This is a genomic window from Microbispora cellulosiformans (genome assembly GCF_008728085.1).
Taxonomy (GTDB): Bacteria; Actinomycetota; Actinomycetes; order Streptosporangiales; family Streptosporangiaceae; genus Microbispora; species Microbispora amethystogenes.
The window spans coordinates 283,457-341,127 of the sequence record NZ_VYTZ01000008.1 but is presented as its reverse complement, the minus strand read 5'-3'; the positions used below and the strand labels follow the sequence as shown (position 1 = coordinate 341,127).

Below are 57,671 nucleotides of genomic sequence, written 5' to 3'. Positions count from 1 at the left end.
TCGAACACGATGTTGGCTGCCTTGCCGCCGAGTTCCAGTGTGAGCTTCTTGCGGGTGCCCGCGAGGCTCCTCGCGATGTGGCGGCCGACCTCGGTGGAGCCGGTGAAGGCGACCTTGTCCACGCCGGGGTGGGCGACGAGCGCCGCGCCGGTCTCGCCCGCGCCGGTGACGATGTTGACGACCCCCGGCGGCAGGTCGGCCTGCCGGCAGATCTCGGCGAAGGCGAGCGCGGTCAGCGGCGTCGTCTCGGCGGGCTTGAGCACGACCGTGTTGCCGCAGGCCAGCGCGGGCGCGATCTTCCAGGCCAGCATGAGGAGCGGGAAGTTCCACGGGATGACCTGCCCGGCCACCCCCAGCGGGCGCGGGTCGGGACCGAACCCGGCATAGGAGAGCTTGTCGGCCCATCCGGCGTAGTAGAAGAAGTGGGCGGCGACCAGCGGGAGGTCCACGTCGCGCGACTCACGGATCGGCTTGCCGTTGTCGAGCGTCTCCAGCACGGCCAGCTCACGCGCCCGCTCCTGGATGATCCGGGCGATCCGGAAGAGATACTTGGCCCGCTCGGCCCCGGGCATGCCCGACCAGACGGGGAACGCCTTGGCGGCGGCCTGCACGGCGCGGTCGACGTCGGCCTCCCCCGCCCACGCGACCTCCGCGAGCACCTCCTCGGTGGCCGGGTTGACGGTCTTGTGGCGCTCCTCGCCCTGCGGCTCGACCCACTCGCCGTTGATGAAAAGGCCGTACGACGGCCGGATGCCGACGATGTCCCGCGACTCGGGCGCGGGTGCGTATTCGAACATGACTCAGCCTCAGTCGAGCGTGAAGTAGTCGGGACCCGCGTACCGGCCGGTGGCCATCTTCTGCCGCTGCATGAGCAGGTCGTTCAGCAGCGAGGAGGCGCCCAGGCGGAACCAGTCGGGGTGCAGCCAGTCGGGCCCCGCGGTCTCGTTGACGAGCACCAGATACTTGATCGCGTCCTTGGTGGTGCGGATGCCGCCCGCGGGCTTCACACCCACCTGACGGCCGGTCGCGGCGCGGAAGTCGCGCACGGCCTCCAGCATCACGAGCGTCACCGGGAGGGTCGCGGCCGGCGGCACCTTGCCGGTCGAGGTCTTGATGAAATCCCCTCCGGCGATCATCGCCAGCCAGGAGGCCCGCCGCACGTTGTCGTACGTCGCGAGCTCACCGGTCTCCAGGATCACCTTCAGATGGGTGTCGCCGCAGGCCTTCTTGATGGCGACGATCTCCTCGTACACCTTGAGGTAGTCGCCGGCGAGGAACGCGCCGCGGTCGATGACCATGTCGATCTCGGACGCGCCCGCGGCCACCGCGAGGGTGGTCTCGGTGACCTTCACCTCCAGCGAGGACCGTCCGCTGGGGAACGACGTGGCGACCGACGCCACCTTCACCCCCGAGCCGGTGAGGGCGGTCACGGCCGTCGCGACCAGGTCGGGGTAGACGCAGACCGCGGCGACCGGCGGCACGGAGGCGTCGCCGGGGTCGGGCCGCATGGCCTTGGCGCACATCGCCCTGACCTTGCCGGGGGTGTCGGCGCCCTCCAGCGTCGTGAGGTCGACCATTCCGATGGCCATGTCGACGGCCTGTTTCTTGGCGGTCGTCTTGATCGATCGCGTGCCCAGCATCGCGGCGCGGGCGTCCGCGCCGACCCGGTCGACCCCGGGAAGGCCGTGCAGGAACGCCCGCAGCGTCGAATTTGAGGAGGCGACCTCCGCGAGCGGAGTAGTCATAGTTGGCACGGAACCAGCATCGCCGACCGGTCCGATTGATTCCAAACTCGAAAGAGCGATTCCCACGCCGAAAGCCCGGACCTGGGCCCGGGCCTCCTCGTCACTCGGTGACCCGGGTCACCACGGCACCTCCCCGTCGTCCTCGAAGAACCGGCCGGACGGTCCGTCGTCGGGCAGGGTCGCGAGCCGGATCGCGATCGCCGCGCCCTGTTCCGGCGTGCGCACGCCACGGAAGCCGTTCAGGTCGGTCGCGCAGAAGCCCGGGCAGCCGGCGTTGATCAGGATGTTCGTGTCACGCAGCTCCTTGGCGTACTGGACGGTGACGGCGTTGAGGAACGTCTTCGACGGCGCGTAGGCGACGGCGATCGGGCCCGTCTCGGCGCCGGCGGTGGTCTGCCGGGTGAGGGAGCCGACGCTGCTGGACATGTTCACGATCCGCGGCGACGCCGAGCGGCGCAGCAACGGCAGCATCGCGTTGGTGACACGGATGACGCCGATCACGTTGGTCTCCACGGCCTGCCGCACCGCCGCGAGGTCGGCCGTCGTGGGCATCTGTGCCGCGCCGCCGGTTATCCCGGCGTTGTTGACGAGCACGTCGAGGCGCCCGGCCCGCTCCTCGATCAGCGCGGCGGCGGCGGCCACGCTCGCGTCGTCCGTCACGTCGAGCGGCACGCCGAACGCGTCGGCGCCGGCCGCGCGCAGCTTCGCCACGGCGGCCTCGCGGCGCTCCTCGTCCCGGGCCCCGACGCCGACACTCCAGCCGAGACCGCCGAGGCCGGCCGCGATCTCGTATCCGATGCCCTTGTTCGCGCCGGTCACCAGCGCGATCGTCCGCTCGTTCGTCTGCTCGTTCATACGGCCGATCCTGTCCCGCACCGGCCCGGGAAGGCCAACACCGTTCGGACAGGCGGCGATACCTCACGGGTATCGACCCTTGTGGGCGTGTGGATAGCATGCCGACCGTGGAGACGCGTGAGCTGCGCTACTTCGTCGCCGTGGCCGAGGAGCTGCACTTCGGCAGGGCCGCGCGACGGCTCGGGATCGCCCAGCCCCCGCTGTCACGGGCGATCGACCGGCTCGAACGGCGCCTCGGGGCGGCGCTGCTCGAACGCACCAGCCGCATGGTCGGCCTGACCGAGGCAGGCTCGGTGCTCCTGCGGGAGGCCCGGGCGGCGCTGGACGCGGTGGAGGCCGCGGAGCGGCGCACCCGCCGCGCCGCCCTCGCCGCGGCCGGCGGCGGCGCCGGGGTGGTCCTCGTCACGAAGGCCGGCGCCGCCGGCGAGCTGCTGGCGAAACTACTCGACGCGTACGCCGCCGAGCCCGGCGCGGTCACCGTCGACCTGCTCCTGTGCGGGCCCGGTGAGCAGGAGCGGCTGCTGCGCGACGGCCGGGCCGACGTGGCCCTGCTGCATCGGCCGTTCGACTCCACGACCGGGCTCGACACCGAGGAACTCCGTACGGAGGGCCAGGTCGTCGTCCTGCCGGGCGGGCATCCCCTCGCCACCCGGACCCACGTGCGGATGGCCGAGGTCGCCGACCTGCCCGGCCTGCCGATGCCGCGCTGGCCGGATCGGGACGGCGCCTATCCCGACGGCCCCGGGCCCCGGGTCCGCGACCACACCCAGCTGCTCCAGCTGGTCGCGCTCGGCCGCACCTGCTGGGTCGCGCCGGAGTCGTGCCGGGAGCGGCTGACCGACGACCTCGCCGCCGTGCCGGTGGTGGACGCGCCGCCGGTCACGACGGTCATCGCGTGGCCGCCGCACAGCCGGTCCCGGGCCGTCGCCGGCCTGGTCCGGGTCGCGACCCGTCTCTGACTAAGGCATCGCCTTAGCCGCCTTAGACGGCGTAGGCCACCGGCCGCGCACGAGCCGGCCGAGAGATAGGACATCCGCCCGATGTGGCGGGGGGCGTCTTAGACCGAACCTTGAGGTGTACGGAAAGAAGCCTCGAACAAGGAGACCCGCGATGGGGCCGGAACTGCACTACCAGATCATGATCAACCGGGCCGCCGAGCTCCAGGAGGAGGCCGCCTCGCACCGGCGTGCCCGCCAGGCGCTGGCCGGCCTCAAGGCGCAGCAGCGCGCCCGCCGCCTGCGCGGGACGTTCGGCAAGCTCCGCAACTCGTGACCCGCGTACGAAGGCCCGGCCGGACCCTCCCTCCCGGCCGGGCTTGCCAGCCCCCGTAGGGCAAAAAAGCAGGCGAAGCCAGACAAAGGGTCATGACATGCTTTACGACATGACACGCCGGGCGGTTAGCCCCGTCTTCGTGGGGCGGGACGCGGAGCTGGAGACCCTCGCCGAGGCCTACGACCAGGCCCGCAAGCAGGCCACCGCGGCGGTGTTGATCGGCGGCGAGGCAGGGGTGGGGAAGACCCGCCTCGCCGGCCGGTTCGCTGAGGAGGCCGCGGAGGACGGCGCCCACGTGCTCGTCGGGGGCTGCGTGGAGCTGTCCGCCGAGGGTCTCGCGTACGCCCCGTTCACCGCCGCGCTGCGCCAGCTGGTCAGGGAGTCCGGGGCCGCCGAGGTCACCGCGCTGCTGCCGGACGGCGCCGGCCGGGACCTGGCCAGGCTGCTGCCCGAGTTCGGCGAGCCGACCGGCGACGGGGAGACGGAGTCGGCCCGCGCCCGGCTGTTCGAGCTGATCCTCACGCTGCTGGAACGGCTCGCCGAGCGGCGGCCGGTCGTCCTCATCATCGAGGACGTCCACTGGGCCGACCGCTCCAGCCGCGACCTGATCGCCTTCCTCAGCCGCAACCTGAGGACGGCCCCCGTCCTGATGGTCATGACGTACCGGTCGGACGAGCTGCACCGCACCCATCCCCTGCGGCCCGTGCTGGCCGAGCTGGGCCGGGTCGACGGGGTGGTGCGGCTGGACCTGCCGCGCTTCACCCAGGACGAGGTCGCCGCGCAGATGGCCGGGATCCTCGGCGTCACCCCTGCCTTCGCCAGGGTCGACCGGGTCTTCGAGCGCAGCGGCGGCATCCCGCTGTTCGTCGAGGCGCTGCTCGACTGCGGCGAGGAGTGTTCCTTCCCCGACTCGCTGCACGACCTCATCATCGGGTCGGTGGAACGCCTGCCGGAGGAGAGCCAGCGGGTGCTCCGCATCGCCGCCGCCGGGGGCGTCCGGGTGGGACACGCCCTGCTCGCGGCGGTGAGCGGGCTGTCGGACGTGGACCTCGAGGACGCGCTGCGGCCGGCCATCGCCGCCAACGTGCTGCAGGTCGCCGACGGCGGGGCGTACGCCTTCCGGCACGCCCTGATCCGCGAGGCGGTGCACGACGAGCTGCTCCCGGGCGAGCACGCCCGCATGCACGCGCGGTACGCCGAGGAGATCGACCGCGACCGCACGCTGGTGCCCCCGGGCCGGGCGGCCATCGAGATCGCCCATCACTGGTACTCCGCCCGCGACGACCGGTGGGCGCTGATCTCCGCCTGGGAGGCGGCGGAGAAGGCGGCCAAGTCGTTCGCCTACACCGAGCAGATCCAGCTGCTCGAACGCGTGCTGACACTGTGGGACAAGGTGCCGGGCGCCGCCGACCACATCGGCCAGGACCACTGCACGGTGCTCGAACGGGCCTCGGAGGCGGCGTACGTCAGCGGCGACATGGAGCAGAGCCTCAAGTACGTGCGCGGCGCGCTGTCCGAGCTGGACGAACGGACCGCCCCGGAGCGGGTGGCCGAACTGCTGGTCCGTATGGCGAACGTCAAGTCGCAGAAGGCCAAGCACGGCAGCCTGGACGACCTGCGCCGCGCCGAGGGCCTGGTCCCGCTGCCCGGCGACACCCGCACGCTCGTGCTGACCCGGCTCGGCACGATGCTGATGTGCTCCGACCAGGTCGTCGAGGGCACGGCGGTCACGCAGGAGGCGCTGCGCACGGCCCGCGAGAAGGGGCACGAGGTGCAGGAGGCCGACCTGCTCATCAACCTCGCGCTCGGCCACTCCATCAACGGCGACCTGGAGACCACGTTCGCGCTCAACGAGCGGGCGCTGGCGATGGGCACCCGCCTGGACTCGCCCCGGATCATCCTGCGCGCGCTCGGCAACAACGTCGACGCCCTCGACAACCTCGGCCGCTCGGAGGAGGCGGTTCAGCTCGCCCTGGAAGGGGAGAAACTCTCCCGCCGGTACGGCAGGTTCCGCCACCAGGGGGTGTTCATCGCCAACAACCGGGCGGAGGCGCTGGAGTCGCTCGGCCGGTGGGACGAGGCCATCGAGGTCATCGACCGGGCCATGACCATGGGCCCCACCATGCGCACCCGCTGGCACATGCTGCGCGTGCGGGCGGACATCGCGATCAGCCGGGGCGAGGAGGACCTGGCGCAGGACATCCTCTCCGAGGTCGGCGCCTTCTCCCCGCGCCGCGAGGAGCAGACGCAGGAGTGGACGAACAACACCCGCCTGGTGCTCGCCTTCCACCTGCTGCGCGGCGAGCCGCTCAAGGCGCTGGACCTCCTGGAGGCCGCGCTCGACCACCCGCCGCTGTCGCGCAAGGCGATGCTGGCCGGGCGGCTGCTGGCGTCGATCCGGTACGTCTGCGACGCCGCCGCGCCGGTCGCGCCCGAGCGGGTCGCGAAGGTGCGGGCGCAGGGCGACCGCCTGGCGGGGAACCTGGGCGACGGACCGGTGAACGAGGCGTTCGGCCTGGTCTACCGGGGAGAGTTCGACGCGGCGGCGCAGGCGTGGCGGCGGCTCCGCCGCCCCTACGTCCAGGCCAAGGCGCTGCTGCTCGCGGCGGTGGACGCGGCCGCGCGCGGCGACCGCGACGGGGCCTCCAAGCGGCTGCACGAGGCCTGCCCGCTCGCCACCGCGCTCCGCGCGACCCCGCTGGTCACCCAGATGGAGACGCTGGCCCGCCGCGTCGGCACGCCCCTCCTCAACCCGCTGTCGGATCCCACGCCGTCGGCCGCTCCACCGGCCAGGTCCGGACGGCAGGCCGACCTGACCCCCCGTGAGCTGGAGGTGCTCCGCCTGGTGGCCGCCGGGCGGAGCAACCGCGACATCGCGGCCGAGCTGTTCATCTCGGCCAAGACCGTCAGCGTCCACGTGTCGAACATCCTGCCGAAGCTGGGCGTGTCGACCCGGGGTGAGGCCGCCGCCGCGGCCCACCGCCTGTCTCTTCTCGACTAGCCGAACAGCGCTCAGCCGAACAGGGGCTCGATCAGCAGCAGCACGCCGAAGACGGCGAACGCGGCGGCGGCGCCATACTTGATCCACTTTTCCGGCAGGCGACTGCCGAGGAAGCGCCCGACGAGGATCGCCAGCGCGTCGGCCGCGACCATGCCGATGGTCGAGCCGATCCAGGTGCCGAACCAGCCGTGCTGGGTGGCCAGCGTGATGGTGGCGAGCATCGTCTTGTCACCCAGCTCGCTGAGGAAGAACGCCACGGCGACGGCGACGAACGCGTTGCGGGTCGTCCTCGCCGCCTTGCCCTCCTCCTCCTCGCTGAGCTCGTCGCCGCGCAGCGTCCACAGCGCGAAGGCGAGGAACGCGATGCCCGCGACGATCGAGATGGCGGTGGTGGGGAGCGCGTCGCCGACGACCCTGCCGAGGGCGACGCTGCCGAGATGCACGAGCGCGGTCGCGACGGTGATGCCGGCCAGCACCGGGAGCGTTTTGAACCGGGTGGCGAAGGTCAGGGCCATGAGCTGGCTCTTGTCGCCGAGCTCGGCCACGAAGATGACGACGAGGGAGATCCAGAGGGCTTGCACGGGTCGCCTTCCGAGGGGAGATGCGACCGGGCCGCCGTACGACACCCGGGGAGCGGGCACGACTTCGGCCCGGCAGCATGTGGTCATGACTGTCGGGCCGAAGGTCTCGTCCGCCACGGGGGCTCCACGACCGGGCGGGTGAACCGCCAGTGTGTCGATCAGTGGATTTCGGACTACTCCCCTTCGGTGTCCTCCCAGTCTAATCGACCTAAAGACTCGCTCCCACCAGCACGGGCTCGTTGACGAGCCACACGCCGAACTTCTCGTGCACGCCGTCGCGCACCTCGCGGGCCAGCGCGAGCAGCTCGCCCGCGCTCGCCTCCCCGGTGGGGTTGGTGAGGGCCAGCGTGTGTTTCGTGGAGATGCGGGCCCGGCCCTTCTCGTAGCCCTTGGGGAACCCGGCGTTCTCGATCAGCCACGCCGCCGGGACCTTCACCGAGCCGCCGGGCATGTCCCAGCGCGGATGGCCGGGGGCGCGACGCTCCAGGGCCGCCGCCTCGTCCGGGCCGAGCACGGGGTTGGTGAAGAAGGACCCCGCGCTGCGCGTGTCGGGGTCGCCGGGGTCGAGCACCATCCCCTTGCCGCGCCGCAGCTCCAGCACCGCCTCGCGCGCCTCGGCCAGCGGCACCCGCTCGCCGATCTCCACCCCGAGTCGCGCGGCCAGTTCGCGGTACGCCACGGGCCCCGACAGCGCGGACCGCTCCAGGGCATAGGTGACCGCCAGCACCACGTGCCGGTCGGGGTCCTGCTTGAAGGCGCTGTGCCGGTAGGCGAAACCGCACTCCGCCGCCGTGAGGTCGGCCACCTCGCCGGTCTCCCGGTCGTACACGCGGACGCCGGTGACGGTCTGCGAGACGTCCTGCCCGTACGCCCCGACGTTCTGGATCGGGGTGGAGCCCACCAGGCCGGGAATGCCGGACAGGCACTCGACCCCCGACAGGCCCTCGGCGACGCACCGGGCGACCAGGGCGTCCCAGTCCTCCCCCGCCTGCGCGGTCACGAGCACGCGCCCGTCCCCGTCCGGCGCCGACTCGACGCCCCGGGTGACGACACGGACCACCAGCCCGCCGAACCCCTCGTCGCCGACGAGCAGGTTGCTGCCGCCGCCGAGCACCAGCACGGGTTCCCCGTCGCGGTCGGCCTCGGCCACCATCGCGACCAGGTCGCCGGTGGTGGCCGCCTCGGCGAACGCCCGGGCCGGGCCGCCCGTACGCAGGGTGGTGTACCGGGCGAGGGCCACCCCTGCCAGCCGGTCAGCCATTCGTCTCCTCAGCGCGTCCCCCCAGGTCGTGTAGAGGAACCCGGGGCCGTGTAGAGGAACAGGATAGCCACCCCGCCCCGGCCCTCCCTCTCACGGAGTGGGAGGGGCGTCCCGATCGGGTGGCGAGTCGACGCCGGCCTCTGCGTCGGCGTCGGTGCCGGTCTCGACGCCGGTCTCGGCGATGGACTGGTCGATCCGGGAGGCGGCCGAACTGCCGTCCCACAGAAGCTGGGAGGCGACCATCGACGCCTCGCCCGACGGGGTCAGCGCCGTCTCGATCGTCCCACCGGGGGCGACGTCCCGCTTGACCTCGGTGATCTGCTCGTGTCCCGCCGCCCGCGCGGCCTCCCGCGCGTTCCCCGCGCGGGGTGACGGCAGCCCACCCCCCTGGGCGTCCCCGGCCTTGCCCGGATCCTGCGTCTGCGTCGCCACGCCGGCGGTGTCGTCGTGCTCCCGCTGGGTCGTGACCGGCTCGTTGACGACGCCCTCGGTCTCTGAAGTGTCTCGCTCGCTCACGATCCGACCGCTACCCAGCACCGGCGCCGCCAAGCACCCTCGTGGCCGGTCGCGGCTGATCCGGGCCGGTCAGGAGAGCTGGACCACCGCGCGGGCCTTGGACAGGACCCGGGAGTCGCCGGACCTCGCCGTGAGCGTGACCACGACGCGCTTGTCCTCGCGCTTCTCCTCCACGACCCCGCTGATCGTGATCGTCGCGCCGTTGTCGTCGTCGGGCACCACGACCATGGACGAGAAGCGGACGCCGTACTCGACCACCGCGCCGGGGTCCCCCGCCCAGTCGGTCACGAACCGGCCGCCCTGCGCCATCGTGTACATGCCGTGCGCGATGACGTCGGGCAGGCCGACCGCCTTCGCGTAACGCTCGTTCCAGTGGATGGGGTTGAAGTCGCCCGAGGCCCCGGCGTACCGCACCAGGTCGACCCGGCGGACCCGGTACTCGGCGGCCGGGATCTCCTGGCCGGCCTCCACGTCGTCGTACTTGACCGTCGCCGCCATGTCAGGCCGCCCCTCCGCGCTCCACGATGATGTTGAAGGTCCGGCAGACCAGCTCGCCGGAGGTGGTGTGCACGTCGCTGCGCACGGTCAGGAACTCGTTGCGGCCGACGCTGCGGATCTCCGCGATGGTCGAGGCGCACACGAGCTCGTCGCCCGCCTGGATGGGCCGCTCGTACTCGAACCGCTGCTCGCCGTGCACGACCATGGAGAAGTCGAGCCCCAGCTCGGGGTCGGTGAGCGCGTCGCCGGTGCCGAGGAGGCTGAACACGATCGGGAAGGTCGGCGGCGCCACGACGTCCGGGTGCCCGGCCGCCACGGCGGCCTGCCGGTCGTGGTAGATCGGGTTGTCGTCGCCGATCGCGGTGGCGAACTCGCTGATCTTGACGCGGCTGACCTCGTAGGGCGCGGACGCCTGGTACGTCCGCCCGACGAAGTCGCGATTCAGAGGCATCGGCCGTGCTCCTTAGAGAATGAGCTCCCCGGGGGATGAGCGGGTGACCGTACGCTAGCAACACCCGTTCCGGCCCGCCGTCACCGCCGCACTGCGGAAAGATCCGAGGCAGAAGCACGGGGGACAGAAGCACCGAGACGGCAGCGCCGACACGAAAACCGGCGCCTCCGCGAGGGAGACGCCGGTCATACGTGATCGATGGCCCGCTGCCGACGGCCTGGAGTGCCGAGGCCCGGGACAGCGTGGGGTCGTGTTCGTGCCGGAGTGACACCGATGCCCTGGAGTGACGCTCCTGGAGGACGCCGGGAAGCCGGCCGCCGCGTTCGCGGCGCGGAATCACACGCGCCGGACCACGCTACGGTCAGCGGGTCTCGCGGTGCGCCCGGTGCGTCTTGCAGTTGGGGCAGTACTTCTTCAGCTCAAGCCGATCCGGGTCGTTGCGCCGGTTCTTCCGCGTGATGTAGTTGCGGTGCTTGCACTCCTGGCAGGCCAGCGTGATCTTCGGCCTAACGTCTGTGGCAGCCACGTGGGAGTGCCTTTCTGCGTTTGGGACTACTGGACAACCCAGGCCGGGGTCGCCTTCGTGAGGTGACCCGGCAGGGTAGTAGCGGAGGCCGGACTTGAACCGGCGACACAGCGATTATGAGCCGCTTGCTCTGCCTGACTGAGCTACTCCGCCTCGGCCGGAGAAACCGCACCCGGCCACGCAAGGATACCCGACCCGTACGGCTCTTCGCGCATCGGGATCAGCCGTGATCGGGATCGGTCAGCCGGTGGGGAAGAGGCACCCCCACCAAGCCGAAAGCCCCACCCGGCAACGCTCCCAGAGGAACACCGCTCAGATAGGACTTTCCGGCCAGAGCCCCCAAACGGAATCGAACCGTTGACCTTCTCCTTACCATGGAGACGCTCTGCCGACTGAGCTATAGGGGCGGGCCCGGCTGCGCTCTCGCGCCTCGCGGACAGGTGTAACCATACACGGCCACGCTGACCGATGCGAACTCGAATACCCCCGCGCTCACGGTGTCGGCAGCACCCCGGAGAGATCGGCCGCCGGCCGCTGGCGGACCGGCACCTCGGCGGCGACGGCGTACCTGCTGAAGTAGCCCTTTCCCCGGACGGGGGTCACGTTGCTGAGCGTCACCGTGGCGTCGTACGGCGCGTCCTCGCAGGCGGGCAGGCACCAGGTGCCGCTGAGCTTGCCCGCGCCGACGGCCCGGGTCGGCCCCCAGGAACGCCAGACGACCTCGCTGATCGTGCTGAACTCCGAAAGGACCAGGATCGCCGGCCGCTGGTCGGGGCGCCCCTGCTCCGAACCCCGCAGGTTGAGCACGTACACCGGTGTCTCTGCGGCCGGGCCGGCCTGCGACGCGCCGCAGCCGGAGACCCCCGCGGCGAGGGCCGCGCCCGCGACGGCGAGCGTGGTGACAGTGGTGGCCAGGCGCATCGATTCCCCCTCGGCACTGTGAGTGCCCGAGATCGGCGCGGATTACGCCTGCGGCCCGGCTACCTGACGGCCGTACGGGTGTCGCCGGCCCGCTCCGGCAGGGCGATCACCTCGCACAGGTCGGCGAGGTCGACGAACCGGGCGACCTCCTCGACCGACAGGCAGTCGGCGACCAGCCGTCCGTGCCGCCGCACGCGCAGCACCTGGCGGTCGCGGCGGTACGCCGGAACGATCTCGTACCCGTCGGGACCCACCCATCGCCTGTCCATAGGGGAACAAGCTATCGGTTCTTCCCACGGTTATCTCCCGTCCCTTGGGAATCGGGTTTAAGTAAGGACCTAACCGACCCCAAGCGCCGGAGCGCACAGTGAGCGTGCCAGACCACCCCGCTCACGAAAGGCATCGTGCGATGTCCGACGCCCCCGCCCCGCACCCCGCCAACCTCCCCGCCCCCAACCTGCTGGGCTTCCGCATCACCCACCGCGCCATGCGGGCCGACTCCCGGCGGCTCGCCGACGCCACCGGCGAGATCGCCGCGGGCAGGCAGCCGTGCGGCCCCGAGCGCGCCGCCGCGATCAAGAACTACGTGGTCAAGCTGTGCCAGGGCATCCATCACCACCACAAGGCGGAGGACGACCACCTGTGGCCCCTGCTGGTCCGGTCGGCGGGCGCCGAGGTGGACCTGAGCGAGCTGAGCGAGGACCACTCCGAGCTCGATCCGCTGCTGGCGGAGATCCAGTCCGTCGCGGGCGACCCCGCCGAGCTGGCCAAGCCGATGCGCCGCCTGGCCGACCTGCTGGACGAGCACATCGCGGAGGAGGAGCGGCAGCTCTTCCCGGTCATCATGCGGCACGTCACGGCGAAGGACTGGGAGGAGCTGGAGAAGCACGTCCGCAAGGGCGGCGACCCGCGGTTCGAGCTGCCCCGCATCGAGCGGCACGCGCGGCCGGACGAGCTGGCCGAGCTGCGCAAGCTGGCCGGGCCCGTCCTGGTCGTCATGCTGGCGCTGCTGCGTCCGGGCCACCGTCGCCGCGAGCGTCTCGTGTTCGGCGCGGCGTGAGCGCCCGGCGGGCGGCCTCCTCCCAGTGCGGGGAGCCGGCCTGCCGGGCCACCTCGGCGGCCCGCCGGTAGTGGGCGTCCGCGTCGCCGGGCCGGCCCAGGAACACGGCGAGGTCGCCCAGCGTGTGGGCCACCGGCCCGGCCGTGACCGATCCCGAGTGCAGGCCGGCCAGCTCGCCGTCGTACGGCAGCAGCAGCTCGTAGCACTCGGCGGCCACCTCCCGGTCGCCCAGCGCCGCCGCGTTGTCCGACCGCATCGACATCAGCAGCAGCCAGTAGTAGTCGAGCCGGGGCCGGTGCCCGGGCAGCCACACGGCGCGGGCCTCGTCGAGACGACCGGCGCCGACGAGCGCGCGGGTGTACATCTCCATGCTGTCCTCACGCAGGCGCTCCCAGAGGACGGTGAGTTCCTCCACCATGCCGGCGAGGCGCCCGGCCGCCAGCGCGACGACGAAGCGGCCGACCATCCCCACCATCGCGCCGTTCGCGTCGCCGGTGCGGGCCAGCCGTTCGCCGAGCTCGCCGTACGCGCGGTCGGCCCGCTCCAGGTCTCCTGTCACCAGCAGCCGCAGGGCGTCGAGGAAGGCGAGGATGCCGAGGGCCAGGCCGAGCTGGCCGGTCGTCGACAGCGCGGCGCCCCGGTCGGCGTGCTCGCGCGCCGACGCCCAGTCGTTGCGGCCGAGCGCGACCATGAGCAGCGCGAAGTGGCCGAGCGTCTGGTAACCGAGCAGTCCCGCGGCGGCGGACGCGGCCAGCAGGTCGTGGCCGAGCGTCTCCAGCTCCGCCCGCCGGCCCGGCGCGAGGCAGGCCCAGTAGCGGGCGTTGAGCGCCATGCAGCGCAGCCGGGGGTCGCCGAGGGCGTCCGCGATCGCCAGCGCCTCGGCGCTCGCCGTCTCGACGCGCTCCGCGTCGTGCCCTTCGAGCGCGTGGCAGAGGGCGACGAGCATGCGGCAGCGCAGCTCCCCCGCCTCCGCCGGCATCGAGCCCTCGATCGCCCCGACGAGGCGGGGGTCGTACGCGCGGTCGGGCTGGATGGTCCAGATGACCGGCGCGTCGAACGACGTGACCGCGCGGGCGACCGCCGCCCGGTCGCGCATCTCTTCGGCCAGCGTGAGGGCCCTCTCCCGGTTCCGCAGCGCGGTGATCACGTCGCCCGCGTGCGCCTGGGCGGACACCAGGTCGCACAGCAGGTCGAGCCGGACGTCCCGGGGCGGTTCAACGGTCCCCTCGGTCAGCAGGTCGAGCGCGTCCAGGGCGCGCTGCAGCAGCGTCGCCGCCTCGCCGTACGCGTGGTAGACCGACCAGGCCTGGCGGGCGGCGCGCGCCGCGTACCCGGCCGCCGTGAGGGCGGTCGCGGTGGTCGCGGCGGCGAGCGCGTGGTGCCCGAGCGCCCCCACGTCGCCGGGCCGCACGTGTTCCAGCGCCGTGAGGACCCTGCCGTGGATCCGCGTACGGCGCAGCCGGGGGATGTCCTCGTACAGCGTCTCGCGGACGAGCACGTGGGCGAAGCGGACGTGGCCGGGGCGCGGCTCTTCCAGCAGGCCGGACAGCACGCCCGCCTCCAGGCCGTCGAGCACGGTCTCCTCGTCGGCCCCCGGCATCGCGACGAGCACGTCCGCGTCGGCCTCCCGGCCGAGGACGGCGGCGGTGCGGAGCGTCGTCTGCGCCGTGGCGGGCAGCCGGGCGAGGCGGCGGCGGATCAGGTCGCGGACGCCCGGCGGCAGCGCGTGGGCCGCGGCCGGGCCGTCCACCGCGAGCAGCCGGGCCGTCTCGGCCACGAACAGGGGGTTGCCGCCGGTCCGCTCGGTGACCGTGCGGACCAGCGTCTCGTCCACCTCCGCGCCGGAGCGCTCCGTGAGCAGACGCGCCACCTCCGGCTCGCCGAGGCCGCCCAGGATGATGTTCTCCACGGCCTGGACGGCGAGCGCGGCGGCGGTGGCCGTGAGGTCGTCGCCCGCCTCCGCCGGCCGGTGCGTCAGCAGGACGAGGACCGGCGTGCGGGCCAGGCGGCCGGCGAGATGACGCAGCAGCTGGAGGGTCTCCTCGTCGGCGCGGTGCACGTCCTCCAGCACGATCAGCAGCGGTCCCGGCACGCCCTCCAGGTAGTCGCCGGCCGCCCGCGCCAGCCAGAACTGGCCCACGGGCGCGGCGTCGTCGGTCAGCAGCGGCGCGAGCCTGGCCGCCGTCCCGGGCTCCGGCGAGCGGGTGGCGGAGAGGTCGCGCAGCACCTCGCTCCAGGCCCACGCGGGCGGCACGCCGCCGGTCGTCTCCGGACAGCGGCCGACCACGGTCTGCCAGCCGTCCCCCGACAACCGCCGCACCAGCGCGTCGGCGAGCGTGCTCTTGCCCGAGCCCGCCTCGCCGCCGAGCCAGGCGATGCGGAAGCCGTCCCGCGCCTGCCCGGCCGCGGAGACCAGCCGGGACAGCTCCGCCGTACGGCCGACCATCCGGAAGGCGGCGGGTGCGGGCTCGGCCCGCGTCTCCCGTACGGGCGGGCCGATCACGGGGGCCGGGTCGAGCGACTCGGCCTGCGCGAGGATGTCCGCCTCCAGCGTGCGCAGCGCGGGCCCGGGGTCGACGCCGAGCTGGTCGGCGAGCAGGGCGCGGGTGCGGCGCAGGGCCGCGAGCGCCTCCCCCTGCCGTCCGCCCCGATAGTAGGCCAGCGCGAGCAGCCGTACGGCGTTCTCGCGCAGGGGATGCTCGGTGAGGTGGCGTTCCAGCTCGGGGACGATCTCGGCGTGGCGGCCCAGCGCGAGCGCCGCCTCGGCGCGGTACTCGGCCGCGACCACCCGCAGTTCGTCCAGGTGGCTCACCTCGGGGGCGGCCCACTCCTCGTCGCCGAACTCGGCGTACGCCGGGCCGGTCCACAGCGCCAGGGCCTCGTTGACGAGGTCGAGCGCCCGGGCGGGCGCACCCTCGGCGAGAAAGCCGGAGGCGGCCTCGACCAGCCGGGGGAAGCGCCAGGCGTCCACGTCGTCCGGCTCCAGCGCGAGGCGGTAGCCGGGCGGAGCGGTCACCAGCACGCGGGCGGCGGCGCGGGGCGCGCGGCCCGGCTCCAGCACGCGGCGCAGGTTGGAGACGTAGACCTGCAACGCCCCCAGCGCCCGCGGCGGCGGCTGGCCCTTCCACAGGTCGTCCACGAACCGGTCGGTCGACACCACGTGGCCGTGCGCGCAGATGAGCCGGGCGAGCACGGCGCGCTGGAGCGACGTCCCGAGGTCCGCGCGGCGGCCGTCGACCTCCGCCGTGATTCGCCCCAATATTCTCAATCGCACCATAACGGGTTAAGCATATGTACGGACCCGGCAGCGGCAGCAGGAGACAACACCACACCGCAGTGGTGAATTTCTTCCACTCGATCGACGCAGCGGGTAGGAATTGTTACTCTCAGTAGGGCCCGACTAGTGCAATGTTCAACTGAGCCCTACCTCTGGAACCGGGACGCGTTCGCCGTCCCGCCGTCGAAGCGCTTCGTCAGGTCGCCCGGACCTCCCCCACGGCCCCCACGGCTCCGTCAGTGGTCCCCGGCGTCGAGAAAAGCGAAGGGAGCCACCGTGGAGACGTGGACGGCACCGAGCCCAGCCCCCACCCGATGGTGGGTGCTGGGCATGCGCGGAGAGCTGGATCTCCACGCGGTGCGGCATCTCCACGAGCCCCTGCGCGGCCTGATCCAGGCCAGGGGCCCGTGGCTCGCCCTCGACCTGAGCGAGGTGCGGTTCATCGACACCACCGGGGTCGGACTGCTGGTGCGCCTGGCGCACCACCTGCGCGGCCGGGAGGGCGACCTGGCGCTGATCGCGCCCGGAGGCCAGGTGCTGCGGATCCTCCGCTGGACGAACCTGACCCGGCTGTTCCGCGTGCTCGACACCGCCGACGCGCTGGCCGACCTCGCCACCGACTGCCCGCCCCGCCTCGGCCGGGCGACCTGACGCTCCTTATCGGACCGCGGACCGGGCGGCGGCGACGATGAAGGCGGCGGTCGCGGCAGGCTGGGAGACCATGACGGCGTGGGAGGCGCCCGGCAGTTCCACGACCGTCGAGTTGGCGCGCTTGGCCATGAACCTCTGGGCGGCGGGCGGGATGGCCTTGTCGGAGCCCGCGACGAGATACCAGGAGGGGATGCTGCGCCAGGCCGGTGCGCCGCTGGGCCCCGACAGGGCGCCCACCGACACGGGCCGCTGGGTGGCGGCCATCAGCCGGGTGGTCGGCTCGGGCAGGTCGGCGGCGAAGACCGCGCGGAACTTCGCCGGGTCGATGTAGCCGTCGACGCCGCCCGGGTAGGGACGGGGGACGAGCGCGGTGGGCAGTGTGCTGCCGGGGAACCGGTCGCTCAGCTCCAGCGACGTCTCACCGCTGTCGGGGGCGAAGCCCGCGACGTAGACGAGCGCCTTGACGTTGGAGTTGCCCGCGGCGGCATTGGTGATCACCGCACCGCCGTACGAGTGGCCGACCAGCACGACCGGGCCCGGGACGCTCGCGAGGACACTGGAGATGTAGGCGGAGTCTCCGGCGAGGTCGCGCAGCGGGTTGGCGACGGCGAGGACGGCGTAGCCGGCCGCCTGGAGTCGGGCGACGACGCCGTTCCACCCCGACGCGTCGGCGAACGCGCCGTGCACGAGAACGACGGTCGGCTTGACGTTCGTGGTCGCCGCCGTCACCCCCGCCACCGCGTTCGGTGTCGTGCAGGAGAACAGCAGGGCGACGGCTCCGAGAACGATGAGTAAGACGCGCCGAAAGGACATGATCCAGCTCCGTTCGAGAAAAGCGGCGGTGATGTGGCGGGTCAGGGCGTGCGGAGGAACTGCAGCAGGACGCGGGTCATCTCCGCCGGGTGCTCCTCGAAGATCCAGTGGCCGGAGTCGGCGACGACCTTCCCCTGCACGTTCTCGGCGTACTCGCGCACCTGGTCGGGGACGAACCTGCCGAGACTGTGGTCGGCGCCCAGCGCCAGGACGGGCATGGGCAGCTTGTGCTTCGCGAGCTTCCTGTTGTCGGCGACGTCCCGGTCCAGGGCGCGGAACCACTCGAAGCTCGCCCGCAGCCTGCGGTCGTCGCTCAGGTGCCCGGCGTACTCGCGGACGGCTCCCGCCTCCGCCGCGCGGTCCTTGTGGACGGCGAGCAGGCCGATGAACCGCTTGATCCAGAGGGCCTCACGGCCCTCGATGATCTGCTCGGGCAGGCCGTTGCGGACGGTGAAGAAGCCGAAGTTCCAGAACCCCGGCCCCTGGGGGGTCAGGGAGGGGAAGGTGTAGAGCCTGCTGTCGGGGATGGGCGCCTCGCTGAGCACGAGCTTGGCGACCCGGTCCGGGTGCCGGGCCGCGTACGAGTAGGCGACCATGGTCCCGATGTCGTGGCCGACCAGGTTGATGTCGTGGTCCAGGCCCAGCCGGGTGAGCAGGCCGTGCAGGTCGGCGGCCATCGTCTTCTTGTCGTAGCCGCCGCGCGGAGCGCTGGAGCCGCCGGCGCCGCGCAGGTCGGGCGCGATGACCGTGTAGTGCTCGGCCAGGGCGGGCATGATCCCGCGCCATTCGTACCAGGACTCGGGATAGCCGTGCAGCAGCACGAGCGTCGGCCCGTGCCCGCCGCGCACGTAGTTGACGGTGATGCCGTTCACGTGCGCGGTGCGCTCCGTGAAGCCGGCGGGGACCCGGGGTCCGGCGGCCGCGCCGGCCGCCGGCACGACCGCAGTGGCGGCCAGCGAGGCGAGCAGGAGGACGCTGGAAAGGATGGTGCGGCGCATGTGGTCTTCTCTCCGCAGGTGGCTGGGGGATCAGCGGCGGGCCGGACACGCGGATGGGGAATCGGCGCGCGGACCACGGCGAGCGCGGGGACGGACCGGTCGTCTTCGACAGGCCGAGCGTGCCGCCGAGAGCGAACCTACGAACGGAGCGGACGGCCGCGCGTCAGTCAGGTGACTGCGTCACCGAACGTCACCGATCCCCGGCGATCGCGCCAGCTCGGCGCGGGAGGTGATCCCCAGCTTGGGGAAGATCCGGTACAGGTGGGCGCCGATGGTGCGGTGCGACACGTAGAGCCGTTCGCCGATCTCCCGGTTCGTCATGCCCTCGGCGACCAGCTGGACGATCTGGAGTTCCTGCGCGGTGAGCTTGTCCCGGACCCCGATCGACCGCTGCTCGCTTCTCTCCCCCGACGCGCGAAGCTGCCGGCGGGCCCGCTCGCTCCAGGGGACGGCGCCCAGCGCGTCGAAGGTCTCCCGCGCGGCGCGCAGGAGCGGCCTGGCCGGGGAGACGCGCCGCCGGCGTCGCAGCCATTCGCCGTAGGCGAGTTGCGTCTGGGCCCGGGCGAACGGCCAGCGCTCGGCGTCGGACGCGAGCGCCTCCTCGAAGAGCGCCTCCGCCTGCGAGTCGCCGGCCAGCAACGGCCTGGCCAGGCGCAGCCCGGCCCGCAGCGCGGGTGACGGCGTCCTGCGCGCCACCGCCTCCATCTCCGCCAGGATGGCGCGCCCCTCCCCGACGTTGCCGCTGTGCGCGGCCGCGTCGGCGAGCATGCCGAGGACGTAGCAGCGGAGCGCGATGTGGTGGCTCGGATCGGCGGGATCGTGCATGCGGGCCAGATGGTCGTAGGCCTCGGCGAACCTCCCCTCGCCTAGAGCCACCATCCCGCGCGCCGTCTGCACGGTCGCCAGGACCGGGCGTACGCCCGTGGTCAGGCTCAGTCTCTCCGCTTCCGTCGCCAGAGCGAGGGCGTGGTCCCGCTCGCCGCGGAGGGCGGCCAGCAGCGCCTGCGTGGACAGGGCCGTGCCGTACATGAGCGGCTGGCCGGTCTCCTGGGCCAGCCGCGCCGCCTCGTGCACCGCCGGAATCGCGACGTCCAGGTTGACCAGGAGGACCGCGCTCCACGCCCGGGCGCTCAGCGCGCGGGCCAGCAACTGCAGCCGCCCGTGGGACCGCAGGCCGGTCAGGGCGGCCGCGGAGAGCCTTTCGGCCAGATCCAGGGCTCCCACCAGGACGGCGGCCGTGCCCAGGAGCCGGGCCGCCTGCGGGTCGACGACCGGCTGGGACGTCACCTGGCGCAGCCCGTCGATGACCAGGCTGCCGCGATCGATCGGGGCCGCGTAGGCGAGGATCGCGAGCAGTTGCGGATGCCGGTGGTCGATGGGCAGGTTCTCGGCCGCGGCGACGACGCGCCGCCGCGCCTCCGGTCCCGGCTCCACCCAGAAGCACCGCAGCGCCGCGCTCCACAGAATGCGCAGCGCCCGTTCGTGGTCTCCCTCGGCGGCCACCGTCTCGGCGAGGTCGGCCAGGGCGAGCGGCCCGACCGCGTGGTCGCCCGTCCCGTCGTCGAAGGCGCCCCTGATCCAGAGCACGCGCGTGCGCTGCTGGGGTGACAGGTCGAGCGATTCGGTCTGGCGCAGCAGGCGTGCGACGACGTCGTGGTCGCCGAGCTCGACGGAGACGTCCGCGGCCCGCAGCAGCCTCTCCGCGCGGTCGCGGGGATCGTGGCTGAGCCTCGCCGCCTGTTCGAGCGCGCTGACCGCCAGCGTCGCCGCTCCGCGCTGCTGGGCGCGGGCGGCGATGGCGTCGAGGGCGGCCGCGACCGCGTCGTCGGGCCCTGAGCCGGCCGCGGCCCGATGCCAGGTCTCGCGGTCGGCCAGGTCTCCCGGGAGCCCGCCGGAGCTCTCGGCCAGCGCGTCCGCGATCGCGGCGTGGGCCGCGTGACGCTGCGCCAGGCTCGCCGCCTGGTAGATGGCCGAGCGCATGAGGGGGTGCCGGAAGGCGATCCGCCCCTGGCTCGCCGTGACCAGCCGCGCGGCGACGGCCGGGGCGAGGTCCTGGTCTCCGGCGCCGTGGCCCAGGCGCGCGGCCGCCGACAGCGTCTCGGAGAGCGCGCTGCCGTCGTTGACCGCGGCGACGAGCAGCAGCGCACGCGTGGCGGGGGGAAGCTCCGCCATCCGCGAGCCGAAGGCCTGCTCCAGGCGCACGGTCAGCGGCAGCCACGACGTGCGGAGCATGGCGTCCCCGTCCAGCTCACGCCAGGCGCGCGGCAGCTCCGTCAGCGCCAGGGGATTGCCGGCCGCCTCCCGCAGCACCCGCTGCCGCGTCCCCGGCGCCAGTCCGGGGGCGACCACGTCCAGCAGGCTTCCGGCGGCCGCCTCCGGCAGGCCTTCCAGCGACACGCCCGGCAACCCCGCGTCGTCCAGGGCGGAGGCGAAACCCTCGCGGATCCCGGCGAGAAGCAGCACCGGTTCGGATTCCAGGCGCCGCGCCACGAACGCGAGCACCTGGGCGCTGGCCTGGTCGAGCCAGTGCGCGTCGTCCACGACGAGCAGCGTGGGGGCGCGGGTGGCGACCTCGGCCAGCAGGTTCAGCGTCGCCAGCGCGACCAGGTACAGGTCGGGCACGGTCGTGTCCGTCATCCCGAACGCCGCCCGCAGGCGTTCCCGCTGCGGGGCCGGCAGCCGGTCGTCGTACGCCTGGAGCGGGTGCAGAAGCTGGTGCAGACCCGCGTACGGCAGGAGCGCCTCCGACTGCACGCCGACCGCGGTGAGGACCCTGAGCCCGCGCTCGGCGGCGATCGCGGCCGCGGCCGCGAGCAGGGCGGACTTCCCCATGCCCGCCTCGCCTCTCACGACCAGGCCGCCGCCCTCGTCGCCGACCAGGTCGATCATGCCGGTCAGCCGGCGGAGCTCCGCCTCGCGGCCAATGAGTGGCGTCGCAGCCGCGCCTTCCGACATTTGACCAGACATAGTCACCTATTCCGCACCAAATGCCGTAATGGTCAACTCATTCGACTGCGGCTGCCGCGATCTCCAGAAATATGGCGATATCGCTTTATAGCTCGCCACGATGCCTGTCGCCAACACCCGGCCCGGCGGCGAGGGGCCGCCGCCGGGCCGGTGACGGAGCGGGGCTCGTCAGTCCAGCCGGATCTCCACCGGAGTGTCGTCGCGCGGCGGCGCCACCGGACGGCAGCTCTGGCCGCACCCGCCGAACGAGGGGTCGAGCGGGGTGAACTTCGTCTCTGGCACGCCGCTCAGCGCCTTGAGCATCGTGTCCTTCCAGATGGGGCCGGGGACGCTGGCGCCGAACACCTCGCCGTAGTAACGGCCGCCGATCGTCACGCCGTTCAGCTTGTACTTCGAGGTGCCGCGCGGGTCGCCGAGACTGACCGCGCCGGCCAGATCGGGGGTGAACCCGGCGAACCAGGCGGAGGAGGAGTTGTCGTTGGTGCCGGTCTTGCCGGCCGCGTCGCGGCCGATGCCGCCGACCGCCGCCATCGTGCCCTTGGTCAGCACGCCGGACAGCACGTACGCCGCCGCGTCCGCCACCTCGGGGGCGAAGGCCTGACGGCACTTGGGCCGGTAGTCCGTCGTCTTTCCGGAGCTGTCGGTGATCCGGCTGATCGCCATCGGCGCGCAGTACTTCCCGCGCGCCCCGATCGCGGCGTAGGCGTTCGCGACCGTCACCGGGTCCATCTCGTTGATGCCGAGGGTGAACGTCTCGTACTCCTGGAGCGCGCCGCCGTCGGAGCGGTGGATGCCCAGCGACTTGGCCGTCTTGACCACCTCGCAGAGCCCGGCCCGCCGCTCCAGCTCCATGAAGAACGTGTTGACCGAGTGCCAGGTGCCGGTCTGCAGGGTCAGCCAGCCGGGCGCCCCCTCGTCGTTGGTGACCGTGAAGCCGGTCTCGCCCACGTTCGTGCCGTCACAGCTCTTGAACGCCATCGGGGACGGTGCGGTGTAGCCGGCGCCCGCGCTGAACCCGTCGTTGACCTTCATGCCCTGCTTCAACACCGTGAGCAGGGTGAACGTCTTGAAGGTCGAACCCGCCTGGAAGCCGATGCCACCGCCGTGCGCCGCGTCCGCGACCAGGTTGTAGGACATCTCATGCCTGATCTTGCGCGTCCCGTACGGCCGGCTCGCGGCCATCGCCCGGATCGCCCCGGTGCCGGGCTGCACCAGCGCCTCGGCGGCCACCGGGTTGTCGGACGGGTTGACCCACTTCCGGATCGCCGCGTCCGCCGCCGCCTGCATCGAGGGGTCGATCGTGGTCCTGATGGTCAGGCCGCCCCGGTTGAGGAACCGCAGCCGGTCCTTGGCCGTCTTGCCGAAGTCGGAGTTGTTGAGGATCTCGTTGCGCACATAGACGCAGAAGTACGGATATTTGCTGGACTCGCAGCCGCCGGGCAGCTTCGTCCCTTTGTACCCGATTTTGGTGGCCTTCGCCTTGGTCGCCTCGGCTTCGGTGATCTTGCCCAGCTCGGCCATCCGGTCGAGCACGACGTTGCGCCTCTTCAGCAGCCGGTCGCGGTGGGTCTTGCCGAGGTTGGGGTCGGTGGCGTTCGGGTCCTGCACCGCGCCCGCCAGGGTCGCCGCCTGCGGCAGCGTCAGCTCGCTCGCGTCGACCCCGAAGAACCGCTTCGCCGCCGCCTCGACGCCGTACGCGCCCGCGCCGAAGTAGGCGATGTTCAGGTATTTCTCCAGGATCTCGTCCTTGGAGTACTTCTTCTCCACGCCCATCGCGTAGCGCAGCTCGTTGAGCTTGCGGGCGTAGCTGGCCTCCAGGGCCTTGTTCTTCTCCGCCTCGGTGTCGGCCGAGTTCAGCAGCACCTGCTTGACGTACTGCTGGGTGATCGAGGAGCCCCCCTGGGCCACCCCGCCCGCCTGCATGTTCCTGGCCAGCGCGCGGAGCGTGCCCTCGATGTCGATCGGGCCGTGCTCGTAGTAGCGGTAGTCCTCGATCGAGATGATGGCCGTCTTCATGACGTCGGCCATCTCGGCGAGCGGGACGACCTCGCGGTACTGCTCGTAGAACCGCGCGATCTCGCGGCCCTTGACGTCCTGGACCACCGACACCTGCGCGAGCGGAGGCTCGGGAAGGTCACGTGGTTCGAGGCCGACGTCCTTGACGGCCGACACCAGGCCGACCCCCGCGCCGCCGACCGCCGGCAGCGCGATCCCCGCGACCAGCACGCCCGCCGCCGCTCCCATGGCGGCCAGACGCAGCATCTTCCCCGTGGCGTTCACCGGATCATCCCCACTCGATCTTCCTCGTCCCCCGAATCGATAAGGACAAGGTTATGGGTCCGTAAAGGGGTTCGCCGACCCGGTCCTACGAGAGCAGGCCGAGGCCGCGCACGAGGACGGCGGCGGTCCGCGCCACGACCTCGTCGTCCGCCGAGCCACCGGCGGCGAGGCGGTTGGTGTAGATCGCCAGGATGATCGGAGCCGCGTCCTCGGCCGGCCAGACGACGGCGATGTCGTTGGCGGTGCCGTACGTGCCGCCGGTGCCGGTCTTGTCGCCCACGATCCACTTCGGGGGCAGCCCGGCGCGGATGCGCTTGCCGCCGGTCGTGGCGCCGCGCAGCCACCCGACGAGCCGGGACCGGTCCGCCGCGTCGAGCGCGCCGCCGGCGGTGAGCGCGCGCAGGTCGCGGGCGATCGCAAGGGGCGTCGTGGTGTCGCGCCTCTCCTTGGGCGACCACACGTTCAACTCGGGCTCCCAGCGGTCGAGACGGGAGACCGCGTCGCCGAGCGAGCGGAAGTAACGGGTCAGGCCCTTGGGCCCGCCGACCCGCTTCAGCAGCATGTCGCCGGCGGTGTTGTCGCTGTGGACGACCGCCGCCCGGCACAGCGCGGCGAGCGTCATCCCGTCGTCCACGTGCTTGCCCGTATCCGGCGAGTACGGCTTCAGCTCATCGGCCGTCCAGTGGACCACCTGCCGGGTCAGCTCGGCTTCGGTGGTGCCGGCCAGCACCGCCCCGGCGGCGAACGCCTTGAAGGTGGACGCCAGCGGGAACCGCTCGCCCTCCCGGTAGCCGATCGTGCTCCCGGTCGCCGTGTCGATCGCGTACGCGCCGATGCGGCCCCGGAAGGAGGCCTCCAGCTTGCGCAGCGCCTTCCGTACGGCCGCCTCGCCGTGCGCGGGCGCCGCCGAGGCCCGGGCCGAGGGCGTGGTCTGGGCCGAGTGCGTCGCGGGAGGTCCGCCCGGACCGGGCACGCCCCCGCCCGCACCGGCCCCGCAGGCGGCGCACGCCAGGGCGGCGACCACCGGTACGGCGGCTTTCCACCCGCCCAGCCGTCTCATGACAGAGGAGCCAACCAGAGGCGACGGAGTCATGTCCAATGTGCCGCGTCCAGTGGGTCGTCACTCGGTGATCTGCCGCCGGACGGCGGGGCTGAGGCCGGAGAGGAGGCGGTCGGCGCGGCCGTCGGCGGTCGCCCGCAGCAGGGCCGCGATGACGGCCGGCGGCACGTTGTCGAGGACCCGCCAGGCCCGCCGTGTCGTCATCGACTCGACCAGCCGGACCGCGGTCGTGGTGGGCCCGAGCGCGGTGAGGATCGCGGCGGCGCTCCGGTCCGCGACCCCCGCCATGACCAGGGTGCCCCGGCCCGTGGGCATCGCGCGCAGCACCGCGGCCGCGCCAGTGGCGGCCATGTGGTCGACGGCCCGTCCCGCTTTCGCCGTCCCCATCAGGGCCAGCACCGTCGCCGCCGCCGACGGCTCGCCCGCCATGGCGTCCAGCAACGCGCCCGCGGCCGCCGGGTCCAGGGCGTCGAGCAGCGACGCGGCCGCCTGCCTGGGCTGAGCGAGCAAGAGACGCGCTCCCTCTGCCGGTGACACCCGCCGGATCGTCTCCACCGTCGCCGCCCCCTGGGACACCCCCGACGGCGTTACGGACGGCGAGCCGCCGCGGAGACCTCCAGCGTGGCCGCGTTCTGGCGGCCCGCCGCAGGGAGCACCGCCCGGCCTGCCTCCAGGAGTACGGCCGGGAGCCCTGGCCGGCTCCGGCGACGGTGTGTCCGCACGCTCACGCCCCGCGCTCCGCTCGGGCGCCCGTACGCCCGCATCCTCGCGCCTCGCATCCCGCGCGGGTGCCGACGCCGGGGGTTTCCGCGGAGGCTCGGCTGCCGCCCCACGACCGGGGGCCGGAGCAGTCCGGGGCGTCGGGCCGTTGAGGATCGTTCGCAGGATGGCGTCGGCGTTCTCCGCTGTCATGCGCCGGGCGGGATCCTTCTCCAGCAACCCGGTCACCACGCGGGACAGCGGCCCGGGCCGTGTCGGCTCCGGGTCGTCGCTGATGACGGCCAGCATGGTCGCGTGCTCGTTGCCCCGGCGGAAGGGCGAGCGGCCCTCGACGGCCCAGAAGAGGGTGACGCCGAGCGACCACAGGTCGGACGCCGCGCTCGCCGCCTCCCCCTTGATCCGTTCCGGCGCCATGAACTCGGGGGTGCCGAGCAGGCGGCTCCGGGCCGTGAGGCCGCTCGTCCCGGAGATCTGGGCGATGCCGAAGTCGACCAGGACTACCTTCCCGGCCCGGCTGATCAGGATGTTGGCGGGCTTGACGTCCCGGTGCACCACGCCGACGGCGTGCGCGGCGGTCAGTCCCCCCAGCACGTCGCGGGCGACGGACGCGGCCGTCCTCTCGGCCAGCACGCCCTCCTTGATCTGGTCTTCCAGACTGACGCCCTCGACGTGGGCCATGACGATCCACGGCCTGCCGTCCGCCTCGAAGACGTCGTGCACCACGACGATCGAGGGATGCGCGACCTGGGCGAGGGACCGCGCCTCCCGGAGCGCCCTCTGCCGCTGGACCTCGGCGCGCTCGCCGTACGGCCACAGGGGGATCTCCTTCATGGCGACCAGGCGCTCCAGCGCCTGGTCCCAGGCGAGCCACACCGCGCCCATGCCGCCCCGGCCCAGCAGGGACCGCAGTTCGTACCGGCCCACGACGACCTGCCCGGGCCGCGCCGGGCCGCCGACCGTCATGCCGGCGGAGTCAGTCGTCATCGGGGAGCAGTTCGACCCCGCCGGAGCGCTCCGGGGCGGGCCGCGACAACCGGAGGGTGCGGGTGTCCGGCATGCGGCGCAGTTCCTGGTCCTCGACCGAGCCGTAGCCGTCGGCGACGTGCTCGGCGCGGGTTCCCGTCGGCCCTCGGGACGGGTCGTCGGGACGAGGTGTGGGCACCGACGGGAACGGCCCGGTGTCCCCCGTACGGGACCAGATGCCCCAGATGTCCGAGGCGCCGTTGGCGGGCCCCGCGGTCGGCGGCCGGGTCATCGCCCCGGCGGTGAAGCTGCCCCGCGCGGCGCGGAACTCGTGCTGCTCGGCGAGCGCGAGCACCTTCTCGTAGTTGCCGGGCCGCTGCATCAGCTTCACCGCGACCGGCAGGCACTCGATGAGCAGGAACAGCAGGAAGAGCAGCAGCCGGGTCATGCTGAGGCTCATGTCCTTGCCGGTGATCTCGTTGAGCGCCTGCATCCTGATGAGCAGTCCGTTGGTGGTGAGGTTCTCGGCGTCGAAGGACTGCTGCAGGTCCCCCTGCCGCCTCAGGGCCGCGTCGAGCTGCGCCCGCGCCTTCGGCAACGCCTCCTGCGCGCTGGTGAGGCGGACCTGCTTGGCCTCCTGGCCGCTGTCGGTCAGGTCCTTCTTGCGCTTCTCGATCTGCCCGTTCAGCAGGTCGATGCGGCGCTTGTTCTTGTCGTACGCGCGCTTGCTGTCCCGGGCGAGCGGGCCGTCGCCCTTCTTCGGGCAGGAGGGCCCTCCGTAGAGCTGGCACTGCCACTCGGTGTAGTGCTGGTCGGCGAGCTTCCGCTCGCTGTCCCGGTCGGCGGTGAGCGCGACGATCTGCGGGTCCTGGTCGGTGGCGACGGGGACGTCGCCACCGGAGGAGACCACCTTCTCGAGGTTCGCGACCTCCTGGCGGAGCTGGCCGATGGTCTTACCGGTCACGCCCTGTTGCTGCTGCGCGACGAATACGTCCGCCCGCCGCTGCTTGATCTCGACGATCTGCGCGTCGATTTCGGACTTGAAGATCTGCAGGACCAATGGAGTGGAGATGACGAAACCGAGAAGGAGCGCCATGAGGATTCGGGGGACGGCCAGCGGCCAGCGGCGCGGAGCGTCCGCCCTCATCGTGCTGACCAGCCAGCGGTCGAGGCTCAGGATCATCAGGCCCCACACCAGACCGGCGAGGAGGGAGACGACGACGTTGAGCCCGAGCGCGCTGCTCAGGGCGAACGTCATCGAGATCGTGGCGAGGACGCCCGTCGTGAGGACGGCGCCCCCGATGCCCTCGAACTTGGGTTTCTCGGTCGGGCAACGCTCCAGGACCTCCGATCTCGCTCCGGACAACGCAATCAGAAAGTCCCTCATGTTTCTCCCGGGAGATTGGAGTTCTGGCCTGTGCCGTACACACGGAAACATCGCGTGACGCGCGCCACACCGCTATCGTAGTTCTCCTATGTCACGTTTCGCGATATCGCGGGAATTTACCGTGATGTCATCACAGAAGGTGGGCGCATTCGAGAACTTCTCGCCGGGGACGGCACTGGGGATGACACGGGGGACGGGGACACGGACGGGGCGGGGTTCGGGGTCGAGGACGGGGCACGAGGCATGACGCGGGATCCCGTGCCGGAGCCCGGCGAGGACCTGCTCAGCAAGGCCCTCGCCCGGGCCGTCGCGGGACTCACCGCCACCGGCAGGCTCGTCGTCGTGGAGGTCGCCGCCGACGGCATGACGACCTTCGAGATCCACCGGGACGAGCATGGCACCGCGCTCGGCCGCCAGTGGGTACTGCCGTGGATCACGCTGACGGCGGAGCACGGCTGGGGCGAGGACGCCCGGCAGGCCCTGCTGCGCGCCGCCGGTCTGCCCGCGCCCGGGTCGGAGGTCGTCGTCGTGAGCTCGTCCCCCGAGAGCGCGACGGCCTTACAGGCGCTGGAGTGGCTGCGCGAGGCGCGCACGGCACAGGTGTTCTCCACCTCCGCGCCGATCACCGGGCTGGTCAGGGACGTCCTCGTCGGCGACCCACTGTGCCAGTCGTACGACCTCGTGGTGATGCGGCCCGCCGGGGCCGGCGGGCGGCTGGAGCTGGCGGGCAAGCTGCTGTTCCCGGTCGGCGCCCGCGCCGGGACCCGCACGGAGCTCACCGTCCGCTGCGCGCCGGGCGGCGAGCACGGCACGGCCCTCGCCGTCGTCACGCGGCAGGGCCGGGAGCCGCGGCTGCTCTCCGTGCACAGCGCCAGGGTCGCCCCCGGGCCGTACGTCGTCACCGCCGAGCTGGTGCGGCCGGGCCGGGTGCGGTTCGCGGGGCTGCCCGGCCTCGCCGCCGATCGGCGGACCTGGGACGATCTCCTCGCCGACGTGCCGGACCGGCTGCCGCCGAGGACCGGCCCGGCCCACCTGATCTGCGCGGTCGAGGTGTGCGGACCGGACGTCAAGGTCGAGGAGCGGCTGGGCCGCGCCCGCCAGATGATCGCCTTCCTGTCCGGCGAGCCCGCGGACGCGCCGCGCGTCTCCCTCGTCGCGTACGGCGCGCACTCCTTCGACCGGTCCGTACGGGACCGGCCGGTGGAGGTCGTCACCTGGCAGGCCCCGGCGGAGGCGGCCCTCAAGGGGCTGGACACCCTGGAGGAGCGAGGGGCCGTCACCCAGGGCTACCCGTACCACCCGCACGCCGCGCAGCTGGAGGACATGCTGGCGACGGTGGCGGCCCGGCTCAGCCGGAGCAAGTCGCCGCCAAGCCGGCATGTGCTGCTCACCATCGGCGACCGCCGCCCGCATCCGATGTGGGCGGACCGCTCCGGCGTCCTGCCCTGCCCGCAGCGGCACGACTGGCAGTCGCTGCTCACGCACCTGGAACAGCTCCCCGGGTTCGCGTTCGGCGCGATCTGCGACCAGCCCGAGGACGGCCGGGCGCACCGGATCTGGCGTCATCTCGGCGCCCAGGCGCTGGCCCACCTCGACGCCCTCGACCTCCAGGGACTGGCCGCCGGCCTCGGGCTCGCCGCGCCCGCCGCCGTCCACGTCCCGTTTCCCCTGCTCGACGAGACGGAGTGAACACCGGCATGCAGCCCGATCCGAAGCCGGGGCGGCCCGCCCACGACATCGCCATGTGGGGCGCGCCGGGCAGCGGCAAGACGACGCTGCTGGCCGCCCTGGACATCGCCCTGATGCGCAGGGACGACGACTGGAGGATCGTCGGCTCGGACCCCGCGTCGTCGGAGTTCCTGATCGAGCGGACGAACGCGCTGTCCTCCGGCAAGGTGTTCCCCGAGGCGAGCCAGGGCTTGGAGCACTACCACTGGACGCTTTACGGCCCCGGCGAGCGGCACAGGCGGCGGTGGTGGCGCAAGGCGGGCAAACCGGAGCCGTTCGAGGTCGGCATCGGCATGATCGACGCGCCGGGCGGCCTCTTCAGCGCCGGTCCCCGGCGGCTCGACTACGGCCCGGACGTGCTGGACGACCTGCGTGAGCGGATGCTGAACGACCTGGTGAAGAGCCGTGGCGTCGTCTTCCTCTTCGACCCGATCCGCGAGTTCGAACGCGGCGACGCCTTCGACCATCTCCATCCGCCGCTCAAGCGGCTCACCGAGCGGATGCGCGACCTCGGCCGGCTCACCGGCGGCCGGCTCCCGCACCACGTCGCCGTGTGCGTCACGAAGTTCGACGACCCGCGCGTGCTGGAGACGGCCGAGAAGATGCACCTGCTCGCCCCGGAGCCCGACGACCCGTACGGCTTCCCCCGCGTGTCCGACGACGACGCCCGGGACCTGTTCCGGCAGTTGTGCGACCTGTCGGCCAACGGCAACGCCGACATGGTCCTCAACGCGCTCGGCCGCTACTTCCACCCCGACCGGGTGCGGTTCTTCGTCACCTCGTCGATCGGCTTCTACGTCCATCCGCAGACGAGGGCGTTCGACTGGCACGACTTCCAGAACCTGCTTCCTGAGGACGACGACCTGCGCATCCGCGGGCCGATCCACCCGATCAACGTGGTCGAGCCCATGCTGTGGCTCGGGCGGCGGCTCGCCGCCGACAAGGAGACCCCGCAATGAACGGGGACGGCGCGCGGAGAATCGGCTTCGAGTGGGCGCTCGAAGGCAAGGAGCACGGCAGCTACGACGAGTACGGCCTGCTGAGGTGGAGCGACGAACGCTTCGCCGGCGTCTTCGACGAGCTCAGGGCGAAGTACGCCGCCGGCACGCCCTCCGAGCTGCCCCAGGTGACGATCGCCCGCGCGGCCACCAGGGACCACGGCGAGCGATCCGACAACGTGGTGCTGGCGATCCACACCTGGTCGGACCACCGTGACTTCGCAGGCCGGAAGGTCGCCTACACCCGGTGGTTCTTCGTGCCGTACCACCAGCTCCAGGACCACCCGGTGTCGTACCAGGCGCTGTACGCGGCTTTCGACGCGCTCCCGCTGACCCCGGAGCCGCCGCTGACCGTGGCCGTGCCGGCGCTCGACCCGCGCGCCGTCATGCCGGGGCCGGACGCGCTGGCCGCCGCCGCGCTGCTGGCCGCCGGGCAGCAGGTCTGCCTCGTCGGCGCGGACGGCGTCCCGATGGCCCAGCGGTTGCGCTTCGTCGACACGGTCATGGCGCTGCTGCCGTACGGCCTGCGGACCAGGTTCAGCGCGGCGACCTGGACCAGCAGCACGACGAAACACCGGATCAAGCTCTCCTTCGCCCGGTACGCCCCGGAGGGTGTCCAGGCCGTCCAGTGGGGCCAGGGCGCGGACATTCCCCTCGACGAGTACTCGGCGAAGTACCACCGCATTCTGCGCAACCGTGACGTGGACTACCCCGACCTGATCGGATGGCTCGCGGGACAGACCAAACCCCTGTCGTTCGACGACAGCGACCGCCCCCGGGTCTTCGATCTTCTCCGCCAGTCGGCCTCCCAGTCGCCTCCCACGCGACCAGCCCCCGCACCCGCGCCCCCTGTGAGCAGAGCCCCCGAGGTGGTGGAGGCAGCTCACCAGGGCCCCACGGTCGCCGTTCTCGCCCGCAAGCTCGCCGGCGCCTCAAGGCAGGACACCGGGCCGGCCCTGGACGCGCTCCTGGCGGTCGTGTGGACCCCGTCCGACAGAGAGGCCCTGGCAGACGCCCTCTACACGTACACCTGCTTCCAACATGTGATCGATCAGCAGGAGGACCGCGACCACCTGTACGAGCGGCTGGTCTCGGCGGCCTTCCAGCCGGACGAGCAGTCGATGTGGAAGGGAAAGTGCCGGTCCCTGCTGAGGGCCAACAGCACACCGAAGACCGTGCGACGCCTCCTGAAAGGCCTGTCCAGGCAGCAGTGGTGGCAGTTCGGCACCTGGGCCCGGCGGCATCGGCTGGCGTGCACCGTCGGCGTCCTGGTGCTCACCGTCGCCTTCGCCGGTGCAGCCGCCCTGCGGCTTCTTCTGCCCGGCGACGACGCCCCGGCACAGCAGGCTCTCCCTTTGCCGCCGCCGCAGAAGGTCGTCCTTGTGAGGGACGCGGCGGCGCAGCCGTACGTGACGGAGGTCGTCAGGGAGGCGCTCCGCCGCGCGGGGTACCAGACAAACGCCCAGGTGCAGGGCGCTCCCTCCGTGCTCATCGGCTACGCCCCCGCTGCCTACGACGACATGAACGCCGCAGCCCTGACTCCCGTGGGCAACTTTCCCTCCGGCACGCGGGACGTCCTGCTCGTGCGGGGCGGAGAAGGGGACCTCCCCAAGAAAATTCTCGTCCGCGAAACCTTCAGCAAGGACGTGGAGAAGCGTATCCGCGAGCTCTATCCCGAATCAGAACTGACCCGCGTCCCGGACAGCGAACTGACGGAGTCGCTGATCAAGCGGGATGCGGAAGCCGCCATCGTCTCCGGTGACGTCAAGGCGGACGACTACGCGCCTTCGCCCGCCCTCGACGACCTGCTTCCGGAACGGAGAATCGTCGTCGGGGCCGACTCCGCGCTGAAGTCGGCCCTGGAGCCGGCGATGGACGGCCTGAAGAAGGAGGGCGTGAAATCCTCCGATAACCCTCAGGCGGACGCGAAGGCGTTCGTCGACCGGATCTACTCACCCGCTCCCGCGCTCGCGTCCTCCGCGAAACCCGTGAGCGAACCGCCGGGAAGCTCGGGGGACCTCATCCTGATCACCAGTGTCGTCGCCGCCGTCGCCGGACTGGCGGGGGCGGTTCTCCTCGTCTGGAGGCCCTCCCGGTTCAAGGGGTCGTTGATCGGGCGGCCTCGGGTGTGAGCGGCGTTCCGGCCACGCTCGGGACCGCATTCGCGGTGTTCGCGGGCACCAATGTCGACGACGTGGTCATCCTGACCGTGCTGTTCCTTTCGGCCCGCGCTCGGGGGCGGCCCCGTCCCTGGCAGATCGTGACGGGCCAGTACGCCGGGATCGCGGCGCTCGTCGCCGTGTCGGGCGTCGCCGCCCTCGGCCTCGCCGTCGTACCGGATCAATGGGTGGGCCTGCTCGGCCTGGTCCCGCTCGCCCTCGGCGTACGCGGCCTGGTCGCGGCGGCGCGTTCGTCCGGCGGGGACGACGACCCCGCTCCCGCGGTGGCCACCGGAGTCCTCTCCGTCGCGGGCGTCACCGTCGCCAACGGCGCGGACAACGTCTCCGTCTACACGCCCCTGTTCCGCTCCATCGGTCCCGCGGCCAGCCTGCTCACCATCGCCGTGTTCGCCGTCCTGGTCGCCGTCTGGTGCGCGGTGGCGTCCTGGCTGGGCTCACACAAAAAGATCATCGAGTTCGCGGAACGATTCGGGCACTGGCTCGTCCCAATCGTGTTCGTCGCGATCGGCGCGCTGATTGTGCTCGATTCCGGCGTCATCGGCCGTCTGACCGATTTTCTCTGATTTCCACAAAGGAGAATCGGGCACGGCGAGGTCGTCTATAGAAGCATGAAAAAGCGCGGAATGGAACGATCTAGTCTGGCAAACGATCCGAAGTTAGACTCCCTGACAGGTTCGGCCGCCTGCCCTCGGCGGCCGTTCGCTCGTCGCCCACGGGGGAGGGCCGTGCCCCTCCACGCCCAGTGGGCGGCGGCGCGATCCTCCATGCCCTCAGGCGCCTCCGGGCGCCGTCGCGGGCTCCCGGGTGACGAGGCCTCACAGGTCCCCATGGAGGTGTCGTGTCGAGGAAGCCCCCGTCCTTATTACGTAAGACGGCGTTACGCACGACGGCGCTCGTCGCCGGCCTTGCCCTCCTACCAGTGATGGCCCCGGCGGGGTCCGCCGCCGCGGACCCGACCCCGACCCCGACTCCCTCGCGGTCCTGGACCGCCACGGCACTGACGGACGCCGAGCACGTCCAGGGCGCCAAGTCGCCCTCCGGCAAGCTCGCCAAAAGCGACCCCGAGCTGCTGAAATCACAGTCGGCGGACCCGACGACCGTCGTGGTGAAGCTCGACTACGACTCGCTGGCGGCCTACAAGGGCGGCCTGCCGGGGCTCCCCGGCACCAGCCCGTCCGTCACCGGCAAGGCGCTGAACGTCAAGAGCGGCGACTCGGCGAAATACCAGAAGCACATCGAGAGCGTCGAGAACTCCTTCCTCGGCGAGCTCGGCAGGAAGATCCCCGGCGTCCGGGTGGGGCAGAAGCTCCGCACGGTCTACGGCGGCGTCGCCCTCACGCTGCCCGCGAACAAGGCCGCCGACCTGCTCAAGCTGCCCGGTGTGGCGGCCGTGCAGAAGGACAGGGTGGAGCAGCCGCTCACCGACTCCAGCGCCGAGTTCATCGGCGCGCCGACCGTCTACAACCAGCTCGGCGGGATGAAGTCGTCGGGCAAGGGCGTCATCGTCGGCATCCTCGACACCGGCGCGTGGCCGGAGCACCCGTCGTTCACCGACCCCGGCACGCTGCCCGCTCCCCCGCCCAAGGCGGACGGCACGCCGCGCACCTGCAACTTCGGCGACAACCCGCTGACCCCGGCGGCCGATCCCTTCCCGTGCAACCGCAAGCTGATCTCCGGCCAGCCGTTCCTCGCGACGTACAACGCGGTCGTGGGCGGGGAGGTGTACCCGGACAGCGCCCGTGACAGCGGCGGCCACGGGACGCACACCGCCACCACCTCGGCGGGCGGGCCGGTCGACCACGCCAACCCGCTCGGCATCGACCGCGGCGCGATCCACGGCATCGCGCCGGCCGCGCACGTCGCGGTCTACAAGGTCTGCGGCGAGCAGGGCTGCTACCAGTCCGACTCGGTGGCCGCGGTGGCGCAGGCCATCGCCGACGGCGTACGTGTCATCAACTTCTCGATCGGCGGCGGCTCCGACCCCTACAGCGACGCGGTCGAGCTCGCGTTCCTGGACGCGTACGCCGCGGGCGTGTTCGTCTCGGCGTCGGCGGGCAACTCCGGGCCGGGCGCCGCCACGACGGACCACCGCGGCCCGTGGGTGACCACCGTGGCGGCCTCGACGCAGAGCCGCACCTTCCAGTCGACGATCACGCTGACCGGCGGGCCGACGATCAAGGGCGCGTCGATCACGGCGGGCGTCTCCTCGCCGCTGCCCGTGGTGCTCGCCTCGGCGCCGCCGTACAACGACCCGCTGTGTGTCAACCCGGCGCCTCCGGGGCTGTTCTCCGGGAAGATCGTCGCCTGTCAGCGCGGCCCGAACCGGGTGCTCAAGGGCTTCGCGGTCAGGCAGGGTGGCGCCGCGGGGATGATCCTCTACAACGCCACGCCGCAGGACGTCATGACCGACAACCACTGGCTGCCGACGGTGCACATCGACAAGCCGGAGACCGACGTCCTGCTGAGCTGGCTGAGCTCCCACCCGGGCACGACGGCGACCTTCACCCAGGGGACGAAGGCCACCTGGCAGGGCGACGTGATGACCTCGTTCTCCTCGCGCGGCCCCGGCGGCGACTTCCTGAAGCCGGACGTCTCCGCGCCCGGCCTGCACATCCTGGCGGGCATGACCCCGACTCCCGACTCGCCGGTGGAAGGCCCTGCGGGCAACCTCTACCAGGTCATCGCCGGGACCTCGATGTCGTCGCCGCACGTCGCGGGCGCCGGCGCGCTCCTGTTCGCGCTGCACCCGACCTGGACGCCGGGCCAGGTCAAGTCGGCCCTGGAGACCACCGCGACGACGAAGGTCACCAAGGAGGACCGGACCACCCCGGCCGACCCGTTCGACTACGGCGGCGGGCGCATCGACCTGACCAAGGCGGGCGACGCGGGCCTGACCCTGGACGAGACCGCGGTGAACTACGCCGCCTCGGCCGCCGACCCGCTGAACCGGATCGACCTCAACCTGCCGTCGGTGAACGCGCCCGTCATGCCGGGCGTGATCAGCGCGAAGCGTACGTTCGTCAACCCGACCACCAAGACGCTCACGTACACCGCGCTGGGCACCACGGTCAGCGGGGCGAACATCACGGTGCTGCCGCCGCTCTTCACGGTGAAGCCGGGCAAGAGCCAGAAGGTCACCATCCTGATCACCGCGCCGGACCTGCCCGAGGGGCAGTACTTCGGCCAGGTGAACCTCAAGCAGGTCGGCGGCAGCCGGGAGCAGCACCTGCCGGTGGCCTTCTACCGGCGCGAGGGCGCGGTCCCGATCGACCAGACCTGCACGCCGAGCACCATCGCCAGGAACACCGGCCAGTCCACCTGCACGGTCTCGGTGCAGAACACCACCCTGCAGGACACCGAGGTCACCGCGCTCAGCACGCTCGACGCCAAGCTGCGGCTCACCGGCGTCACCGGAGCGACCCAGGTCGGCAGCCAGATCGTGACGACCAAGAAGACGCTGGCGGGGAGGCAGCCGGACAAGCCGGTCATCGCCCCGGGTTCCAGCCCGGCCGGGTACATTCCGCTCGCGGCCTTCGGCATCACCCCGACGCCCATCGGCGACGAGGAGGCGCTGAACTACACCGTCCCGGCGTACACCTTCGCGGGCCGTACGTTCACCAGGATCGGCGTGGTCTCCGACGGCTACACGGTCGCGGGCGGCACGAACGGCTCGGCGGACATCCAGTCGACGCCGCAGACGCTCCCCGACACCGCCCAGCCGAACGGCGTGCTCGCGCCGTACTGGACCGACCTGGACGGCACCGGAGCGCCCGGCGTCTACGTCGCCACCCTGAGCGACGGGGTGAACAGGTGGCTGGTCGTCGAGTGGAGGCTCAACCTGTACGGCACGAACAGCCTGAAGGTCTTCCAGCAGTGGATCGGGCTGGGCGGCGCCGAGGACATCACGTACGCCTACGATCCGGGCAACCTGCCCGGTGACCCCGGCGCGGTGTACGGCCTGACCGTCGGCGCCGAGAACGTCGAGGGCACCGCCGGCACCCAGATCAGCGGCCCGCCGACGCAGGACTACCGCGTCACCAGTACGCCGGGCGCCCCCGGCGGCACGCTCAGCTACTCCTTCACGATGAAGGGCGTGTCCGCGGGCACCGGCACCGTCATGACCGCGACATCCACCCCCGAGGTGAAGGGCATCACGGTCGAGGTCGACAAGGTGACCATTCAGTAGGTCTCCCCGGAGAGGCCCGGCGGACAGCGCGTGTCCGCCGGGCCTTTCCGCTTCTCACCCGTTCCCGGCGAACCTAGTGAGGCTCCGTCGAACCTCCTCCCACTCCGTACCTGATCTCGCCGAGCGGAGTGAAGCCGGTCGCACCCGTCTCGGGCTGTAGCGGCTGGGCGTCCTGGCTGAGATAGAACACGTCCGGGTTCAGGTCGACGCCGGCGTACGGCGCGTTCGGGAAGGTGAAGGCCCCGACGTTGAGCGCGTCGTACGGGCACCCGCTGGGGGTGCTGTAGCAGGGCGCGCCCGTGCCGATCGGGTTGTATCCGGCGTTGGTGGTGTTGAAGGCGACCGTCCAGACCACCTGGGCCGGCAGCACCGTGCCCACCGGAAAGTCGAACGTGAGGATCTGGTTGAATGCCCTCTCGCACTTGCCCGAGGCCGGGTTGAACCAGTCGCCGAGGTTCGGCCCCGTGCATCTCACCGGGTCGGCCGTGGGCCGGTAGCCGATCGTCTGGTTCACCGTCACGGTGGCCAGCAGCGCGCCGGGGCTCACGGGATTGGTGCCGGTGTCGACGGCGTAGACGTTGGCGGTGATCGGGTGCGTGTAGGTCGCCCCCGGAGCGCTCACGCAGGTGCCGTCGAAGGCGCTCCCGGACTGGCAGGCGAGGCTGACGAACTCGACGCGCATCGACCCGAGCGGCCCTCCTCCCCCGCGCAGGCCGACGGCGTCGCCGAACTCGTTGGTGTCGGTCGACTCAAAGCCCAGGCTGGGCACCCCGCCGCAGCTCAGGGCGTCGGTGGGCAGCGCGGTGTAGGCGACGTCCGGACCCTCGCCGCCGCGGTCGCACACTGGGGTCGGAGTCGGAGTCGGCGTGGGAGTAGGCGTGGGCGTGGGGCCGGCTGTCGGCGTACGGGTGGGCGCGGGGGCGGGGGTGCGCGTCACCGTCACCCGCGCCCGGGCCTTCGTGACCCGCGGATCGGCGGCCGTCGCCTGGTTCTGGCGCGGCGAGGTGGCGGCCTGCTGTCCCTGCTCACCGGTCTCCTGCGTGCCGGCCAGGCCGTACTGCTCGGTCCAGGTGTTCGCCTTCGCGTCCGCGGCCTGCCAGTTGTACGGCCCCGCCGCGGTGTCCGTCTCCGCCTTCTGCCACGGCGACAGGACGTGGGTGAGGTCCCGCAACAGGTGCTGGCTCTGTGCTTCCCCGCCGCGCAGGTGCTGCCGGTTCCTGTTCTTGTTCTTGTTGTGGTTCGTGTTCCTGCCGCGCCCGTGGTGTGACCCGCGCTGGGAGTTCGAAGCACCGGACGCGTGCGGACCGGGCGGCCCCGCGGCGTGCTGAACCCGGGCGTACTGGCTCCAGACGGTGGCAGGCGGCCCGGCTGTGGCGGCTCCAGCGGCCCCGACGACGGCGACGGCCAGTAGGACGTTGAGTGCGAGCGCGCTCGCAAAGGTAGTGATTCTCGGCAACGCAGGCCCCTCGGAAGTTGCGCCAGAAAGGCGGGAATGTCCGACAAAATGACCCACCAGGGATCAGCCGCACAGCGCCTTGCTTTCCTCCTCGGGAAGACGACAAACGAGAGACGGAAATTCTTGCCCGTGGACTGATATTTGCATCGACCCCGAAAGGCGCACAATCACATCAGGACCGGATTTTTCCTGATGAGGAATACCGCGATATCGCGTACCCCTCCTCGAAGGACGCGATGGTCCAGCGGTCCACAACTGTCGTACGAGTGGGCGCCAAGTCCCGGTATCAGTGGGCGCCAAGAGGCGGCTGACACGCTCCTCCCATGCACCGCACAGGAGGAAACGTGAGAAGAACGCTCAGGACCCTGCTCGCCACGGCGGCGCTCGCCACCGCCGCGATCGGCGTCACCGTGGCGCCGGCCCACGCCGACTGGGTCGGGATCACCCTGTACGAGGACTCTGGTTACCAGGGATATCCGCACGCCTACACCACCAGCCGCCTGGGGCTGTACGGGTGGTGGGAGAACGACGTGGCCAGCTCCGTGAAGAACAGCGACGTCTTCGCCTGGGTCCTGTACGACGACCGCGACTACAAGGACCGGCATTTCTGCGTCCGGCCGGGAGAGTGGGTCGAGAACCTCGGGTCGTCGCCGTGGAAGTTCAACGACAAGGTCTCGTCTCTCAAGCGGCTGACCACCTCCAGCTGCGCCGGATACATCCCCTTCTACAACCTCGCCTGACGGCTCAGCACGGAGGGCGGAAGGGCAGGTCGGAGGGGAGGTAGGCGGCCCACTCGGCGGGGGTGACGGGCGGGTGGGCGAGGGCGCAGATCCTCCGGGCCGCGTGTCCGGCGTCGACGTCCCACAGGCGGACGGTCGTGTCCTCGCCGCCGGTGGCGACGGCGCGGCCGCCGGGGATGTAGGTGAGGGTCTGGACCCGGCCGTCGTGGCCGGTGAGCGTGGCGACGACGCGGACATCGCGCGGGTTGTCCACAACCCACAGCCGTATGCTGCCGTCCAGGCTGCCGGTGGCGAGCGTATGGCCGTCCGGGCTGAAGGCGGCGCCCGTGACGGCGTCGGCGTGGCCGGTCAGCGTGGCGACGACCCGGGCGTCGCGTGGGCCGTTTGTCAGGTCCCACAGCCGTACGCTGCCGTCCAGGCCGGCGCCGGCCAGGGTGCGGCCGTCCGGGGAGACGGCGAGACGGGTGACGGCGCCGGTCTGTCCCCGCAGGACCGCCGGGTCGCGCGGGTCGCTCCGGTCGGGCGGGTCGCGCGGGTCGCTCCGGTCGGGTGTGTCGGCCACCTGCCACAGCCGGATGACGCCGTCCGCGCCCGCGCCGGCGAGGAGCAGGCCGTCCCGGCTGCTTCGCACGAACGCGATCGCGTCGACGGAGCCGTTGCCGCCGCCGAGCGTGGTGAGGTGGGCCGGGCGGCGCGGATCGGCGACCCGCCACAGGTCGATCGTGCCGTCGGCGCTCGCGCCGGCCAGCAGGTCGCCGCCGGGGCCGAAGGCGACCGAGGTCACGTTGGCCTCATGGTGGGCCTGTACCGCGAGACTCCGCGGGCGGCGCGGGTCGGACAGGTCCCACAGGCGGACCGTGCGGTCCTGCCCGCCGGTCGCGAGCAGCCGGCCTCCGGGGTGGAAGGCGGCCGCGGTGATGTTGTCGGTGTGGCCGGTCAGGGTGGAGAGCGGCACGGGTCCCCCCGGAGCGACGACGTCCCACACGCGGGCGGTGCGATAACCGCCGGCCACGAGCAGGCGCCCGTCGGGGCTCGCGGCGAGAGACTGGACTGGGCTGCTGTGCCCGCTCAGCACGGAGGTCCGCAGGTCCCACACCCGTACGGTGGTGTCCTTGCCCGCGGTGGCCAGACTCCGGCCGTCGGGGCTGAACGCCACCGAATAGACCACGTCGGCGTGACCGCTGAGGACGAGGGGTTCGCTCGGGAAGGCGGGGTCGGTCACGTCCCACACGCGGGCGGTGCGGTCGTAGCTGCCGGAGGCCAGGGTCCGTCCACCGGGGGCGAAGGCCAGGGAGACGATGCCGTTCTGGTGTCCGGTCAGCACCCCGACCGGCCGCGGCCGGTCGGGGTGACGCAGGTCCCACAGCCGGATGGTGTTGTCGAACCCGCCCGTCGCCAGGAGGCGCCCGTCGGAGGTGAAGGCGGCGCACAGAACGCGGTCGGTGTGGCCTTTCAGGCTGGGCAGGGCGCGCGGATGCCGGGGATCGCCGACGTCCCAGACCCGTACGGCCGCGTCGGCCGAGGTGGTGACCAGGACGTCGTGATCCGGAGAGAAGACCGCCGAGGTGAGCCCCTCGGAGTAGCCGGTGAGCGTGGCGATCCGTACGGCCCGGCCCGGGTCGGACACGTCCCACAACCCCGCCGTACGGTCGTAGCTCGCGGTCGCCAGCAGGCGGCCCCGAGGATCGAAGGCGACCGTGCGTACGGCGTCGGTGTGTCCCCGGAGGACGGCGAGAGGGCGCGGCCGCCGGGCGTCGGCCACGTCCCAGAGTCGCACGGTGTGATCGGCTCCGGAGGTGGCCAGGATCCGGCCGTCGGGCCGGAACGCGGCCGACATCACCCCGTCGGAGGCGTCGACGACCGCGAGGGGCGCGGGACGATGCGGGTCGGAGACGTTCCACAGGCGTACGGTGCGGTCGAGGCCCGCCGTGGCGAGAATCCGGCCGCCAGGGGTGAAGGCCGTGGCGTAGGCCGGGGCGCGGTGCGCGGTCAGCCGGGTCGCGTACGGCACGGCAGACGCCGACAGGACGCTGCCGCGCGCCTCGGGCGTGTCGGCCAGGCGGTAGGCGGCCAGGCCCAGCTGCGCGGACAGCGCGGGGTTGGTCCCGCGCAACGCGATGGCGTCGCCCGCGAGCCTGCGCGAGAGGGCCTGGTCGCGCTGGCGGACGGCGGTGCGCTGGGCCTGCGAGGCGGTCACGGCGGCGACGGCGGCGACGACCACCAGAGCCACCAGGGCGGCGATGGTCTGGTAGAGGCGGCGGGTGCGGCGGCGCACCTGACGGCCCGAGGCCCGCAGGAAGTCGGCCATGGTCGGAGTGACATCGGAGGGATGCCGCTGCGCCCACTCCTGCGCGGCGAGCAGCCGCGCTCCGCGGTACAGCGCGTCGGGGTCGCTCCGTTCGTGCCGCCAGGCCTGGGCGTCGGCGGCGAACCTGCGGCCGAGCAGCAGGGCGGCCCGGTCGGCGGCCAGCCAGTCGGCGAGCAGGGGCCAGGCGGACAGCAGGGCCTCGTGCGTGATCTCCACGGTGTCCTGGTCGAGGGTGAGCAGGCGCTGGTCGGCGAACCGGTGCAGCACCTCGGTCATGGCGGGCCCGGGAGACGGCAGATCGGCCGAGGAGACCCTGCGGCGGGTGTCGGCGGCGTCGGCGGAGACGTGCACGAGATGCAGGAACAGCCGCCGCGCCAGCTCACGCCGTTCGGGGGAGAGCTCCTCGTAGATCTCGGTGGCGCTGGCGGCCACCGCGCCCTCGATGCCACCCGCCTCCTGGTAGCCGGCCACGGTCAGGCCGTGGCCCTGGTCGTTCAGCCAGGTGGCGTAGAGCGCGTGCGACAACAGCGGCAGGACCCCGGCGTCGTGGGCCCGGCCGGCTTCGCGGAGCAGGAGTTCGACCAGGGCGTCCTCGACGGCCAAGCCGGCCTTGCGCGCCGGTTCCACGATGGCGTCGCGCAGTTCGTCCCTGGTCATGGGGCCGACGGGCACCTGACCGTGCTGCGCGGCCGCCGCCAGCGCCGGAAACCGGAGCAGGTGGCCGTAGAAGTCGGCGCGCAGGCCGATGACCACCACGGCGCCGCCGGCCGCGGCCCGCACCAGCGCGTCCACGAACGCCGCTTGCTCCGGCTCGCGGGAGGCCGGCTCACGGGAGGCCAGTTCACGGGAGGCCGTGAAGATCTCCTCGAACTGGTCCACGATGAGGACCTCGCCCGGCCGGGCCGCGATGACGGGACGCGAGGCCGGAGTGCAGACGGTGACCGCACGTCCGCGTTCGCGCAGCGCCGCGACAAGCCCGGCCCGCAGCAGCGAGGACTTGCCCGCGCCGGAGGCGCCGATCACCAGCAGCAACCCGCCGCCGTCCGGTTGGTCACCGCCCAGTTCAGTGCCGCCCGGTTCGGTGCCGTCCGCTTCAGTGCCGTCCAGTTCGGTGACCGCGCGGAGGAGGCGCTCGGTCAGGGCGTCCCGGCCGAAGAACCACGCGGCGTGCTCGGCCTCGAAGCCCGCCAACCCCCGGTAGGGCTCGACGCCTGCTCGCCTGCGCGACCGTCCCCGCCGTACGCGCTGCCAGGCGTCCACCCAGGCGGCGACCTCGGCCGCGCCGCAGACCGTCAGCACCCGCTCGAACAGCTCCCGCAGGGCCAGTGAAGGCAGCCCCCGACCGGCGAACCAGTCGCCGATGGTGCTGTGCGCGCCAGGGGTGCCCGCCCGCATCGCGACCTGCCGTACGGTCAGCCCGGCCCGCTCGCGGAGCATGGTGAGTTCCCGGGCGAAGCCCTCCCGGTCGCGAATCCGGCCCGGATCCGGTCCCGCCGCGTCCTGAGCCACCGCCGCGCCTCCTCCGGGAAACGGTCTCCTTATGTAGTCCGTCGTGCGGAGCCGAGAGTTACCGCGCTTGTACGGGCTTGTACGGATCGCGCTGGAATGCCTTCCAAGGCCGTCGAATGTCGCCTGATAGTCGGGGCGTCCAGTCGGAATGGAGGACGCTCATGACAAGCCCGATCCAACAGCCGTCCCGCAGGGCGGTGCTGCGCATGGTGGCCGGTGCGCCGCTGCTCCTCGGCGCGAGCGCCGCGCTTACCGTCGCGACGTCGGCCCCCGCGCTGGCCGCCCAGGCAGGGTGGCGCTGGTGCGAACGCTGCAGCGGCCTGTGGTACTCGCTGAACGGGACGCGGGGAACGTGCCCCGCGGGGAACGTCTTCGACGGTGGTCATCACAGCAACGGCAGCGGGAACTACATCCTCAAGACCGTCGAGGACGGCGGTCAGGGGCAGGGCAACTGGCGCTGGTGCGGCGCCTGCCAGGGGCTCTGGTACGGAGGCAACCCCACGCTCGGATACTGCCCCAACCGGGGCGCCACGGGCCACACGCCGATCGGCCCGTACCCGACCGTCTCGTCGTACTACCTGATCGAGGACGTCGGCAACCGCGACTCCCCCGGCGGCCAGGAGCAGTGGCGCTGGTGCTACAAGTGCGCCGGCATGTTCTACGACGGCAACACCCCCGGCGGCTCCGGCCGCTGCCCCAAGGACGGCTACACCCACGCCGTCACCGGCGGCAGCTACGTCCTGCGACAGGTGCCGTAAAGGCGCCACAGCCCAGGTCACCGCCTACAGCGTGAAAGCACCGGATGCGATGTGGGCGGTGACCCGGCTTCACCAACCCGGGGTTCGACGCGGGGGCCCTCGGGTACCCGATCCGTCCGTGAGGGCTTACCGACCGCCGTTCTTCATCCGGTCGTGCCGCAGCGCGAGCCGGACCGCGAAGTAGACGACCGCGAACAGTACGGCCACCTCGAACACGACCAGTAACAGTTCTGCCAGCCCGAACCCGTACATCGACCACCTCTTCAGGAGACGGAAACCGAGGGCAGTATGAGCCGATAATGCGCCGCAGTCGAGCAAATACTTCCGGCGGAGAAGTCGCTCAAGGGTGATCGCCCTCGCTGCAGCGAGGGCGATGCCACTGAGATGGATTTCGCCTGGCGAATACCAGGTCGAAGGACTCCACGGCGGGTCACGAACGGGACCGAAGAGTAAGCCTGTCGCGATAAATCACCCCATAAGATCTCGACGTGGGACTCTCCGAGAGCCTGCTCCTGAAGATCGGCTCCCTCCGTACGGACACGTCGAAGGCGACCGGCAGGCCACGCAGGCACCAGCCGCTCACACTGTTGTGGGCACTCGGACGAGCCGCTCAGGCGGAGCCACGCCTGGAGGCCTGGGCACGGACAAGTGCCGAGATCTCCTCGCTCATCGAGAAGTTCGGCCATGCCGACGACCGGCCGAATCCCGAGTTCCCCGTCCTTCGGCTGTTCCACCACGGGCTGTGGGAACTGGACGCGTCCGACGTGCCGGCGGCGAGCACGAGCAGTGCGCAGCGCTGGATGAACAGCCATGCGCCCACGGGAGGTTTACAACCGTGGGTCCACACCATCGTGAGCCGGCATCCGGACGTGCGCGCGCAGATCGTGCTGTGTCTCCTGGAGAAGTACTTCCAGGGCGTCGACCTTGACGAGCTACTCACCGCAGTAGGCCTCTCGGACACCCCTGACGCGAAGGTGTTCCTGAACGACGGATCTCCGGCCCCGCAGCGTCGTCAGTCCACCACGATGCGGGTGATCCGTGACTCGGCCCTGGCGCAGCAGATCAAGGACGTACACGGACACCACTGCCAGATCTGCGGCGTACGGCTTCGGCTCCCCAACGGCTCGTACGCCGAGGGCGCCCACATCCGTCCGGTCGGCCAGCCGCACAACGGCCCCGACGAGCCGGGCAACATCCTCTGCCTCTGCCCGAACGATCACGTGCTCTTCGACCGCGGCGCCCTCACCCTCACCGACGATCTGCAGGTCTTCGACGAGGTGACCGGCCAGATCACCGGTGATCTGCGTCTCGCACCACAACACACGATCAGCATCACCCACGTCGCCTACCACCGCGAGACGGCCCGCCAGGCCGCGCAGCCGTCGCACTGACTGCCACCTACGAATCGCTGCGCTCGTACGGGCTCGCCATCCCCTCCTCCTGCTGTCGGTACCGATTGCCGGCACCGGCATTGGCGGCAGACCCTGATCAGAGGCTCGGAAGCGGCCGGTGTGCCGCAACCCGGCGAACCTGAGTGGACACTCCCGCTAGGGCTCCGTGTGTTCGACATACGTCGGCAGCACCAGCCGCAGTAACGCACCGCGTTGACACGGAACGGCTTCGGCCGTCCCGCCGTGCGCCTCGGCGACCTGCCGGACGATGGCCAGGCCCAGACCGGAGCCAGGGTGCGCGCGGGCTGCCGGTGATCGGTAGAAGCGGTCGAAGACGAATTCGAGGTCGCTGTCGGGGATTCCCGGGCCGGTGTCCGCGACCTCCAGGGTGCCCGCCCTGACGCTGATCCTGATCCGGCCGTCCGGAGGACTCCATTTCACGGCGTTGTCGACGAGGTTGGCGACGGCGCGTTCCAGGGCGTCGGGGTCTCCGTGGACGAGAGCGGGCGTGCAGTCCAGCTCGAATTCGATCTGTGGCGCCCGACGCGCCGCGCGGGCCGCGACGCGCTCGGCGACGAGGTCGAGGCGGACGTCTTCCGTGTGGTACGGCGCCTGACCGTAGCGGGCCAGGTCGACCAGGTCGTTGACCAGTGTCGTGAGTTCGCCGGCCTGGCCGAGCGCTTCGGCGACGAGGAGTGGGGCCTGCGCGTCGGCCAGGTTCTCCGACAGCAGCTCGAGGTTCACCGTCAGGCTCGTCAACGGTGTGCGCAGTTCGTGCGACGCGTCGGCCACCAGACGGCGCTGGGCACCGACCGATTCGTCCAAGGCGGCGGTCATCGCCGCGAACGCGGCGCCGAGCCGGCCGATCTCGTCCCGGCTGTCGGCGGGAATCGGGATGGCCAGGTCGCCGGTCGTACGGATCAGTTCGACGGTCTCGGTGAGCTGGTGCACCGGGCGGAGGACGCGGCGTGCCGCGAGGCGTGAGGCCAGTGCTGCCAGAAGCCCGGCGGCCACCGTCGAGCCGGCGAGCAGCCAGGCGAGCTCGCGTAGCGTGGGCGCGGGATCGGATTCCGGGATGGCCGTGCGCACGAGCGTCCCCGGCGAGTCGGGCAACTGGGCGGTGTAGACGCGGTAGACGACGCCGTTGTAGACCGCGTCACGGAAGTAGGCACCGGCGGTGCCGTCCGCGACGGCGACGTCGCGAGCTGTGATGTCGACGAACTCCGTCGACGGCCCGATCCGGACAGGGCGCGGCACGATCTGCAGCTGGGTGCTTCCGATCCCCAGCGGAACGGTAGGGAAGCCCGGCTCCCCGTTGACGTCCCTGAACTTGGCCTTGATCGCCGCCGCCACGTTCGGTGCCTGGCCGGCGGCCACGACCAGCGAGCTGTCGATCTGACCGCGGAGGTTGGCTTCCACGGCCGGATACAGGACCACCGACACGAGCACCAGGGCGCCCGCCACCACGGAACCGCCGGCGATGGCCAGCCGGGTGCGCAGGTTCATGGCTCCTCGCGCAGGACGTACCCGAGGCCGCGCACCGTCTGGATCACTCTGCTGCCGCCGTCCGCCTCGAGTTTGCCGCGCAGGTAGCTGATGTAGACCCACAGCGCGTTCGACTCCGGGCCGAAGTCGTAGCCCCAGACGGACTCGAAGATCTGCGTCCGGCTCAGCACCCGGCCTGGGTTGCGCAGGAAGAGCTCCAGCAGGGACAGCTCCGTCTTGGTCAGGTCCAGGCGCCGGCCGGCACGCTCGGCCCTGCAGCCGCTCACGTCAAGGTCGACGTCGGCGAAGCGCAGCACCTCGGCCCTGGCGCCACTGCGCCGGAGCAGGGCTCTGAGCCGGGCCCGCAGTTCCTCCAAGGCGAACGGCTTGGCCAGGTAGTCGTCGGCCCCCGCGTCGAGCCCGGCGACCCGGTCGGTGACCAGGTCCCGGGCCGTGAGCATCAGGATCGGAGTGTCGTGCCCGCCCGAACGCAGTGTCCGGCACACCTCCAGCCCGTTCGGCTCGGGCATGAGGACGTCGAGAACCACCGCGTCCGGGCGGAACACGCCGTGCTCGGCGAGGGCGGACATTCCGTCAGCGGCTGACGACACGTCATAGCCGTCCCGGCGCAACGCATGCTCCAACGACCGCCGCACAGCCGGGTCGTCGTCCACCACGAGTATCCGCATGGTCGCCCATCCTCACCGTCGATCCTGAAGCTTCATGCGAGACGCGAAGCCTGTCAGCCCTTGCTCAGTGACCGCTTCAGATCGCTCAGCGCGGCATCGAGCCGGTCGGAGCCGACCCCAAGGGAGGCGGCGATGTCGCGGAAGGTCTTGGACGTCACGTCGACTCTGCCCAACGCCACCAGAGCGGCCAGAGCAGCTTTGGCCTTGGCCTGATCGACACCGAGCGCCTCGGCCAGAGACGCCGCCGCGGCGTCGGTGGTGAACGGCGACTCTTGCGGGCCGTCCCCGCCCTTCTTGTCCATGCCGTCCAGCTTGCCCCGGTCGGCGCCAGCAGGCGCGGGCTCGGCGATCATCGGCCGTAGAGCCTCCTGGACCTGCGAGACCGGCAACCCCAGCTGGGCCGCGACCGCCGCACCGAAGGCTTCCGGCGTGACACCGTCCGACTTGGCCAGCGACTTCTTGGCCGCGACCAGCGCGGCGTCGAGCCGCTCGACCGTCACCCCGAGCCTCCCCGCGATCGCGGCCAGATCGGCCTCCACACCCGCCCTGGGCTTGTCTGACGAGTTCTGCGGGCCGTCCGGGGCCTTCTTGTCAATGCCGTCCAGCTTGCCCCGGCGGTCATCACCCGGCGCGGGCTCGACGACGATCGGCCGCAGAGCCTCCTGGACCTGCGGTACCGGCAGCCCCAGATTGGCCGCGACCGCCGCGACGAAGGCCTCCGGCGTGACACCGGCCGACTCGGCCAGCGACATCTTGGCCGCCACCAGCGCGGCATCGAGCCGCTCGGCCGCCACTCCCAGCTTCGCCGCGATCGCGGCCAGATCGGCCTGCGCACCCGCCCTCGATCTCCCGTCGACTTTGACCGTCGATGACTCGGATTTCGCAGCGCCGGGTGCCGGGGCCGGATCAGCCGCCGCAGCCGTACCGGTCGCGGCCAGCGCGGCCAGCGTTGCCGTGGCCACGGCCAGCCGTGTGCGTTTCATCATCGTGATGCCTTTCGTCCACTGAGCGCCGGACGAGAACCGGCGCCGTGGAGACGACACAAACATCGCGGCCTCTGGTATGGTTTCAGCCACCTTTAGAGGTTCCTTAGAACAGCGCACGGGCCGGGATGACATACAGCCTTCACCCTTGCCCAGGTCGCCTCTCCCCTGGCTCGTCGGCCCTACGACCTGCGGCACGCAACCGTCTCCCTATGACTCAACGCGGGAGCCTCTGCCCTGACGCGGCCGAGCGGGCCGGGCACAGCGTGGACGTGCTCTTGCGGGTCTACGCGAAGTGCATCCACGGGCAGCAAGGCGAGGCCATGCGCCGGATCTTGCAGGCCACGAAGCCCTGAACACTTGGCCGCGTACTGGCCGCGACGAGCCGTAGAACGCCGTTGCCAGCCCTGGACAGCCGGACATACAGCAAGAGGCCCGTCACCGTGTTCGTGCTGGTGACGGGCCTCTTTTGGCTGGTGTGGCAGGTGCAAGGTTCGAACTTGCGTAGGCTGAGCCGACGGTTTTACAGACCGCTCCCTTTGGCCACTCGGGCAACCTGCCGTGTCTTCCGCTCGCCGCGGCGACAGGTAGAAGAATAGCGGACTTCCCGGGTGCACGTGACATGGGTTCCGTCCGGTTCGCTCCTGGACAGCGGCAGGTCCGGAAACCCAGGAGCGGGCGCGGCAGGCCGGCGGTCATGGTGGGACGGTGATCAGACAGGCCGAGCCGGCGGACCTCGCGGCCCTCCCCGAGATCGAGCGGGCGGCGGACGGGATGTTCCCGCCGCTCGGCATCGTCTTCCCGCCGGGCACCACGGTCGTCGAGGAGTGTGACAATCCCGCGCGTGTCATCGTGGCCGGTCGGCCGCCGGTGGGGTTCGCCCTGATCGGAGTGGTCGACGGCCTTACTCACCTCGAACAGATCGCCGTGCATCCCGGCCATGCCAACCAGGGGATCGGGACCCGGCTTCTGGAGGCCGTCTGCGCTATTACCGCGATGCAAGCCGGTCTCGCCGCGCGAACAACTGCCGACCCGACGACTACCGCCATGCACACACCTGCCGCGCGGGCCACCGCTGCGGCGGTGACCCTGACGACGTTCCGGGACGTGCCGTGGAACGCGCCCTGGTACGCGCGCCGCGGCTTCCGGGTCATCCCGCCCCATGAGTGGGGGCCGGAACTCAGCGCGCTGGTCGAGCACGAACGGGCCCTCGGCATAGAGGTGGCGCCCCGCGTCGTGATGAGGAAGGACCTCTGATCGCACCGGGGGCCACTAATCTCGAAGGTCAACGGAGAGAGGACACGGACACCGATGGCCGACAGCAGTTTCGACGTGGTGAGCAAGATCGACCGGCAGGAGGTCGACAACGCCCTGAACCAGACGGTCAAGGAGGTCGGGCACCGCTTCGACTTCAAGGGCACGGGCGCGAGCATCTCCTGGTCGGGGCAGAAGGACATCGAGATCAAGGCGAACAGCGAGGAGCGGGCCAACGCGGTCCTCGACGTCTTCAAGGAGAAGATCGTCAAGCGCAACCTGTCCCTCAAGATCCTGGACGCGGGCGAGCCGAAGCCGTCCGGCAGGGAGTACCGCCTGGTGGTGGCCCTCAAGGAGGGCATCGACCAGGAGAACGCCAAGAAGATTTCCAAGCTCATCCGGGACGAGGGCCCGAAGGGCGTGAAGGCGCAGATCCAGGGCGAGGAGCTCCGGGTCAGCTCCAAGAAGAAGGACGAGCTTCAGGAGGTGATCTCACTGCTCAAGGGCAAGGATCTCGACATCGCCCTCCAGTTCGTCAACTACCGGTGATACCGGTCACAGCCGGAAACCAGTACTAAGGCCCTGACCTGCGGGTTCAGGGCCTTTGTCATGCCTGAGCACCCCACCCACTATGACCACTTGGTTGCCTCAAGCAACGATCAGCGTATGATTGCTTAGGGAAACTAAGTTCAAGCACAGAGGGGCTTTGATGGCGAACGCGATGACCAGGGAGACGCCGCCGGGCGCGGCGGCCCCCGCGATGACGCACCGGGAGATCCTGGAGGCGCTCTCAGGTCTGATGCTGGGGATGTTCGTCGCGATTCTGTCGTCCACCGTCGTGGCGAACGCGCTGCCGACGATCACGGCGGAACTGCACGCGGACGAGACGACGTACACGTGGGTGATCACCGCGACGCTGCTCGCGACCACGGTCTCGACGCCGGTCTGGGGCAAGCTCGCCGACCTGTTCAGCAAGAAGCTGCTGATCCAGCTCGGGCTGACCGTGTACGTGATCGGCTCGGCGATCGCCGGCCTGTCGCAGAACCCCTCGATGCTGATCGGGGCGCGGGTGGTGCAGGGCCTCGGCGTCGGCGGCCTGACCGCTCTCGCCCAGGTCATCATGGCGGCGATGATCCCGCCGCGGGAGCGGGGCCGCTACTCCGGCTACCTCGGCGCGGTGTTCGCCGTCGGCACGATCGGCGGCCCGCTCATCGGCGGACTGATCGTCGACACCTCGTGGCTCGGCTGGCGCTGGTGCTTCTACGTCGGCGTGCCGTTCGCGATCATCTCCCTGATCGTGCTGCAGAAGACCCTGCACCTGCCGGTGGTCAAGCGTGACGTGCGCATCGACTGGGGCGGCTCGGTCCTGATCGCGGCCTCTGTCTCCCTGCTGCTGGTCTGGGTCTCCTTCGCGGGCACCAAGTACGACTGGCTGTCGTGGCAAACCGGCGCGATGGTCGGCGGGGCCGTCGTGCTCGCCGCGCTGTTCCTCCTGGTGGAGACGAAGGCCAGGGAGCCGATCGTCCCGCTGCACCTCTTCCGGATCCGTACGATCAGCCTCGCCGTGGTCGCCAGCGTCCTGGTCGGCGTGGGAATGTTCGGCGGCACGACCTTCCTCAGCCAGTACTTCCAGCTCGCCCGCGGCGAGACGCCCACCGTGGCCGGCCTGATGACGCTGCCGATGATCCTCGGCCTCGCGCTCTCCTCCACCGTCTCCGGGCAGATCATCACCCGCACCGGACGCTGGAAGGTCTTCCTCGTCGCCGGCACGTTCTTCCTCACCGCCGGCTTCGCGCTCATGGGCATGCTGCGGTACGACACCGACTACTGGCTCGTCGCCGTCTTCATGTTCCTCGTCGGCGTGGGCATCGGCATGAGCCAGCAGAACCTCGTGCTCGCCGTGCAGAACCAGGTGCGCGCCGAGGAACTGGGCGCGGGCAGCGCGGTCGTCGCGTTCTTCCGCTCCCTCGGCGGCGCGATCGGCGTCTCGGCGCTCGGCGCCGTGATGGTCAACCGCGTCCGCACCTACCTGCAGGAGAACCTCTCCGCGATCGGCGTCAACGGCACCGGCGGCGAGAGCGGCACGATTCCGAAGCTCTCCACGCTCCCCGCGCCGATCCGCACCGCCATGGAGGGCGCGTACGGCCACGGGATCGGCGACCTGTTCCTCTACGCCGCGCCGGTCGCCTTCCTCGCGCTGATCGCCGTGTTGTTCATCAAGGAGGTCCCTCTGCGGACCAGCACGCACACCGTCCAGGCCGAGGCCCCGGCGGACCCCGAGCCTGCCCTCACCGAGCCCGCCCGCCCGAGGAACGGCTCCGCGCCCGGCCGCCACGCGCAGCGCGACCGGCAGACGCCCGCCACTGCCGGCTCAGAGACAACCAGTGCCGAGACGACCTCGCCCAACGGCTTCGGCGCCGTCCCCCACCACCTCGAGACCCAGCCGTTCACCCCTGAGCCGTCCGTCCTCACCGCCACGCGCGAGCGTCCGTACGCGAGCCTCGCGACCGAGGCGTACGGCCTCGGCGGACGAAGCGGCCAGGGTGGTCAGCACGGCGTGGAGATCCGCGGGCTCGTCACCGGCCAGGACGGCGGGCCCGTGGGCCGCGCCGTACTCACGCTGATCGACGTGCGCGGCCACCAGCTCGGCCGTACGGTCACCCGGGACGACGGCGGCTACGCGCTCGCGGCCCCGGGCGGCGGGACGTACGTGCTGATCGCGTCGGCCGGCGACCGGGACCCGCAGGTCGCCACGCTGGTCGTCGGCGACCAGCCGGTCGACTTCGACATGGTGCTCGCGGCCTCGGGCCGGCTCGTCGGCACCGTACGCGGCACGGACGGCGGGCCGGTCGCCGAGGCGATGGTCGTGGTGACGGACGTGCGCGGCGAGGTCGTCGCGACCGGCGCGACCGACGCCGAGGGCGGCTTCTCCTTCTCCGGCGTCGTGGCCGGGACCTACACGCTCACGGTCAGCGGCCCGGCGTACCGGCCGACGGCCGTCCCGATCGAGGTGCTCGGCACCGGTCAGACCCGGCAGGACGTCGTGCTGCTGCCCGGCGCGCGGGTGCGCGGCACGGTCCGCGTCCGGGACGGCGTGCCGCTGGCGGACGCCAGGGTCACGCTGCTCGACGCCGCGGGCAACGTGGTGGGCATGGTGACCACCGGCGAGGACGGCGAGTACGCCTTCACCGATCTCACCGGCGGCCGCTACACCGTCGTCGCGACCGGCTATCCGCCCGTCGCGAACTCCCTGAACCTCGACGGGCAGGGCGACGAGCCGTACGACGTGTGGCTGGGGCACCCGGAATGAGCATCTCCACCACGGTCCCCCGGGGGCTGCACGCGTCGGTCCGGACCCCGGACGGCTGGGCCGTCCAGCACGCGATCGTCACCGTGACCGACACGGCCGGGCGCCAGGTCGCGCGGGCGGAGGCGGACGCCGACGGGCAGGTCGCCACCGCCCCGCTGGCCCCGGGTGTCTACACGGTGGTCGCGACCGCGATCGGATACGCCCCGGCCGCGTCCACCGCGATCGCGACCGCCTCGGGGGCGGCGGAGGCCGGCACGCTCGTGCTCGCCCGGCAGGGCGGCACCGCGCTTCCGCCGCCCGGGGTGTGGACGATCGACCCCGCGCATTCGAAGGTGTCGGCCACGGCCCGGCACCTCGGCCTGAGCAGCGTGCAGGGACGGTTCACCGAGTTCTCCGGCCGCATCGACATGGGCGCCACGCCGGAGGATTCGTCGGTCGTCGCCGAGATCGCCGCGGCGTCCATCGACACCGGCAACGAGATGCGCGATGATCACCTGCGGTCGGCGGACTTCCTCGGCGTCCCGGAGCACCCGGTCATCACGTACCGGAGCACCGGGCTGTCGCCGGCGGGCCCGGACCGGTGGACGGTGCACGGCGTGCTGACACTGAGCGGCGTGAGCCGCCCAGTCGATCTCGACCTCGCGTACCTCGGCACCGGCCCGGACCTGTGGGGCGGGCTGCGGGCGGCCTTCCGCGCGGGCACGGAGCTGCGCCGGGAGGATTTCGCGATGACCTACAACCAGGTCGTCCAGGCCGGCATCTCACTGATCGGGGCGACGCTGAAAGTGGAGCTGGACATCCAGGCGGTGCGCGGGTAGACCCTGCCACAGGCAGTCAGGAGGAGGCAGGCCATGCGAGAGACGGAGACCGCTCTCCGGCCGCCAACGGCCGGAGAGCAAGAGGGGCACGAGGGGCACCAGTCGGTTCCGGAGGCGCCGCAGGCGCACGAGGCGTACTGCGCGGTCGAGCGGCAGCTCGCCATCCTGCTCCGGCGTTCCCAGGCGTTCTCCGCCGGGATGGGACGCAAGGTGCATCCCGAGCTGGACCCCGGGGCGTACGGCCTGCTCGTGCGGATCGACCAGAGCTCGCCCATGCGCTCCAGCGACCTGGCCGCCTACCTGCGGGTGGGCCGGGCGACGATCAGCCGCCAGCTCAAGGTGCTGGAGGAGCTCGGGCTGATCAGCCGCAGCCCCGATCCGGAGGACGGCCGGGCTCACCTGCTGGCTCTCACCGAGGAGGGGCACCGGCGGCTCCACGACGCGCGGGCGGCGCGCCAGGGACAGCTGCGTACGCTGCTGGCCGCCTGGCCGGAGGAGGACGTGCGGCAGCTCGCCGGAATGCTGGAGAGGTTCAACACACTGACCGAGGGCATGCACCCCTGACTCCACAGCCACAGGTGTTACCGCAAGACCTCACCCTGTGACAAAAGCGTCATAACATGCCCCTAAACTGCGCCTCTGTACCGTTCACGCACTACAGCGAGGAGGCCGCGTGGCTCCCTGGTCCACTTATCGGCAAGCGGCGGGCATCGGCGCGGCGGCACTGGCGACGGTCCTCCTGGTGACCGCCTGCGGGAGCGAGTCGGGCGGCTCGGACTCGGCCGCGACGGCCACCCCCGGCCCGAACACCGTCGCCCTCGTGAGCGCCGGCAAGATCACGACCTGTACGAACATTCCGTACGAGCCGTTCCAGTTCAACCAGGGCGACAAGGTCGTCGGGTTCGACGTGGACATCGTCGACCTGGTCGCCAAGAAGCTCGGCGTGACGCAGGACATCGTCGACATCGACTTCGCGGCGATCAAGAGCGGCGCCGCGCTCAACTCCCGCAAGTGCGACGTGGCCGCCGCCGGCATGACGATCACCGACGAGCGCAAGCAGAACCTGCTGTTCTCGGAGCCGTACTTCGACGCGACCCAGGCGCTGATGGCCAAGAAGGGCAGCGGGGTCACCTCGCTCGACGACGTCAAGGCCAAGAACCTCAAGCTCGGCGCGCAGGCGTCCACGACCGGTCTCGACTACGTCAAGGGCAAGGGCTTCGAGCCGATCGAGTTCGCCGACTCCCCCAAGGAGCTGCTCGGCCTGCAGACCGGCCAGGCCGACGTCATCGTGCAGGACCTCCCGGTCGTGCTGACCTGGCTGAAGAAGCCCGACGTCGGCGCCAAGTTCGAGCAGGTCGCGAGCCTCGACACCGGTGAGCAGTACGGCATCGGCATGAAGAAGGACAACGAGGCGCTCAAGAAGGTCGTCGACGAGGTTCTCGCCGCCGCGAAGTCCGACGGCACCTACAACGCGATCTACAAGAAGTGGTTCGGCACCGAGCCGGGCGCCGCGACCGGCGGCGCTTCGGACGGGGCTTCGGACGGCGCCACGACCGGTGAGAGCCCGGCCGCGACCGGAACCGAGACGCCCGCCGCCGGATCATGAGTGCTGTGAGCGAGCAGGAGGCACCCTCCCCCGCCGAGCCCCGCAAGGGGCTCAGCCCGCGCCGGAGACAGCGCATCAGCCGGGGCGTCCAGTACGCCCTGCTGGTGGTCGTCGTGGTCGTCCTCGCCGCCCTGGCCGACTGGGGGGCGATCCGTCAGTCGTTCCTCAACCTCGACGTGGCCCGCGAGGGCCTTCCCGATCTGTTCACGGTCGCCCTGCGCAACACCGTGATCTACACGCTTTCGGGATTCGTCCTCGGTTTCGTCCTGGGACTGGTGCTGGCGCTGATGCGACTGTCCACGGTCGCGCCGTACCGGTGGCTGTCGACGATCTACATCGAGATCTTCCGTGGTCTGCCGATGCTGCTCATCTTCCTGATGATCGGCAGCCTGCGGCTTGCGTTCCCCAACTTCGACATTCCCGGCGGGGTGTACGGCAACGCCGCGCTGGGGCTCGGCCTCGTCTCGGCGGCGTACATGGCGGAGAACTTCCGGGCGGGCATCCAGGCGGTGCCGAAGGGCCAGCTGGAGGCGGCGCGTTCACTCGGCATGCCGCACATGCGCGCCATGGTGTCGATCATCATCCCCCAGGCGATCAGGATCGTGCTGCCGCCGCTCACCAACCAGCTCGTCTCGCTGCTGAAGGACTCGTCGCTGGTGCTGATCCTCGGCGTCACGGCCGCGCAGGTCGAGCTGGCGAAGTTCGGCAACGACCAGTCCTCCACGTTCGCCAACCCCACGCCGATCCTCGTGACCGGCCTCACCTACCTGCTGATCACCATCCCCCTCGGGTACGTCGCGAGGCGGCTCGAAGCACGTCAGGGAGCGGGCCGATGAGCACCGTCGAGATCAGTGACCTGCACAAGTCGTTCGGGAGGCTCGAAGTCCTCAAGGGCATCGACTTCACGGTCGAGAGCGGCCAGGTGGTCTGCGTGATCGGGCCGTCCGGCTCGGGGAAGTCGACGCTGCTGCGCTGCGTCAACCTGCTGGAGCAGCCGACCTCCGGCAAGGTGATCGTCGACGGCGTCGACCTGACCGACCCGGACGTCGACATCGACGCCGCCCGGCGGCGGATCGGCATGGTGTTCCAGCAGTTCAACCTGTTCCCGCACCTGACCGTGCGGCGGAACGTCACGATCGCCCAGGAAAGGGTGCTCAAGCGGCGCCGGGACGAGTGCGACAGCGTCGCCAGGGAGAACCTGGAGAAGGTCGGGCTGCTCGAGAAGCTCGACGCCTATCCGCCCCAGCTGTCCGGTGGTCAGCAGCAGCGCGTGGCGATCGCCCGCGCGCTCGCCATGAACCCCTCGCTGATGCTGTTCGACGAGCCGACCTCGGCGCTCGACCCCGAGCTGGTCGGCGACGTGCTGTCGGTCATGCGGCAGCTCGCCGAGGACGGCATGACCATGCTCGTCGTCACCCACGAGATGGGCTTCGCCCGCGAGGTCGCCGACCGGGTGGTGTTCATGGACGGCGGTGTGATCGTCGAGGACGGGCCGCCCGAGCAGGTCATCGCCGACCCGCGGCACGAGCGAACCCGCGAGTTCCTGCGCCGGGTGCTGCACCCCGGCACCGACCCTGGCACCTGAACCTGGCGCCCAAGGCCCGCTCTCCCGGCGGTCCACCCTGTGGATAGGGTGGCTGCCGGGCGAGTGGCCCGGGTTATCGTCGCAGTATGGGCAAGGTCTACGAGAAGCTCACCGACCGGCTGCGTGAGTTCATCTCCGCACAACCCGTCTTCTTCGTGGCGACGGCCCCCGAGCGGGGCGGCCACGTCAACGTGTCGCCGAAGGGCTACGGCGACACCTTCGCGATCATCGACGACACGACTGTCGCGTACCTCGATCTCGACGGCAGCGGCGTCGAGACCATCGCCCACATCCGCGACAACGGGCGTGTCACGCTGATGTTCTGCGCCTTCTCCGGGCCGCCGAAGATCGTGCGTCTCTTCGGCACCGGCCGCGTGGTGACTCCCGGCGACGCCGACTTCTCCGGGCTGCTCACGCTCTTCGGGCCGCATCCGGGGGTGCGCTCGGTCATCGTGGTCTCCTGCGACCGCATCGCCGACTCCTGCGGCTACTCGGTGCCCTTCATGGCGTACGAGCAGGACCGGGCGCTGCTCGACGACTGGGCCGGGCGCAAGGACGTGCAGCAGCGGCGGAACTACCGCGCCAAGCACAACCGGGAGAGCATCGACGGGCTGCCCGCGCTCGGCGCCGAGGAGACCGACCCGGTCCACCAGCACTCCTGAACGCCGACTGCTCCCTCTCCCGGCCCTGTCAGCGCCGGTAGCCGGCCATCCGCTCCAGCCGGGCGATGCGCGCGGCGACCGGCGGATGGGTCGCGAACAGCCTGCCGAGCCCGGCGCAGCGGAACGGGTTGACGAACATCATGTGACCCGCGGAGGCGAGCCTGCCGTTCTCCGGAAGGGGAAGCCGGCGCGCCTCCAGCTCGATCTTGCGGAGCGCCGAGG

48 protein-coding genes and 3 tRNA genes (2 of these 51 running past the window's edge) are annotated in these 57,671 nt (G+C 71.6%); 22 read left to right on the top strand and 29 right to left on the bottom strand.

Translation table 11 applies throughout. The features are described from left to right. The 3 genes from F5972_RS24145 to F5972_RS24135 all read right to left on the bottom strand — a co-directional run. Window positions 1-797, bottom strand: partial view of an aldehyde dehydrogenase family protein gene (locus tag F5972_RS24145; RefSeq protein WP_150936109.1) — the 5' portion only. It extends 631 nt beyond the left edge of the window; 797 of the gene's 1,428 nt are visible here — the first part of the coding sequence; the start codon lies at window positions 795-797; the stop codon falls past the left edge of the window. Window positions 798-806: 9 nt separating this feature from the next. Further along, window positions 807-1,745, bottom strand: a complete 939-nt coding sequence (deoC, locus tag F5972_RS24140; protein ID WP_150936107.1) for a deoxyribose-phosphate aldolase — start codon at window positions 1,743-1,745, stop codon at window positions 807-809. Window positions 1,746-1,862: 117 nt separating this feature from the next. Then, a complete protein-coding gene (locus F5972_RS24135; RefSeq protein ID WP_150936105.1) occupies window positions 1,863-2,600 on the bottom strand; it encodes an SDR family oxidoreductase in 738 nt (245 codons plus the stop codon). 98 nt (window positions 2,601-2,698) lie between these two features. Here F5972_RS24135 and F5972_RS24130 point away from each other — a divergent pair, with 98 nt between their 5' ends. From F5972_RS24130 to F5972_RS39205, 3 genes are all read left to right on the top strand, one after another. After that, on the top strand, window positions 2,699-3,559 hold the full coding sequence (locus tag F5972_RS24130) for a LysR family transcriptional regulator (RefSeq protein WP_225311793.1): 861 nt from the start codon (window positions 2,699-2,701) through the stop codon (window positions 3,557-3,559). Between the two features lie 151 nt (window positions 3,560-3,710). Continuing rightward, entirely contained in the window at window positions 3,711-3,872 is a 162-nt protein-coding gene (locus F5972_RS37445; RefSeq protein WP_191910293.1) for a hypothetical protein, read from the top strand. A gap of 109 nt (window positions 3,873-3,981) precedes the next feature. Continuing rightward, a complete protein-coding gene (locus F5972_RS39205) occupies window positions 3,982-6,873 on the top strand; it encodes a helix-turn-helix transcriptional regulator (protein WP_318527627.1) in 2,892 nt (963 codons plus the stop codon). Window positions 6,874-6,884: 11 nt separating this feature from the next. Here F5972_RS39205 and F5972_RS24120 read toward each other — a convergent pair whose 3' ends face one another. The 10 genes from F5972_RS24120 to F5972_RS24075 form a co-directional block, all read right to left on the bottom strand. Next, on the bottom strand, window positions 6,885-7,454 hold the full coding sequence (locus tag F5972_RS24120; RefSeq protein ID WP_225311792.1) for a TMEM165/GDT1 family protein: 570 nt from the start codon (window positions 7,452-7,454) through the stop codon (window positions 6,885-6,887). A 208-nt stretch (window positions 7,455-7,662) separates the two neighbouring features. Next, window positions 7,663-8,715 (bottom strand): UDP-N-acetylmuramate dehydrogenase, encoded by a 1,053-nt coding sequence (locus tag F5972_RS24115; RefSeq protein ID WP_150936099.1) that lies wholly within the window; start codon window positions 8,713-8,715, stop codon window positions 7,663-7,665. Between the two features lie 90 nt (window positions 8,716-8,805). After that, window positions 8,806-9,231: a hypothetical protein gene (locus tag F5972_RS24110; protein WP_150936097.1), complete on the bottom strand. Its 426-nt coding sequence runs from the start codon at window positions 9,229-9,231 to the stop codon at window positions 8,806-8,808. A 69-nt stretch (window positions 9,232-9,300) separates the two neighbouring features. Then, on the bottom strand, window positions 9,301-9,729 hold the full coding sequence (locus F5972_RS24105; protein ID WP_150936095.1) for a MaoC family dehydratase: 429 nt from the start codon (window positions 9,727-9,729) through the stop codon (window positions 9,301-9,303). Window position 9,730: 1 nt separating this feature from the next. Continuing rightward, the gene (locus tag F5972_RS24100) at window positions 9,731-10,180 is read right to left on the bottom strand and encodes a MaoC family dehydratase N-terminal domain-containing protein (RefSeq protein WP_150936094.1); all 450 of its coding nucleotides are present in this window, start codon (window positions 10,178-10,180) and stop codon (window positions 9,731-9,733) included. A gap of 361 nt (window positions 10,181-10,541) precedes the next feature. Continuing rightward, window positions 10,542-10,706: a 50S ribosomal protein L33 gene (rpmG, locus tag F5972_RS24095; protein ID WP_036325591.1), complete on the bottom strand. Its 165-nt coding sequence runs from the start codon at window positions 10,704-10,706 to the stop codon at window positions 10,542-10,544. Between the two features lie 79 nt (window positions 10,707-10,785). After that, window positions 10,786-10,859 (bottom strand) — tRNA-Met (locus F5972_RS24090). 181 nt (window positions 10,860-11,040) lie between these two features. Further along, window positions 11,041-11,113, bottom strand: a tRNA-Thr gene (locus F5972_RS24085). An 85-nt stretch (window positions 11,114-11,198) separates the two neighbouring features. Then, window positions 11,199-11,627, bottom strand: a complete 429-nt coding sequence (locus F5972_RS24080) for a hypothetical protein (protein ID WP_150936090.1) — start codon at window positions 11,625-11,627, stop codon at window positions 11,199-11,201. A gap of 59 nt (window positions 11,628-11,686) precedes the next feature. Then, a complete protein-coding gene (locus F5972_RS24075; protein WP_150936088.1) occupies window positions 11,687-11,896 on the bottom strand; it encodes a transposase in 210 nt (69 codons plus the stop codon). 140 nt (window positions 11,897-12,036) lie between these two features. Between F5972_RS24075 and F5972_RS24070 the strand changes: the two genes are divergently transcribed. Next, complete coding sequence (locus tag F5972_RS24070) at window positions 12,037-12,687, top strand: hemerythrin domain-containing protein (RefSeq protein WP_150936086.1); 651 nt, start codon at window positions 12,037-12,039, stop codon at window positions 12,685-12,687. Here the strand turns inward: F5972_RS24070 and F5972_RS24065 are convergent. Beyond that, complete coding sequence (locus F5972_RS24065) at window positions 12,623-15,946, bottom strand: BTAD domain-containing putative transcriptional regulator (protein ID WP_225311790.1); 3,324 nt, start codon at window positions 15,944-15,946, stop codon at window positions 12,623-12,625. The two genes, F5972_RS24070 and F5972_RS24065, sit on opposite strands and share 65 nt — an antisense overlap. A 294-nt stretch (window positions 15,947-16,240) precedes the next feature. On the opposite strand from F5972_RS24065, the gene F5972_RS24060 reads away from it, so the two are divergent. Then, window positions 16,241-16,615, top strand: coding sequence for an STAS domain-containing protein (locus tag F5972_RS24060; protein ID WP_150936082.1), 375 nt, complete (start codon window positions 16,241-16,243; stop codon window positions 16,613-16,615). Window positions 16,616-16,621: 6 nt separating this feature from the next. On the opposite strand, the gene F5972_RS24055 is transcribed toward F5972_RS24060, so the two are convergent. The 7 genes from F5972_RS24055 to F5972_RS24025 form a co-directional block, all read right to left on the bottom strand. Beyond that, window positions 16,622-17,428 carry an alpha/beta fold hydrolase gene (locus F5972_RS24055; RefSeq protein WP_150936080.1) on the bottom strand — a complete coding sequence of 269 codons (807 nt, stop codon included), beginning with the start codon at window positions 17,426-17,428 and terminating at the stop codon, window positions 16,622-16,624. Window positions 17,429-17,469: 41 nt separating this feature from the next. Then, window positions 17,470-18,426: an alpha/beta fold hydrolase gene (locus F5972_RS24050; protein WP_150936077.1), complete on the bottom strand. Its 957-nt coding sequence runs from the start codon at window positions 18,424-18,426 to the stop codon at window positions 17,470-17,472. A gap of 180 nt (window positions 18,427-18,606) precedes the next feature. Further along, window positions 18,607-21,381, bottom strand: a complete 2,775-nt coding sequence (locus F5972_RS24045; RefSeq protein WP_150936075.1) for a helix-turn-helix transcriptional regulator — start codon at window positions 21,379-21,381, stop codon at window positions 18,607-18,609. A 180-nt stretch (window positions 21,382-21,561) separates the two neighbouring features. Next, window positions 21,562-23,673 carry a transglycosylase domain-containing protein gene (locus F5972_RS24040; RefSeq protein WP_318527626.1) on the bottom strand — a complete coding sequence of 704 codons (2,112 nt, stop codon included), beginning with the start codon at window positions 23,671-23,673 and terminating at the stop codon, window positions 21,562-21,564. Between the two features lie 85 nt (window positions 23,674-23,758). After that, entirely contained in the window at window positions 23,759-24,733 is a 975-nt protein-coding gene (bla, locus tag F5972_RS24035) for a class A beta-lactamase (RefSeq protein WP_150936073.1), read from the bottom strand. A 60-nt stretch (window positions 24,734-24,793) separates the two neighbouring features. Further along, the gene (locus F5972_RS24030; protein WP_150936071.1) at window positions 24,794-26,437 is read right to left on the bottom strand and encodes a serine/threonine-protein kinase; all 1,644 of its coding nucleotides are present in this window, start codon (window positions 26,435-26,437) and stop codon (window positions 24,794-24,796) included. Next, the gene (locus F5972_RS24025) at window positions 26,427-27,803 is read right to left on the bottom strand and encodes a DUF4407 domain-containing protein (RefSeq protein ID WP_191910292.1); all 1,377 of its coding nucleotides are present in this window, start codon (window positions 27,801-27,803) and stop codon (window positions 26,427-26,429) included. Before F5972_RS24025 ends, F5972_RS24030 begins: the two co-directional genes overlap by 11 nt. A gap of 243 nt (window positions 27,804-28,046) precedes the next feature. Between F5972_RS24025 and F5972_RS24020 the strand changes: the two genes are divergently transcribed. The 5 genes from F5972_RS24020 (at window position 28,047) to F5972_RS24000 (ending at window position 36,895) form a co-directional block, all read left to right on the top strand. Continuing rightward, window positions 28,047-29,492, top strand: a complete 1,446-nt coding sequence (locus tag F5972_RS24020) for a hypothetical protein (protein ID WP_150936067.1) — start codon at window positions 28,047-28,049, stop codon at window positions 29,490-29,492. A gap of 8 nt (window positions 29,493-29,500) precedes the next feature. Then, complete coding sequence (locus F5972_RS24015; protein WP_150936065.1) at window positions 29,501-30,490, top strand: DEAD/DEAH box helicase family protein; 990 nt, start codon at window positions 29,501-29,503, stop codon at window positions 30,488-30,490. Further along, the gene (locus F5972_RS24010) at window positions 30,487-32,661 is read left to right on the top strand and encodes a hypothetical protein (RefSeq protein WP_150936063.1); all 2,175 of its coding nucleotides are present in this window, start codon (window positions 30,487-30,489) and stop codon (window positions 32,659-32,661) included. Before F5972_RS24015 ends, F5972_RS24010 begins: the two co-directional genes overlap by 4 nt. Beyond that, window positions 32,658-33,272 carry a cadmium resistance transporter gene (locus F5972_RS24005; RefSeq protein ID WP_150936061.1) on the top strand — a complete coding sequence of 205 codons (615 nt, stop codon included), beginning with the start codon at window positions 32,658-32,660 and terminating at the stop codon, window positions 33,270-33,272. Before F5972_RS24010 ends, F5972_RS24005 begins: the two co-directional genes overlap by 4 nt. A gap of 359 nt (window positions 33,273-33,631) precedes the next feature. Beyond that, window positions 33,632-36,895: a S8 family serine peptidase gene (locus F5972_RS24000; RefSeq protein ID WP_150936059.1), complete on the top strand. Its 3,264-nt coding sequence runs from the start codon at window positions 33,632-33,634 to the stop codon at window positions 36,893-36,895. A 73-nt stretch (window positions 36,896-36,968) separates the two neighbouring features. Here the strand turns inward: F5972_RS24000 and F5972_RS23995 are convergent, their stop codons facing one another. Next, complete coding sequence (locus tag F5972_RS23995) at window positions 36,969-38,351, bottom strand: hypothetical protein (protein WP_150936057.1); 1,383 nt, start codon at window positions 38,349-38,351, stop codon at window positions 36,969-36,971. A gap of 344 nt (window positions 38,352-38,695) precedes the next feature. On the opposite strand from F5972_RS23995, the gene F5972_RS23990 reads away from it, so the two are divergent. Next, entirely contained in the window at window positions 38,696-39,091 is a 396-nt protein-coding gene (locus F5972_RS23990; protein WP_191910291.1) for a beta/gamma crystallin-related protein, read from the top strand. Window positions 39,092-39,095: 4 nt separating this feature from the next. Here F5972_RS23990 and F5972_RS23985 read toward each other — a convergent pair whose 3' ends face one another. Continuing rightward, complete coding sequence (locus F5972_RS23985; RefSeq protein ID WP_150936053.1) at window positions 39,096-42,908, bottom strand: nSTAND1 domain-containing NTPase; 3,813 nt, start codon at window positions 42,906-42,908, stop codon at window positions 39,096-39,098. 161 nt (window positions 42,909-43,069) lie between these two features. On the opposite strand from F5972_RS23985, the gene F5972_RS23980 reads away from it, so the two are divergent. Further along, window positions 43,070-43,666, top strand: a complete 597-nt coding sequence (locus tag F5972_RS23980) for a hypothetical protein (protein WP_150936051.1) — start codon at window positions 43,070-43,072, stop codon at window positions 43,664-43,666. 126 nt (window positions 43,667-43,792) lie between these two features. On the opposite strand, the gene F5972_RS38935 is transcribed toward F5972_RS23980, so the two are convergent. Next, entirely contained in the window at window positions 43,793-43,918 is a 126-nt protein-coding gene (locus F5972_RS38935) for a hypothetical protein (protein ID WP_263641857.1), read from the bottom strand. Between the two features lie 236 nt (window positions 43,919-44,154). Here F5972_RS38935 and F5972_RS23975 point away from each other — a divergent pair, with 236 nt between their 5' ends. After that, the gene (locus F5972_RS23975; RefSeq protein ID WP_150936049.1) at window positions 44,155-45,057 is read left to right on the top strand and encodes an HNH endonuclease; all 903 of its coding nucleotides are present in this window, start codon (window positions 44,155-44,157) and stop codon (window positions 45,055-45,057) included. Window positions 45,058-45,213: 156 nt separating this feature from the next. On the opposite strand, the gene F5972_RS23970 is transcribed toward F5972_RS23975, so the two are convergent. From F5972_RS23970 to F5972_RS23955, 4 genes are all read right to left on the bottom strand, one after another. Further along, a complete protein-coding gene (locus F5972_RS23970) occupies window positions 45,214-46,563 on the bottom strand; it encodes a sensor histidine kinase (protein WP_150936047.1) in 1,350 nt (449 codons plus the stop codon). Next, complete coding sequence (locus F5972_RS23965; RefSeq protein ID WP_150936045.1) at window positions 46,560-47,231, bottom strand: response regulator transcription factor; 672 nt, start codon at window positions 47,229-47,231, stop codon at window positions 46,560-46,562. The genes F5972_RS23970 and F5972_RS23965 overlap by 4 nt, the downstream gene beginning before the upstream one ends. A gap of 53 nt (window positions 47,232-47,284) precedes the next feature. Beyond that, window positions 47,285-48,307: a sigma-70 family RNA polymerase sigma factor gene (locus tag F5972_RS23960; RefSeq protein WP_150936043.1), complete on the bottom strand. Its 1,023-nt coding sequence runs from the start codon at window positions 48,305-48,307 to the stop codon at window positions 47,285-47,287. Window positions 48,308-48,693: 386 nt separating this feature from the next. Further along, window positions 48,694-48,775 (bottom strand) — tRNA-Tyr (locus tag F5972_RS23955). 147 nt (window positions 48,776-48,922) lie between these two features. Between F5972_RS23955 and F5972_RS23950 the strand changes: the two genes are divergently transcribed. The 9 genes from F5972_RS23950 (at window position 48,923) to F5972_RS23910 (ending at window position 57,449) form a co-directional block, all read left to right on the top strand. Then, window positions 48,923-49,471 (top strand): GNAT family N-acetyltransferase, encoded by a 549-nt coding sequence (locus F5972_RS23950; protein ID WP_225311788.1) that lies wholly within the window; start codon window positions 48,923-48,925, stop codon window positions 49,469-49,471. Window positions 49,472-49,525: 54 nt separating this feature from the next. After that, window positions 49,526-50,017 (top strand): YajQ family cyclic di-GMP-binding protein, encoded by a 492-nt coding sequence (locus tag F5972_RS23945; RefSeq protein WP_111697993.1) that lies wholly within the window; start codon window positions 49,526-49,528, stop codon window positions 50,015-50,017. Window positions 50,018-50,177: 160 nt separating this feature from the next. Continuing rightward, window positions 50,178-52,778, top strand: coding sequence for an MFS transporter (locus F5972_RS23940; protein ID WP_225311786.1), 2,601 nt, complete (start codon window positions 50,178-50,180; stop codon window positions 52,776-52,778). Then, the gene (locus F5972_RS23935; protein WP_150936041.1) at window positions 52,775-53,596 is read left to right on the top strand and encodes a YceI family protein; all 822 of its coding nucleotides are present in this window, start codon (window positions 52,775-52,777) and stop codon (window positions 53,594-53,596) included. The genes F5972_RS23940 and F5972_RS23935 overlap by 4 nt, the downstream gene beginning before the upstream one ends. Window positions 53,597-53,629: 33 nt before the next feature. After that, complete coding sequence (locus F5972_RS23930; protein WP_150936039.1) at window positions 53,630-54,160, top strand: MarR family winged helix-turn-helix transcriptional regulator; 531 nt, start codon at window positions 53,630-53,632, stop codon at window positions 54,158-54,160. A gap of 109 nt (window positions 54,161-54,269) precedes the next feature. Next, on the top strand, window positions 54,270-55,202 hold the full coding sequence (locus tag F5972_RS23925; RefSeq protein ID WP_150936037.1) for an ABC transporter substrate-binding protein: 933 nt from the start codon (window positions 54,270-54,272) through the stop codon (window positions 55,200-55,202). Then, on the top strand, window positions 55,199-56,038 hold the full coding sequence (locus F5972_RS23920) for an amino acid ABC transporter permease (RefSeq protein WP_150936035.1): 840 nt from the start codon (window positions 55,199-55,201) through the stop codon (window positions 56,036-56,038). The genes F5972_RS23925 and F5972_RS23920 overlap by 4 nt, the downstream gene beginning before the upstream one ends. Next, on the top strand, window positions 56,035-56,787 hold the full coding sequence (locus F5972_RS23915) for an amino acid ABC transporter ATP-binding protein (protein WP_150936033.1): 753 nt from the start codon (window positions 56,035-56,037) through the stop codon (window positions 56,785-56,787). Before F5972_RS23920 ends, F5972_RS23915 begins: the two co-directional genes overlap by 4 nt. 86 nt (window positions 56,788-56,873) lie before the next feature. Continuing rightward, window positions 56,874-57,449 (top strand): pyridoxamine 5'-phosphate oxidase family protein, encoded by a 576-nt coding sequence (locus F5972_RS23910; protein WP_150936031.1) that lies wholly within the window; start codon window positions 56,874-56,876, stop codon window positions 57,447-57,449. A gap of 28 nt (window positions 57,450-57,477) precedes the next feature. On the opposite strand, the gene F5972_RS23905 is transcribed toward F5972_RS23910, so the two are convergent. Continuing rightward, window positions 57,478-57,671, bottom strand: the end of a protein-coding gene (locus tag F5972_RS23905) for a M48 family metalloprotease (protein ID WP_150936029.1). It continues 655 nt past the right edge of the window; 194 of the gene's 849 nt are visible here — the last part of the coding sequence; the start codon falls outside the window, past its right edge; its stop codon occupies window positions 57,478-57,480.

Excerpts from the sequence above, each read along its gene's own strand:
- F5972_RS24130 (WP_225311793.1), top strand. The coding sequence starts at position 2,699 with ATGCCGACCGTGGAGACGCGTGAGCTGCGCTACTTCGTCGCCGTGGCC.
- F5972_RS24070 (WP_150936086.1), top strand. The coding sequence starts at position 12,037 with ATGTCCGACGCCCCCGCCCCGCACCCCGCCAACCTCCCCGCCCCCAAC.
- F5972_RS24010 (WP_150936063.1), top strand. The coding sequence starts at position 30,487 with ATGAACGGGGACGGCGCGCGGAGAATCGGCTTCGAGTGGGCGCTCGAA.
- F5972_RS24105 (WP_150936095.1), bottom strand. The coding sequence starts at position 9,729 with ATGGCGGCGACGGTCAAGTACGACGACGTGGAGGCCGGCCAGGAGATC.
- F5972_RS24055 (WP_150936080.1), bottom strand. The coding sequence starts at position 17,428 with ATGTCCTTTCGGCGCGTCTTACTCATCGTTCTCGGAGCCGTCGCCCTG.
- F5972_RS37445 (WP_191910293.1), top strand. The coding sequence starts at position 3,711 with ATGGGGCCGGAACTGCACTACCAGATCATGATCAACCGGGCCGCCGAG.
- F5972_RS24000 (WP_150936059.1), top strand. The coding sequence starts at position 33,632 with ATGGCCCCGGCGGGGTCCGCCGCCGCGGACCCGACCCCGACCCCGACT.
- F5972_RS24115 (WP_150936099.1), bottom strand. The coding sequence starts at position 8,715 with ATGGCTGACCGGCTGGCAGGGGTGGCCCTCGCCCGGTACACCACCCTG.
- F5972_RS24050 (WP_150936077.1), bottom strand. The coding sequence starts at position 18,426 with ATGCGCCGCACCATCCTTTCCAGCGTCCTCCTGCTCGCCTCGCTGGCC.
- F5972_RS24020 (WP_150936067.1), top strand. The coding sequence starts at position 28,047 with ATGACGCGGGATCCCGTGCCGGAGCCCGGCGAGGACCTGCTCAGCAAG.
- bla (WP_150936073.1), bottom strand. The coding sequence starts at position 24,733 with ATGAGACGGCTGGGCGGGTGGAAAGCCGCCGTACCGGTGGTCGCCGCC.
- F5972_RS23935 (WP_150936041.1), top strand. The coding sequence starts at position 52,775 with ATGAGCATCTCCACCACGGTCCCCCGGGGGCTGCACGCGTCGGTCCGG.
- F5972_RS23930 (WP_150936039.1), top strand. The coding sequence starts at position 53,630 with ATGCGAGAGACGGAGACCGCTCTCCGGCCGCCAACGGCCGGAGAGCAA.
- F5972_RS23945 (WP_111697993.1), top strand. The coding sequence starts at position 49,526 with ATGGCCGACAGCAGTTTCGACGTGGTGAGCAAGATCGACCGGCAGGAG.
- F5972_RS24025 (WP_191910292.1), bottom strand. The coding sequence starts at position 27,803 with ATGAGGGACTTTCTGATTGCGTTGTCCGGAGCGAGATCGGAGGTCCTG.
- F5972_RS24135 (WP_150936105.1), bottom strand. The coding sequence starts at position 2,600 with ATGAACGAGCAGACGAACGAGCGGACGATCGCGCTGGTGACCGGCGCG.
- F5972_RS23910 (WP_150936031.1), top strand. The coding sequence starts at position 56,874 with ATGGGCAAGGTCTACGAGAAGCTCACCGACCGGCTGCGTGAGTTCATC.
- F5972_RS23970 (WP_150936047.1), bottom strand. The coding sequence starts at position 46,563 with ATGAACCTGCGCACCCGGCTGGCCATCGCCGGCGGTTCCGTGGTGGCG.
- F5972_RS24080 (WP_150936090.1), bottom strand. The coding sequence starts at position 11,627 with ATGCGCCTGGCCACCACTGTCACCACGCTCGCCGTCGCGGGCGCGGCC.
- F5972_RS23980 (WP_150936051.1), top strand. The coding sequence starts at position 43,070 with ATGACAAGCCCGATCCAACAGCCGTCCCGCAGGGCGGTGCTGCGCATG.
- F5972_RS23940 (WP_225311786.1), top strand. The coding sequence starts at position 50,178 with ATGGCGAACGCGATGACCAGGGAGACGCCGCCGGGCGCGGCGGCCCCC.
- F5972_RS39205 (WP_318527627.1), top strand. The coding sequence starts at position 3,982 with ATGACACGCCGGGCGGTTAGCCCCGTCTTCGTGGGGCGGGACGCGGAG.
- F5972_RS24045 (WP_150936075.1), bottom strand. The coding sequence starts at position 21,381 with ATGTCGGAAGGCGCGGCTGCGACGCCACTCATTGGCCGCGAGGCGGAG.
- F5972_RS24015 (WP_150936065.1), top strand. The coding sequence starts at position 29,501 with ATGCAGCCCGATCCGAAGCCGGGGCGGCCCGCCCACGACATCGCCATG.
- F5972_RS23920 (WP_150936035.1), top strand. The coding sequence starts at position 55,199 with ATGAGTGCTGTGAGCGAGCAGGAGGCACCCTCCCCCGCCGAGCCCCGC.
- F5972_RS24100 (WP_150936094.1), bottom strand. The coding sequence starts at position 10,180 with ATGCCTCTGAATCGCGACTTCGTCGGGCGGACGTACCAGGCGTCCGCG.
- F5972_RS23965 (WP_150936045.1), bottom strand. The coding sequence starts at position 47,231 with ATGCGGATACTCGTGGTGGACGACGACCCGGCTGTGCGGCGGTCGTTG.
- F5972_RS23915 (WP_150936033.1), top strand. The coding sequence starts at position 56,035 with ATGAGCACCGTCGAGATCAGTGACCTGCACAAGTCGTTCGGGAGGCTC.
- F5972_RS38935 (WP_263641857.1), bottom strand. The coding sequence starts at position 43,918 with ATGTACGGGTTCGGGCTGGCAGAACTGTTACTGGTCGTGTTCGAGGTG.
- F5972_RS24030 (WP_150936071.1), bottom strand. The coding sequence starts at position 26,437 with ATGACGACTGACTCCGCCGGCATGACGGTCGGCGGCCCGGCGCGGCCC.
- F5972_RS24075 (WP_150936088.1), bottom strand. The coding sequence starts at position 11,896 with ATGGACAGGCGATGGGTGGGTCCCGACGGGTACGAGATCGTTCCGGCG.
- deoC (WP_150936107.1), bottom strand. The coding sequence starts at position 1,745 with ATGACTACTCCGCTCGCGGAGGTCGCCTCCTCAAATTCGACGCTGCGG.